The organism is Pseudobacillus wudalianchiensis, assembly GCF_001685015.1.
GTDB classification, from domain to species: Bacteria; Bacillota; Bacilli; order Bacillales; family Domibacillaceae; genus Pseudobacillus; species Pseudobacillus wudalianchiensis.
On the sequence record NZ_MAYT01000004.1, the window covers coordinates 57,672 to 100,197 of the forward strand.

Genomic DNA, 42,526 nt, shown 5'->3' on the forward strand with positions numbered 1-42,526 from the left:
TAATAGATTTCTTTTAAAGTTCCGGAAACCGTGGACCAATTCTATGCTTTCTTCATTTAACTTTCTTACTAAGGTTACATTATTCGGTACTTGATGCGCTTTTTTTTCCTGTTGCTCAAAATAGTAATGAAATCTGTCTGTTTGTTGTATGAGCTGGGTATCTTTCCGATTAAACCCTTCACCTAAAAATAAAGCGTGCTCCTTCATAATCCTGAGCCAAAACCTATTCTCGGTCAGTGAACGCTCAACAAACATTTGTTCAGTAAGAGACTCGGGCTTTGCAGCGAACGATTCAGGTGAAACTAACATCTGATTAAATTGATCCATGCTGACATGGCCAGGCAGCTGTGGTTGATTTTGCATATTTCACCTCCGTTATAACAGTTTTATTACTCATCATATTTAGTCAGGAATCAAATTATGTTTTACCCCCAAAATTTTGTTGAAAGACTGGTCACGAGACAACTACTCATGCTCTAATGAATAATTTCGGGCAATATAAAAGGCCTTCTATTAGTTTAGTAAACTAATAGAAGGCCTTTTTACAGTATACGACACTTTAACTTAACGATTTCTGACAACGAGGATATCACATGCCGCATGACGAATAATGGCTTCGGATACACTTCCGATTAACGCTCTTTCGATTGCATTTAAACCAGTTGCCCCTACTACAATTAAGTCGGCTTCGTACTTCTTTGCAATGGCCCCTGGTATTTCTGATCGTGGGGAACCAAATTCAAGAGCGGTACCAACCTTTTCTACGCCAAATTGTTTGGCTTCTTCTTTATAGCCTTCAAGCAGCTCCTGGCCGTGTGTTTTCGCTTGTGTGATAATAGAGCCATCATCATACAATTGAAATCTAGCAAAATAGCGCATGTCTATAACGTGAGTAATAATTAACTGGGCCTTGTCCTCAGCCGCAATCTTTGCTGCTTTAATTAAAGCTGTTTTTGCTTCCTCTGATCCATCAACAGCTACGAGAATGTTTTGGTACTGTGTCATACATATCCCCTCCAGGAAAAAATGGTTATCTTTGATTTCTATAATATAGAACAGAACGTACTTCGAGTATCAGGATATTCCCTGATTTTACAATTTCTCTTATTTCTTTATCTATCTTTATGATCGTTCGCTTCTTATAACTAAAACATCACATGGCGCATGGCGAATAATGGCTTCTGACACGCTGCCGAGAAAGAATCGTTCAATTGCGTTTAAACCAGTCGCCCCCACCACAATAAGATCTGCCTCATATTCCGCTGCTATTTTCCCTGGAATTTCTGCCTTCGGAGAACCCGTTTTCAGAACGGTACTTACGTTTTCTACACCAAATTGTTTGGCTTCTTTTTCATAACGTTCGAGCAGCTCTCGGCCGTATTTTTCTGTCCCTGCCGTAATGGCATCCCTGTATTGCTCGACTGGTAGATACAGAGCCGCATCTACTACATGAGCAATAATTAAATGAGCACCGTTGCCAACTGCCATATCTGCTGCTTTTACTAATGCCCGCTGAGCTTCCTTTGAACCGTCAACCGCCACGAGAATGTTTTGATACTTTGTCATGATATCCCCTCCGTAAAATCTTGTTTTTCTTAATTTCTATCATATAAAATAAACCATTCTTCTGATATCAGGATATTCCCTTATTTTTGGTACTATTTACCCTTATTCCCCCTTTTTCAACACAGACTGGTGGAAGGGCCTGTTATTTTTTTGTAAAATAACTGAAAAGCACTGCTAGTTAAAGGAGAAGGCAATGAATTATAAACAGAAGAATGGATGGGCTGAATGGGAACAAGTTGCCCAATTAGTCATTGACAATGTGTTGGATGGAATTATTACCATTAATCGACAAGGCATCATAGAATCGTTCAATCCTGCGGCGGAAAAAATATTCGGATATTCTTCTGAAGAAGTCATTGGAGAAAAAGTGAATACATTAATGCCCGAACCCTATAGGAGCGAACACGATTCGTATGTTAACAGTTACGTAGAAACCGGCGAAGCGAAAATCATTGGGATCGGACGTGAAGTAACCGGGAAACGTAAAGACGGCTCTACTTTCCCTATGGATCTAGCGGTTACAAAGTTTTTCATCGGGGAAGAAATACACTTTGTAGGAATTGTTAAAGACATTACAGAACGAAAAGAAACTGAAGCAGCTTTAGAAAAAGCACTCCGAGACAATTTTGAACACACCGTTAAGAACCTTCAAAACCTTATATTTAAATTAAGAAAAGATAAAAATGGAAAAATTGTTTATCAGTTTATTGAAGGGCAAAATGCGCAAGAAATTGGCTTAACGACTGCCAATACTTTCAACAAAACGCCAGCCGAAATTTTTCCTAACTATATAGCTATGGAGTTAGAAGACTATCACAAACAGGCTTTCGAAGGGGAGAACGTCAACTACGAATGGTCGTTTGCCGGAAAAGTATTCTACATCTCTCTTTCCCCCATTTTTGCAGAAGGTCTTGTTTATGAGGTAGTCGGGTCCGGCATTGATATTACAGACCGAAAAAAAATGGAAGAGGCATTGGCCTTAGCCCGTGACCAAGCCCTTGAGGCTTCGGAGCTAAAATCGCAATTTCTCGCAAACATGAGCCATGAAATTCGGACACCGATGAACGGGATCATTGGAATGGTCGACGTATTAGTGGATACCCCGCTTAATAATGAACAACGGGAATATATCAGCATCATCCGGGAGGCGTCTCACGCTCTCTTAACGATTATTAATGACATTCTCGATTACTCTAAAATGGAAGCAGGAAAAATGACCATCGAGCAAGTACCATTTTCCCCCACTCCATTAGTAGAAGGCATCGCCGAAATTCTATTGCCAAAGGCTCGCCATAAAGAGATCTCCCTTCTAACCTATATCGATCCTTCGATTCCAAGCTTGCTTATAGGGGATCCAGGAAGACTGCGTCAAGTTCTTCTTAATCTATCTGACAATGCCGTTAAATTTACCGAAAAAGGAAGTGTCCTGATCAGAGCCATTTTAAGGGAAATAGATGACGATGGGAAAGCTGTCATTCACTTTGCCATTATTGACACAGGAATCGGTCTTTCAGACGGTGAACAAACCCGTTTATTTGAACCTTTTATCCAATCAGACGGCTCCACCACCCGCAAATTCGGCGGTACAGGCCTTGGATTGGCGATATCCAAACGACTTGTAGAATTAATGGCTGGAGAAATCAGTGTGGAAAGCGAAAAAGGAAACGGCTCAACCTTTTGGTTTAACATTCCGTTTCCCATTCCGGAATCGTCTAAGGTAATTGAGAAACGAACGATCGATACGACACTTGAAAACCTGCGTGTGTTAATTGTAGACGACGATCCAGGAGCACGCGAAATTTTACAAAAGTACATTAGTTCATGGGGAATGACCAACAAAAGTGCGGAAAATGGAATTGATGCATTGGCAGAATTGCAAAAAGAGGCTGTTAACAATACACCCTATGATCTTGCGATTGTTCACCTTGACAATCCTGGCATGAACCATGATACATTTGCTCAAATCGTGAAGCAGACTCCTTATTTATCACGGCTCCATCTCATTTTAATAACGGATTTTAATGACAATAAGAGTGATTTAAGCACTTCTAAGTATGATGCTTATCTTTCCAAGCCAGTAAAACAATCGCAGCTATTTGATTGTATAGCGAACTTAGTCCGCCCTATACCGGAAGAGGCAATGGAAACAAATAGAAGCGGTTCTGACAGCAAAGCAATGCCATCCGAAGTACTAAATCAGGACCATCCGATTCTTCTCGTGGAAGACAATCCAATGAATCGCAAGGTCGCTTTCTTCCAGCTGGAAAAATTGGGGTATAAAGCAGATATTGTCACAAATGGCCGGGAGGCGGTTGAGAAAGTAGCTGAAGGAGACTATGCTTTAATTTTAATGGATATTCAAATGCCGGAGATGGACGGAATCGAAGCTACAAAAACGATCCGAAAGAACACACTTCCGAACAAGCGAATACCTATTATCGCCATGACTGCAAATGCGATGAAGAGCGATCGAGAAAAGTATTTAAAAGCGGATATGGATGATTATATCAGCAAACCGGTTAATATCGAAAAGCTCCGGGAAGTTCTGCAGCGATGGATGCCCACAGGTGAGACGGCCAGTCAGAAAACGGAACCCGTTCAGGAGAGCCCCCCTCTCTCTATCAGCCGCCTTCTGGAAAGCTATGGAGAGGAAAGTATGGTGAAAGAGCTTCTAGATATGTTTGTCACTACGACTCCTGACTTTATAGAAAATCTGCAACAGGCGATGGAGGAAAGACTGGGAAAGGAAACCGCAGAAATAGCGCATAGCCTTAAAGGGTCTGCCGCTGTTATTTATGCGGAGAAGCTCACCGAATTAAGCAAGGCTGTAGAACAAGCTGCCAAAATAGAAGATTGGGATGCCGTCTTATCTAATTTCGAGCAGCTTATCCAGCATTTCAATGATATTCGCAGCTTTGTACAACAATTAAAACTTTGATGAGAAGAGTTTCTGCTACTCTTCTCATTTTTTATTTAAAATCAGCACGGGACATCTTGCTTTTTGGGCAATAGACTTTAAAGTCTCTTTACTTTCTGCTTTAGCTGTAATCAATAAGTCATAACGATCGGACTGAGTAATTAAGGCTATTTCTTGAGAAGGGTTTCCAATGCGAACCAGCTTCTGGTGTTTGATCTCTAATTTGTCTAAATAACGGCAGGCTTCTTCAACAAAAGAGGAATTAGCATAAAGCTTTTCTTCAAGCTTTATCCCCTCCTGGATAATTTCTTCCAACTGATGAGAAACAGGAAATATATAAAGAAAAGTGATCATTTCTATTGAAGGACAGGGTGTCTCATTTGTCACGCTTTTCACTGCATTCAGTGCATCTTCGGCATTATCTGCATATATTAATATATTTTTGTACATAAATAGCCCTCCCTAATTATTAATTTTTATTATAAGGATAGGCTAAATAAAAAAATATCAGGAATTCCCCTGATATTTCCTTTTTATTAACATGATATATGACTAGATTATTCTAAACTGAGCAGCCCTTTTTTTATGGCATAAGCAACGAGCTCATGCTTTTTTTGGAGGTCTAACTTATCCATTATTTTACTTTTATGAGTCTCTACCGTCTTAACGCTAATATGCAAAATCTCGGCAATTTCTTTATTGCTGTAGCCTTTTGCAATGAAGACGAGAACCTCCTCTTCCCGATTGCTTAATAGTTTATATTTAGAAAGATCTTCTCCACGCTTTACACCTTCTAGAAAGTCTTCTACTAACGACTTTGCTGCAGAAGGATATAAGTACACCTGGCCCCTCAATACAGCATCAACAGCTGAAAATAATTCTGAATCAATCGCATTTTTTAAAATATAACCTGAAGCTCCTGCCTGAACGACGCGAAATAAGTCATTCTCATCATCATGCATCGTAAGAATTAACACATGCGTTTCGGGAAGGGATTTCTTTAACTCCCTTGTGGCTTCCAATCCGTTTTTTCCAGGAGGCATGCTAAGATCCATAATGATGAGATCTGGTTGAAGGGACAAAGCCTTCTCAATCGCCTCCTGTCCATCAGCCGCTTCACCAACCACTTCAATGTGTTCCTTTTTTCCAAGAAGCATTTTTACACCAGTTCTAACGATCGCGTGATCATCTACAATCAGAGTGCGAATAACCTGCATTCCCTTACCTCCCGGCCTCTAAACCTCTATGTTTTGTATTTTAGCATTTAAAGGCAAAGGTGACGAGTCTCATCTGCTTCATCTAAAAAGGAAATGGCCTCTCACCTCCCTGCAACGCTGCCTATGCACTTTTTTCATTTTTGCATACCTCTATAAAGACGTAATAAACGCTCTCATAGTCGATTGAAGCTTATTGACTCTAGATCCGTTGAAAAAGTGCACGTTAAAAATAGATAAATACAAAGGTGGGATAAAGAAAGGTGACGCCAATATTTGATTCTGACCGAGCGTTTTTTAATAAGTGGGAAATGCATCAAATGATGAATGAGAAGACGGTTCCTTATTTCACTATACCGCGTACCGATATGTTTTCCTTGCCATCTCTAGAGAATTATATAAACCTTTACCAATCGGTCTTTATTAAGCCAGTTGCTTCATGGGGAGGACAAAACATTAGTAAAGTTACGAAACAGAAGCAGCAACTCGTTTGGACACTCCAAGGACAGCCATCGAAAAGCTTTATTGCTCTAGACCACTTGTTTACTGAATTATTGTCATCCTATGGTGATGAGCTCTGTATTATCCAGCAGGAGGCTCCTTTAATTACCTGCGACAACCGTCCCTTCGATATCCGAACACATATGCAGCACGATTTAGAAGACGGATGGATCTACTCAGGAGACTTGGTTCGGATGGGAGGATCAGGTTCTGTTGTCTCTAATGTTGCTATAAGCAACGGATCTGTGAAGCCTACCGTTGATGTTTTGTCCTTATTATTTGAAGGCCTTGCCCCCAAAATTACACAAGATTTAGCCGCAGCTTCTATGCATATTTGCGATCAATTAGATCAACATTATTTTTTTCTAGAAGCTGGAATAGATTTCGGAGTCGATCGCAGCGGAGGATTGTGGCTCATTGAGGTTAACACGAACGACCTATTAGGAGGGCCAGATCAAACATTATTCGAGGAGCTTCCTGATAAAACATACTTTAATGATATGGTCAAAAGAAAGGAAAGAATCAACGGACAAACGATCCAAAAACTGTTAGAACTTTACGAGGAAAGCTTGAAAGATAACAACAGCGACCCCAAATAGAGTCAAATGCCGTACAACTCACTAAGCGGTTCTTTCAAACATATACTGTAAAAAAATGAATGAGGAGATTTCCTATGATTCCTTTCAACACACTTTGTCAACAGTACGCTCAACTATTCAATACAAAGCCAACGATTGAACATGGTGTTTGCTCTGTAGAACTTCATCGTGACCTCCATGTTACCATCCAAGGCCGCCCAAGCCGCGGTGAGCTCCATACAGAAATCATGTTTGAATCGTTAGATCGTGACGGCAACGCGCTTAACCTTGGGGAATGTGTCCTTTTGGAAGAAGAGGTCCCTCTCTTTACAAGCATTCTCATCAAAAATGGATTCATCATCAGTGCTTTACACAATCATTGGCTTTATGCGAAACCAAACATTTTGTATATTCACTTCCAATCTGTCGAACCTCCACTATCTTTCGCCCGGAAAGCAGCCGAAGCCTTCCATGCTCTAAAGATTATCTAAAATATTGGCTTAGCCCTCTCTTCTTGGCAATATGATTTCTGATTGTATCATTCCTAAGCTACGATTTTTGTCCCCCCTTTAATAGACATAGATGAATGAAAACAAAGAAATCCGAAATAATAAGATAAGAAGTTACACGTTCTATGTGAGGGGGTTAACGATTGTCTGTTGCAGTACTAATACTTAGATTAGCTATTTCTTTTGTTACTTTATTAAGTTTAACGAGGATCATGGGGAGAAAAGAAATCTCACAAATGACCTTTTTTAATTTTGTGTCAGCTATTTCAATCGGCACAATCGGCGCCTCTCTTGCCATTGACCCCACACTAAGTATCCGGAATGGGGTAATCGCCTTGATTGGTTGGAGTGCTTTCACCCTTTTCCTTGGTTTTTTAGATATAAAATCCGAAAAGGCCCGCCTTCTTATTGTTGGACAACCCATTATTGTGATTAGAAAAGGCCAAATCATGGAGGACGCACTCCGTAAAGCCCGTCTTGATATAGATTCTCTGATTGGTTTATTGAGAAAGAAAAATATCTTTTCCATTGCTGAAGTAGATTATGCCATTTTCGAAACGGATGGCAGTCTTTCGGCTATGAAAAAGGAAGAAAACCAATCATTAACTAAGAGTGATATGAATGTTCAACCAGCTCATATTCATGCTTTCCCTATTGCAATGTCTGTTATTTCTGACGGAAAAATAAATGGGGACAATTTAAGAAAATTAAACTTGGACACGGACTGGTTAGAGCAGCAGTTGCAAGCCGCTGGCATCCACTCTATTTCTGACGTCTTTTACGCAGAAGTTCAACAAGATGGCACTTTGTATATTGATCGTAATCAGGACGTGCTTCATTAGATTTGAGGCTTAGTTATACTCAGCAAATGCTTTTCAACTATTGAGAGCATAACACTCACTGGAGGAATCAAAAAAGAGCAATCTTAATGATAGGTTGCTCTTTCTCATTCTTATTAGACACGGCCTGTTAAATCATATTTTGTGGATTCTTCGATAGTTTTTTTACTCTTATTACTAAGAAAGTTGATATTAGCAATAATATGATGGTAAAGCTGACGACTCCATGCCAGCCCGAGTGCGTCCAAAATACACCGCCCGTTGCTCCACCGATGCTAGACCCTAAATAATAGGCAAATAAATAAAGCGATGAGGCCTGAGCAATGTCGTGTGTGGCATGCCGGCTTACTAACCCGCTAGCGACAGAATGGGCACCGAAAAACCCAAATGTAAAGATCACGATCCCAACGAGCTTATAAAATATCGGGATCGGGAGGGTCAATAAAACGCCTAACAGCATGAGTACGGCCCCTATCATTAACAATAAAGGCCGTCCATACTTATCAGCCAATATCCCAAACCAAGTGGAGCTAAAGGTGCCTACTAAATACACGAGAAAAATCCAGCCGATAATCGTCATACTTAAATTATAAGGCGGTTCAGTTAACTTAAAACCAAGATAATTGAATATCGTTACGAAACTGCCCATTAAGAAAAAAGCAATCAAAAATAATGACACTAACACGGAATCTTTTAGATGAGACACGAGCGACTTGAAAAGAGGCTTCAAGGCTAGCGGCTGTGATTCAAAATGCTTTGATGGCGGAAGAGCCCATATAAAATAAAGACAAGCAATTAAACTAATACCACCTAAAAATATCATCCCGGCTTTCCAAGAAACGAGATCCGTCATCGTTCCCATCAATACTCTTCCCGCTAATCCGCCAATAGAATTCCCGCTAATATAAAGCCCCATAGCGACACCTAAACTTCTTCCCTCTATTTCTTCTCCTAAATAAGCCATCGCAATAGACGGAATTCCAGCAAAAGCAAAGCCTTGTACTATTCGCAGCAGGAGAAGAAGTTGAAAAGACGGTGAGAATGCGACTATTATCGTTAAGATAGACGCGATCACAATACAGCTGGACATGATGTTTTTTCTTCCCCACGCCTCAGAAAGAGAACCAAAAATAAGCAGTCCAAACGCCAGTGAAAGCGTAGTAAGCGATAAAGACAGGCTGGCCATCGTTGGCGTGACGTTAAATTCTTTCGTAAAGATCGGCAAAAGCGGCTGCGTAAGATAGAGATTAGCAAAGGTGATAAACCCGGCCGCAAACAACGCAAAGTTAGCTTTTTTAAAGGCTGGCGTGCCTTGTTGAATATAATCTTTATGGATATTATCATTCATCATTGTGATCATCAGCTTCCCTATTTCTTTTCCATTCAAGGGAATCTAGAAACATACGGATATCTTCGTAAATTTGTTTGCGTTCATTCCCTAACGTAATAATGTGACCCGACTCTTCATACCAGCGGATTTGCTTAGGCTCTGAACGAATAGTACGGAAGATCCTCTCTGCGCTTTCTTTATAAAGCGTATGGTCGAGTCTTCCTTGCAAAACAAAGGCTGGGGCGGCAATCGCCTCGAGGTTATTCCCAGTATCGCTAATCAGCTGCTGTAAATCTTTCAAAGACTCCATTGGTTTTTTAGTGAATTCTTTTATTTCAGCTTGTATTTGTTCATCACTTTTTCCTTCAAGCCTTTTGTATCTTGTAGCGTAATCAACTACACGGCTGTATAAGTCTGTGATGTCTCGTTCTAGAACAGGGGCACACATGGACACAACCGCTTTTACTTTTAAAAGAGAAGCTAATTTCAAAGCAAAGGTTCCTCCTAGAGAAACGCCTGCGACAGCAATCTCCTCATAACCCTCTGAAGCAAGATGAGCATAACCAGCAACTGCGTCTCTCCACCAATCTTCAGGTCCCATTTGGATGAACTCATCGGGATTTGCTCCATGCCCTCTATATAAAGGGGCAGAGCACGTATAACCGTTTTTTTGCAGATGCCTTCCCAGCAGTTTGACGTCCATCGTGCTGCCAGTAAAACCATGAAGTAAAAGGACTGCTCTATTTTTTGCTTGATACATAAGAGGTTTTGGTGCGACAATTTTCATTTTGATAACTCCCTGCTGTTCACTTGTCGTTAAGTGCGTCATTTTATTCTTCTATATAAAGAATACAAGAGGAAAATTAATAAATATAATATATAATTTATATGATTTCATAAATAAATTTTATTAGTAGGTGTTTAAGGATGAATATACACGCACTTCGCCTCTTTACAAAGGTAGCTGAATTAAAAAGTGTGTCTAAAGCGGCAGAGGTCCTAAGAATTAGCCAGCCAGCCGTTACGATTCAAATCCGGAATTTAGAAAAAGAGGTTGGGCTTACTTTGACTGAATCAAAAGGAAGAGGGATTACCCTTACATCTAATGGTGATTTTCTATATAAACAAGCGCAGAGGTTATTTGATTTGGAGCGTGACATCGAAAATAAGGTTGCACAGTTGAAAAACTCAGGCGCAGATGATTTAAATATTGCTGCCTCCTATGTGCCAGCTAATTTTTTACTGCCAAAATGGTTGTGTCACTATAAAGAAACCTATCCATCGGTCACCGTTAATGTCAAAACAGAGAACACACAACAAGTGATCGAACAGCTTCTTCATTATAAAGCCGATCTCGCCTTTGTAATCGAAGAAAATCGGCACCATCCTGATCTCCACTATCAATTTCTTATGAATTTGGAATATTGTTTTATCGTTCCCTCCCATCATCAGCTTGCCGGACAAACGATCTCATTTGAGAAGCTCATGAACGAACCCTTTATTTTACGAGAAAAAGGAAGCTCCACGAAAGATTTACTGCTGGCATTATGCAACCTCCATAAAACGCCCCCACCAAAGATTGGCATGCAATTATATGGACTTAATGAATCGATCCGAACCGTTGCTGCGGGCTTTGGAGCTATGCTGGCGCCGGTCGTAGCGATAGAAGACTATCTATACCGGAAACAGGTAGCGCAGGTCTATGTGGAGGATATTGAGATCAAACGCCCTACCTATGTCTGTACGAGAAAAAATGAAATAGACGTGCTGCCTCATGTTTCTCATTTTATTGAGGTTGTAAAGGATCAGTAAATGACCAACGACTGTTTTATCATAAATGGCTCCCTCTCAAAAAAGGGCCAACCAATCAGTACAAGCATCCATGCATCTGCCCCCCGCTGCACATATCTTAACAGTAGATAAACGATTAAGGAGGGGTTTAAGTGGCAGGGAACTTCAAGAAACAACAGGATTCACTCGCAAGAACTAGTATGGACCTTTTAATCAATGAATTGTTTAAGAAGCATGGGGTAAAAATGAGCAAACCAAAACTAAGTGCGCGTGAAAAGAGAGAATTACAAAATCTCGTAAAAGATTTAAAGAAGAATGTAGAAAATCTAACGAAAAATATTGAGAAATAAGTCATGAGGAAAAATAAAAAATTATAAGGAGAAATAAAGAATGAAAGAAAGTAGGGTATGGGCCGGCGAAGCTCCTGAAGTACAGGGTATGGATCTAACTGAAAGAAGATGTAATAGAAGTTGGAATGCGCTAGATGCATCATCGAGCCATCCGTTAAGTAACGAGGCTCAAGATTTAACTGGGACAATTGAAACGATCCAACAATCTTTTGAGCAAATTATCGTAATTGATTCAGCAGATGTAGAGATCGTAACAACTGACACACAAGCTGCACTTTCTGTTCAAGTAGCACTCCAAGCTGCCATCGCGTTAGTTATTAGTATATCCATTGCAGATAGTGACAGAGCTGAAAGAATAACACAAGATTTACTAGGAAGACTAAGATCGAGCCAAGTAAACCGACAACAAACATATGTAGAAAATTCAAGAGGCGTCAGAATCACCACAACTGATACTGATCTAGTTGTAAACATTCAATTATTATTACAAGTCTTAGTTGCACTTCTCGTAAGAATCGGCATTTTGTAAAGTTTTAATTCAGTCCCCTTCTGGAAGGCAGCCATTCTTTATTTATATAGCTCTAATATGATGCAAAGCAAAGAAAGGCTGAATTCCGAACGATTCACTGATCCTTGAACAGGATTATTTGATGATATAAATGACAGAAAAATCAGCATGTTAGCGGGGACTTCCGTCTGGTTGCCGGGCAAAATCATTTTGCAGGCCAGACCGGGATATAAAGTACTTCCTAGGATAAATGCTTAATAGCAACCTGTGACATGCATGCAATAGTCACAAATATTGCCCCTTTTGGTTTATGCCCTCCCCATCTGCTTCTACTCAGCAGCTCCATCACACAACTTATTAATACATCCAACACTGTGACACGCATAATCTCTGTTGTTCTCCTATAACAAGACCAGATAGATGTTAAGTAATAAAATACTTTCTCCCCTTATCCCTTAACAAGAATACTTTGAAGGCCAGGCAATGCTCCTGGCCTTTTTTACTTTTTCCCTATGGAAAAATAAAGTCAAAAAATGCACTCTCATGCTGTCAAGAAAGACACAGGGCTTAATGATAAAAATCATAGAAGACAACAACTTCAAAAGAAAGGGCCTTTATTTGTTTCAAATATTTAAACTAACATGAACAATTTATGCCTATTTAACAGGGAATATAAAAGAAAGGGGCTATTCCATTAGTCAATAAAATTGACTTTTGGAACAGCCCCTCTATTTTATTCATCGTCATTATCACGCTGTTCAGCGCGTGCTTCCCCGCCTTTTTCTCCGATTTCCTGATAAAACTCCTTGCCATGTTTGCGGGCTGCACTCTCTCCGCCTTTGCGGCCAGCCTCTTCTACCGTCATCTTGCTTTTGTCATTATTGTTATGGTTAGTCATGAAGAATGCCTCCTTGCAAATGTATATTTTCTTTCGTCTTAGGCTTTTACCCTTTCTTTCATCCCTTGAACTATGTCAATCAGGCCGCCACATTCTACACTTTTATATTTAGATCTCCCTTTGTAACGGGTTCAAATGTCGCTTTCTTTTTGACCGTCACACTTCCGTCCTTCTCTAAATACGCATGCTCAACCTCATCTATTGAAAAGATGCTTTGCTTTCTCAAGGCTTCCTTTAGATCTCTTAGATCGAGACAATGCTTTTTAAGCATCTTATGATCAGGCTTGCCGTCGCGGATAATTAAAACTTCCTCTCCAGATATAAGAATTTCCACTTTATCTGTATGAAACATAATTTTATCAAACAATAATTTGATAGCGCACCAGACTAGAAGCATGATCAATACAACGTACCATTTTACTTGCGGATCATAAAGTCCGTTTCCAAAAATTTCTGAAAGCATGATGCTCCAGATAAAATCAATAGGTGTCAAATTAGAAATCCCTTTTGTACCTGTCCATTTCATACAAATCACAAGGGCTACAAAACCACTGGCTAATTTAATTAACACCATTCCAAGTCCCATATTTTATCCCCTTTTCTCTTTTATAAAGATGGCTACAGCTAAAAAAATGAACATGGCCAAGCTAATAAATAGGCTGTACCATTCATTAGCTCTGAGAAGCTTGTCCCGATAGTCGAGTCAATTCAATTGGTGAAAGTTGTCCGATTAGAGCCCTTTCGCCCCCTTTCTGTTGTTCTTATTTCTCCATTTCATTCACCATTTGTTGAACGACATGTTCTTTCCGCATTCTGCAGCCTCCTCACGCGGTATTTGCTAACCCTTTAGACCGCCTGCTAGAGAAGTAAACATCAAAAATAAGGAAACTGACAAAAGGTTATTTTTAGTTTGATAAATTAAAAGGAGAAGGGACCGATAGGAAATCAGGGCCGAAGCGATCGCCTCCTAATAAAGGGAACAAAAAAGCCAAGGGACGCAGCCTATGCTCCCTTAGCTTTATCATTACTTTTTATTTACTTGGCAGTACTCGTCTCGCCGAAAAATTTCACAAGCTCGGTCAAAGTCTGGCTGAATGTCTCCAGGTGCTCTTCCACCCTTCCAGGAAACTCTCTTTCAATGAAATCAATCGTATCATTTTGGGTATGCCATACACCGCCATGCTTAACCGTTTGCGTGTAGCCGTCCATGTCCCCGATCTCCCAGTTTGTTGCTTCAAAATAAGCATAGGGAATTCCAAGCTTGCTGAACGGTGCATGGTCACTCCATTCCCCCGTCGTTCCTGCTGGATAATCCGGGTTGATGCCAGGATTCGTACCAATGTTTAACTTCTTCTTTTCAGCGATTTTAAGAGCCTGATCATGAATAAACCCTTTATCTCCTAGGCTGCCATACACATACATATTATCGCCAACAGCTAAGCTGTCCAGATTGATCATTCCGACCGTATTCTGAATCTCCTGTTTGGTCATTTGGCCAGCGTAATGCTTTGAGCCTCGCAATCCCGCTTCTTCTGCACCAAAGGCAATAAATTTCACAGAATAAGGAGTCTTAATGTTTTTTAACACTTCTGCGGTTTCCAGCATGACTCCGACACCTGAGGCATTGTCATCGGAACCTTTCCCCACTGCCACTGAGTCATAATGGGCCCCTACAACGAGTTCTTTGCTGGACTTCCCTTTCTTATAAGCGACAATGTTGGATGAATGGTACTCAACGCCTCTATTCGTATAAGAAAACGGCTGGACCTTCGTCGTATACCCCATTCTTTTCAATTGGCTTTCAACGTAATCACGCGCCTCCGCTTCTTTTGCTGTTCCAGCTACACGGCTGCCAATTTCGTAGGTTAAATATTTCGTATGCTCATAAGCCATCTTCCCTGGCTTATGAACAAGCGATGGATCATACGTAACAGTAGCTGCCGAAGCAATTCCGCCACCGCCGAAAAGCAGTAGAACTACCATGACGATAGATAGATAAAAACGATTTTTCATGTTCACCTCTCCTATTCTCCCATTCATAGTCTACTTATAGTATTTCAATGATCCTCCAGACATGCAATCTTTTCACTGTATTATTCAAGAAAGAAAGCAAATTTAAGGATAAATTCCTATATAGCTTCCTTTATGCCACAGGCTAGTGATTCAATTTTACTAATCTTGCAGCCTCGTTATAGATGGCATCGTAAGTAGTCTGCAAGGAAATCGCTATCTCGGTGAACAATGTTTTTTGAACGGAGTGTAGAAGCTGGCGTTCAAATTCACCTAGTTTCTTTTCGTCACGTTCAGCTTCATCCTTTTTCCGCATTAACGTATTCACTATTTTAGCAATATCATTTCGGTTTCCCGTCTTTACAACAGCAGAGTATATTCTGGCACGGTCGTGCCCTTTTTCAATCCACTCGATACCAGGCGATGCAAAAGAATGCAAAATTTCTTCTGCTCTGTCGCGATCTATGATTCTAAGTATCGTCTCCTCCTCATGATCTACTGGCACACTAATGGTTAATTTATTATTTTCAAGAGGATGTAACGTGTAATACTCTCTAGGAGCACCAAAATAAGCCTTCTCCCCTATTTCATCTATTTGACAGACACCATGTGCTGAATAGATCACTAACTCTCCAATATGAAACATTTCTTTTGCTCCTCTCCAAAACTATTAACTTAATTGACCCTGTTAGCTTGAAACTGCCTAGTCAAAAGCTCCCTGACCACGCTAATTTTAATAGAAACAAACTATTTATCTTGAACAAAGGCTACTACAATCCAGTTCCATTTACCTTTTCGCTGCTAGCTGGCTTTTACACGTTTGTGGCTAACCGAATGATCCGGCTTTTTGATGAACAAAGACAGCACAACATTGATTACGGCTAATAATAAACTAATTTTAAAGACGAGTGATGATCCTGTTGCGGCTGCCTGTGCCGGTTCATTTGCCACATCCGCTAAATAACTCGCTTGTTTTGCGGATAAGATCGATACCATCACTGCAATCCCAATTGCACCAGATACTTGTTGGAGCGTCTGTGTTAACGCAATTCCGTCTGGATAATACTGTTTAGGCAGGGAATTAAGCGTATTGGTTTGTACAGAAGCAAGTACCGCTCCAATTCCTAACATCATCACAATATGCGTTAACACAATCATCCATAAAGCAGTATCTGTGCCAAATTGTGAATAGACGGCATAACTAATGGCGACTAAAATGGTACCTGGTGTAATCACTGCTCTTGGACCATAGTTGTCAAACAAACGGCCAATCATTGGAGCTAACACACAGTTAAGCAAGCTGCCTGGAAGCAGAATCAGACCTGTTGTAAACGCCGCAATCAGTAGAGCCATTTGCATGTACATCGGTAAAATGACAAGCATGGATAACATATTAAAAAACGTGATAAAACTCATAAAGATCCCTAGAACGAAGAGCGGATACGTAAATGCCTTTAAATTTAGCATAGGCGTCTCCATTTTCGTTTGACGAACCGCAAAAATAATAAGGGCCATTCCCCCAACGATAATCGCTCCAAGAACCGTGGAACTTGTCCACCCAGCGTCACCCGATACACTGAATCCGTACACGATACCGCCAAATCCAATAGTTGAAAGAATGACGGATACAGCATCAATCGAAACCTTGCGTACCTCATTTACATTCGGCAAGTAAATGAATCCGAAAATAAGAGAAAACAGCAAGAACGGGATCGTTACCCAAAAAATCCAATGCCACGATAACGTATCCAGAATAAGTCCTGCCAATGTTGGACCTAGTGCAGGGCCGGCTAACATGACCAAGCCCATCACCCCCATGGCGCCGCCTCGTTTATTCGGAGGAAAGATTGTAAAAATAACATTTTGTGTTAAAGGTAAATTAATCGCTAATCCTGCTGCTTGAATAATACGCCCTGCTAATAAAACGCCGAATGCAGGCGCTGCCGCCGCTAAAACGGTGCCACCGATAAATAACAAGATCGATGTCATAAACATTTGACGCGTTGTAAATTTTTGCATCAATATGCCCGTGACAGGCACTAAAATACCTAATGTTAAAAAGTAGCCTGTTGCCAGCCATTGGACCGTTGTTGCATTGACATTGAAAATGTGGCTTAGCTCTCCTAAAGCAATATTTAAGGCCGTTTCACTGAAAAGCCCTACAAATCCGGCTACTAAAAGAGCGGCCATGATTGGACCTGTTTTGATTGGTTCATTGACGATTGAAACTATTTTGGCTTGTTGATTCATTCATTAATGCTCCTTCAATAGATTGGATAATACTCCTGAAATCACTTTTAATGGATCACTCGCCTTTTGTGTTAAACAAAGCATAATGCCACCCTCGATTGAAGCCGTCATCATCAGAGCTATGGAATCAGCCTTTTCTTTTGAAAAACCATCTGCTGCTAACTTATCCGCATAAATTCCTTGAATCTTTATATATAGGAAAGAACAAGCTTGTCGAACGGGTTCACTAAGTGACGCCATTTCGCTCACCATGCTGCTAAACGTATAACCCGTCACCGTTCCCTCTCGTTCAAAGTCCGCTATTAATTTTTCAATCATGGCCTCTGTAGCTTCCTCAGCCGTTGAATGCCGTTCAAAAATATCCTCAATGTCCGTAGTAATAGCTTCGTTTAGCAACTGAAGGCAAGCGATTAGTAATTCTTCCTTTCCATTAGGAAAATGATGATAAAGCGAACCTTTCGTAATCCCACACGCTTTTAAAATTTCGCTTAGCCCTACACCCTTGTATCCTTTTTGCTGGAAAAGAGCCGTCGCAGTGCTGATTATTTGCGATTTTGTATCCATTTCCGTAGTACACCTCCATCATACCGACCGGTTTGTTTAAAATGATATCAAAAAAATTTTCTATAAAGCAAGAGTTTTTTGTACCTTGTTAGTAATAGTTTTAATATTTTAGACACATTTATCGATGCGCTTTACGCTACACCAAAAATAAAAAAGGCTGCTAAAAGGGTCAGTGAGCTTATGGGGAAACCTCCATTAAAAACTCCCTCTGTCAGGTTTTCACTCTAAACCCTTATACCCTAAGGTTTTAGAGGGCAGATTACATTATGATGCCCAGTCACTTTCAAATGTATACAAATCTATTACTTAAAAGGCTAAGTTAATATTAAATTTGTAAATATTTATTAAAAGTGCCTTTACATACATTCATCATTTTTATCTGATAGATCTTACTCTACCTATATAATTTAGCACCAAATTCCCTTTATTTTTTTAAAACCACAAAATATAGCTGGTCTTTCTCTAATAAAACCAAACTTTTTTCTCATTTTTGAATGATTCTGTAATCTTCACATTTTCAGCATGTTCACTTTACATTCCTTTCCTATAATTTAATAGAAATTTCAAAAGAACGATAAAAATTGGAGGCATAAAAATGAAAAAAGCAAAATATATTGCTCCATTATTAAGCCTGGCGGTTTTATTCCCAACGGCTTCCAATGTATTAGCTGATCCTAACAAAAACATACCAGTAGAGAAAGTGGAATTTATCGGGATGGCTGCGCCTGACACAGACGAAGAACGTTCTAAAATGTATAGTGAAGCATCTGTTAAAGTTACATACAAAAACGGCACTCAACAAACCTTGCCACTAGAGTATAAATCCTTGTTTACACCTGGCAAAGAAATTAACGGAAAAATTGCCGGTGCAACTTATGACGCAAATGGAAAGATGATGACAAAGCCAGATGGAACTCCTTATCTTTCTTCTTCTCCAGATAGTAACACTCTCTTAAAAGTGAACGGAAAATTGTACATGGTGAATCATTATGAAAGTATTCCATCTAATGAGATAGGAAATATGCCAGAAGCGATGATGCTAAATACTGTTGAACAAAATAAAGAAACTGGAGAATTAACGGTAACAGATATAACTCCGATTGATTTTTCAGCTTACGGCGGAATTTGGACTCCATGTGCGGGTTCTTTATCTCCATGGAATACGCATTTAGGAAGTGAAGAATACGAGCCAGATGCAAGAGCTCATGAAGCAAATCCTGAAAACTCTTCAGTTACTCAGTTTGCCCGTAATTACTATCAAGATAATACAGTGATTGGTAATCCTTATCTTTATGGCTATGTTCCAGAGGTATCTATTGACGAAAAAGGACAGGCTACTGCAGTGAAACACTATAGCATGGGACGTCTTTCCATTGAAAATGTAAAAGTAGCACCAGATAATCGCACTGTTTATTTTGGTGATGACGGCAGCTATACAATGGCATTTATGTATATCGCCGATAAAGTTAAGGATTTATCAGCAGGAACGCTATATGCAGCAAAATGGAATCAAACGGGCGAAGAAAATGGTGGTTCTGCTAATTTAGAATGGATTAAATTAGGCCACGCAACAGATGAAGAAATTAAAGAATTAGCTCAAAATACTACATTCAGCGATATTTTTGAAACGGCTACAGACGCAGAATACGCAAAAGCAAATGGATTCACAAGAACAAAAGCAGGCGGAAGAGATGAATGGCTAAAAGTAAAGCCAGGCATGGAAAAAGCCGCTGCCTTCTTAGAATCCCGCCGTTATGGTGCGCTTAAAGGAGCAACTGCTGAATTTAATAAGATGGAAACACTTGAAATGAATAAAGCTGATAATAAGATGTATATGACCATGTCCACAATCAGTGGCGGCATGACAGCTAATCCTGCTGATCCTACAGATGATATACATGTTCCTAAAATCAATGCGGGTGGAATCTATGAGATGAACTTAGCCGAAAATCAAACAGATAGTGATGGAAACAAAATTAAGAGTAAATATGTAGCCAATGAAATTAGCGGTCTACTAACGGGAGAAGACCTTCCTAAGAAAGATTCAGAGGGGAACAAAGCGAATGTAGATAAAATTGCAAACCCAGATAACATTACCTACTCTGAAAAAATGAGAACTTTATTTATTGCAGAAGATAGCGGTAATCACGTCAACAACTTTGGCTGGGCCTACAATATTGATACAAAGAAGCTTTCTCGAATTCTATCAGCTGCTGATGGCGGCGAAGTTACAGGAATTCAAGCCATTGATAACCTAAACGGCTTTACGTATTTAATGGCTGGTTCTCAAAGCCCAGGGAATGCCGGTTATCTATCCGGTCTCCCTTCCCTCGGAAACAACGGCAAAGACATTAAAGAAAAGAAATAACTTATTGCGGCTATATTAAAGAAGACCCTTATCTAAGTATATTAGGTAAGGGTCTTTGAGAGTGTAGATAAGGTTTAGTTTCAATGTTTCAGGCTGATTGAAAACATTTGTCCTTCGAGGCGCAAAGCTTGGCGAGGAGCGAGATGATCAGAACACCACAGCTAGAGAAACTTATTATCAATTTGGCCAACGATCACAAGGAGCAGTCGGTTTTTGACCAATGAATCCTTCTGCCTTTGCTGCAAGCCATGAACTTGTCCTACACAGGTACGAGCAAATTGCACAAAAAAGAGGCTGAGACAAGATGTCTCAGCCTCTTTTTACATTTTAGATTATTCTTCATCCATAAATGGATAAGCAACATCTGTAGTTGGTGCAAAGTTTTCTTTGATAACGCGAGGGCTCGTCCAACGAATCATGTTGAATACAGAACCTGCTTTATCGTTCGTACCAGATCCGCGAGAACCACCAAATGGTTGTTGGTTAATCATTGCACCAGTTGGTTTGTCATTGATATAGAAGTTACCAGCTGCGCCAGATAAGCGGTTTTCTAAGTACTGAATTGCTTGGCGATCTTGTGCAAAGATTGAACCTGTCAAAGCGTACATAGAAGCTGTATCAACAGCATGTAATGTTTCTTCTAATTGCTCATTTTCGTATACATAGATCGTTAAGACTGGTCCAAAAATTTCTTCCTTCATTGTTTTGAAGTTTGGATTTGTTGTCACAATGATTGTCGGTTGAACGAAATAACCAACAGAATCATCATACGTACCACCAGCAATAATTTCTGCCTCATCTGAACCTTTTGCATATTCGATGTAGCTTGTGATGGAATCAAATGCTGGTTTATCAATCACTGCACCCATGAAGTTACGGAAGTCACGAACATCCCCAACTTTAAGTTTTGAAACTTCTTCTACTAAACCTGTTTTTACTTCTTCCCACATGCTAGCTGGAATGTAAGCGCGAGAAGCTGCAGAACATTTTTGACCTTGGTATTCAAATGCTCCACGAGCAAGGCCAGCTACCACTTTGTCTGCTTGTGCACTTTCGTGAGCGAAAACAAAGTCTTTACCGCCTGTTTCCCCAATTAGACGAGGATAAGATTGATAGTTTGCAATGTTTTCTCCAACTGTTTTCCAAATTGTCTGGAACGTGCTTGTTGATCCAGTGAAGTGGAATCCAGCCATGCGAGAGTCTGTTAATACGACTTCTGATACTTGTGAACCACGAGAAGGCACGAAGTTGATTACGCCTTTTGGTAATCCTGCTTCTTCTAGAATACGCATAAAGTAGTAGTTTGCTAATAAAGAAGTTGTTGCTGGTTTCCAAACAACTACGTTCCCCATCATTGCAGGAGCTGCTGGTAAGTTCCCGCCGATTGCTGAGAAGTTAAATGGAGAAATGGCTAGCACGAAACCATCTAATGGACGGTAGTCTGTACGGTTCCAAACATTTTTCATGCTTGCCGGTTGAATTTGATAGATTTGGTTAGCATAATCAACGCCAAAACGCAAGAAATCGATTAACTCTTGAGCAGAATCAATTTCAGCTTGAATAGCTGTTTTGGATTGTCCTAGCATCGTAGCAGCATTCATTAGGTCACGGTATGGACCAGAGATTAAGTCAGCAGCTTTTAAGAAAATAGCTGCACGGTGCTCCCATGGCATATTTGCCCATGCTTCTTTTGCAGCCATTGCCGCTTCTACAGCATCACGTAATTCTTTTTCTCCAGCTTGTGAGTAGTTTGCTAGAACATGTTGATGATCATGCGGCATAACTACTTGCTTCACTGTATCTGTCTTTATATCTTCGCCATTAATAATTACAGGGATATCCACAACGATATCAGATTGGCGTTTTAATTCTGCCTTTAATGTTTCCCTTTCCTTTGTACCTGGAGCATATGTATTGCCAGGCTCATTTGTAGGTGTTGGGATTTTGAAAATTCCGTTACTCATTCTTTCACATTCCTTCCTGTTAAGAAACTTTGTTGCTTTAGTAGTGAAATATCATCTTTCATCGACAAATTATATCACACTTTTTTGCTTTTATGCTTCTTTTCTTACTTAGAAATATATAATATATTGCATTTTTCTACAAGCAATAACTCTTCTAGACTATTGATAGGTACTCTGAGCCTGAACAGCCAGATCTGCCTCCTCTTTATCCGCGCATATAGACACTACAATCTCCCTTCGCCTACATAGAAGAAAAGGCCTCTTACCAGCTTAGTGAACTGACAAAAGGCCTTCTCTGATAAGATAGCTTTAGCGAGCATCCAATTCTTATTTCACTTAAAAATTTCTTTGATCTTCTACTAATTATAATTGCTCATACCATTGCTTAGCAGCTTGCACTTCACTCATCGTTAATTGATGGCCGTGATGTTCCCAATGAACAGTGACCGCTGCCTGAGCACCTTCTAACAATTGTTGAAGCTCTAAGGACTCTTGCTGAGGACAAATCGGATCATTTATTCCAGCTGCTATAAAGACTTTCTTTCCTGATAAATCGGGAAGATCGATGCCTCGTCTTGGCACCATCGGATGATGCAATATGGCTGCTTTTAATGAATGGGCATAGTGGAATAACAAACTCGCTGCGATATTCGCACCGTTTGAATAGCCAATGGCCACGATATTTTCACGATCAAATTGATATTTACTAGCTGCTTCATCTAAGAAATGATTCAGTTCATTTGTGCGGAAAATTAAATCCTCTTCATCGAATACACCTTCAGCCAACCGTTTAAAGAAACGCGGCATCCCATGCTCTAATACATTTCCTCGCACACTTAATATAGAAGCTTCCGGATCAACAATTTCCGCCAATGGCAATAATCCACGTTCGTCTCCACCTGTACCGTGCAATAACAGCAATACCGGTTTACCGGATTTTTTTCCTGATTGAAAAATGTGTTTCATTTTATTTCCTCATTTCTAGTGTTGTCCATTTTATTGGGGCCGTTCCATTTAATACCTGTATTCACTAGTCCAATGGACGTACATTAATAGGAATTAACGATTTTTCTAAACGGTCACGGAACTGTTCATATTGTGGTGGTAACATAAGATGAGTACCCATTGTCTCATGCGTTTCATCGTGTGCGAAGCCTGGGGGATCTGTTGCAATCTCGAACAATATTTCCCCTGATTCGCGGAAGTAAATCGCATTAAAATAGTTACGATCTTTAATTTCTGTTACATGTTGGCCTTTATCCATTGCATAGGCTTGCCATTCCAAATGATCATGATCATCATTTGCCCGCCACGCGATATGATGTACAGTACCAACTCCCATCGTTCCTCGGACACCAGTTGTCATTTTCAAGTCAATGATATTACCAATGTCTGCCGTAGATTTAAAACGTATATAGTCATCTTCTGTTCCAACTACTTCCAGTCCCATTACATCAACTAAGGTGGCTTGAGTTTCTTGAGGGCGACTTGAGTAGAGAATCGCACCTCCAAAACCCTTAATCGCAACGTCTTTTGTAATGCTGCCGAACATCCAGACGTTTTCTTCCCCACCTTCACGTTCTACGATTTCAAGTTGTAAACCATGTGGATCTTCAAATTGTACATACCTTTCACCAAATCGTTCTGCTATTGTATAGTCTATATTGAATTTAGCGAATCGGTCTTTCCAGAAATCCAATGAACCTATAGGAACGACATAAGTTGTGACACCAACTTGTCCATCTCCTATCCGGCCTTTGTATGCCTCTGCCCAAGGGAAAAACGTAATAATGGTTCCTGGCTTGCCACCTTCATTTCCAAAATACAAGTGATAGGTTTCTGGATCATCGAAGTTAACCGTTTGCTTTACAAGCCGCAAGCCAAGTATGCCTGCATAAAAGTCAATATTTTCTTGTGGATGACCCACAATGGCAGTAATGTGGTGAATCCCCGCAGTCTGTTTTTTCATCTTTTTCTCTCCAATTTATTAGTTGGTCTGCCCTTGTTTTTACTCATACATCAAGCTTATTCAATGGGTCCTAATTTCGCCTCGATTTCAGTACGTCTTGATTCTAAAAATGGCGGCAAGTCGAGTTTTTGACCTAGCTCTTTAACGGAAGAATCAGCCGTGAAGCCCGGTCCATCAGTCGCTAACTCGAACAAAATTCCATTTTCCTCTCTAAAATAGACACTTTCGAAGTAATATCTGTCCGTTGCCTTCACAATCTTTAAACCTGAGTCTTTAATGCGCTGTTCCCATAGCCGTAGCTCTTTACTATTTTTCACTCGAATCGCTAAATGATGAATGCTTCCTCTGCCCGGTTTTTCATCGGGTCCCTCTTGTTCGACAATCACAATTTCTCCAAAAGATTGACCTTGTATTGACTGATAAATAGCTTGTTTGTCAGTGCGTGATATTAGTGTGTAACGAAAAATATTTTCCAACGTGCTGGACAAACGACCTAAAGAACGAACGGTTATTTCAACCGGGCCCATTCCAAGAATGCGGTGCTGCTGTTCCACACTAGCATCATCCCACTCTCTCCAATGGTCCGGAACAGGTTCCCCGTTATGATGTAACAACACCATGCGGAGTCCTTCTTTATCCTCAAAATGAAGAGCATCTCTTCCTGCATAGGTGGTCACTTCTCCATGTTCTACCCCAAATAAAGCGAACCGCTCTTTCCAATACATAAGACTTTCAATGGATGGCACCAGCAATCCAATTCTAGTAATAGCATTAGTCCCTCGATGAGTATGCCCAACAAATGGCATTTCAAAAAACGTTAATCCTGTTCCTGGGCTCCCTGTTAAATCTCCGTAAAACAAATGGTACATCGATGGATCATCTTGATTGACAGATACTTTTACCCTGCGTAAACCAAGTACATGTTGATAGAAATTATTATTTTCTTTTGCATTTTTTGTAATCATGGAAATATGATGATGCCCTGCGATTTTTTCCATTTGTCCTCACCCATTCCTTTATAAAATGGAGTACAACGACTGAGCATATCCTTCAATAAACTTGATATCGATTTGCACAGTCTTCATACTAGATAACACTATGTGCATGGTACCATGCACATAGTGTCAGGCTGTTGACAAACGTTTCAATCAACGTGATGTCCTATATTAACGAATCGTTTTTAAAGCAGTAGCCCACGGAATCACTTGATCTAACATTTGGTTTACTGAGCTTTCTTGTACCTCTTTTGGTTTAAAATCTGTTCCATTTTCAAAATCAGTGAATAAGGACAATGCTGGATGAACACGCACATCCGCTACGGATAACTCGCCCAAGATCCCGCGTAAATGTTCTGCTGCACGAGCCCCGCCTACTGAACCGTAAGAAACGATACCAGCAGCTTTGTTATTCCATTCTTCACGTAAGTAGTCTAATGCATTTTTAAGCGCGCCTGTTATCGAGTGGTTATATTCTTGTACAATAAACACGAAGCCGTCCTGTTTTGCAATAATTTCTGACCATGCAGCTGCTCCTGAAGCGTCAGCACCTGGTTCACCTAGTAACGGTAATTTGTAATCTGCGATATCAATGATTGTATAGTTTGCGTCACCGCGTTTGTCTGCTATTTCCTTTACCCAAGCACCTACTTGCGGACTTACACGTCCTTCACGAGTTGATCCTAAAATAATACCGATATTAATATTAGTCATTGATGGTTCCTCCTTTGGTTGTGAGCCGAATAATTTAGTTAAAAATCCCATATTGCTAATGTCACTTCCTTACAAGTATTCTTTATCGAAGTGCTTTGTGCTGCGAACGGTATCGATCGGCCGCACGAGTGACTCGATTTTTTCACGTTTTTCTTCAAAGAATGGCGGCAAAGATAGCTTTTCCCCAAGTGTTTCATAAGGTTCATCCCCCATAAAACCGGGACCATCTGTTGCAAGTTCAAAAAGAATAGATGGAGCCACATTTGTATATAGCGAACCAAAATAATAGCGTTCGACATACCCGGAATTCGGAAGATTAAATCCAGCCAACCGTTGCTGCCATGATTCTAAGTCTGCCCGCTCATCCACCCGAAAGGCTGCATGGTGAACTGTGCCAAATCCTTGGCGTGCTTGAGGCAAAACGGTATTGTACTCAACAATAACTTGCGCACCGTTGCCGCCTTCCCCCATTTCAAATAAGTGGAAAGACTCTTCTTGTGCAACTTCCTTCATATGAAATACTTTTTCCAACACTTCCTTGAAATAATCAAAATAAGCTGTCCGCACAAAGAAAGGTCCTAATCCTGTAATAGCATACTCAAGAGGAATTGGTCCTTTTTGCCATGGCGTACCAGAAGCAACGCCCTCATTTTGTTCATCTGAGATCAGTTGATAATGCTGATCATCAAAGTCCACAAAAGATAATACCTTTTTACCAAACTGCTCTTGAATTCCTTCATGTTTCACATCGTATTTATCAAATCGTTTCACCCAATAAGTTAACGCTTCATCAGTTGGTACCCGGAAGGAGGTTTTGGATATCTCATTGTTTCCATGGACTCCTTTTGGAATGCCGTGGAAATCGAAAAACGTCATATCTGTGCCCGGGCTCCCTGCATCATCCGCGAAAAATAAATGATACGTTTGAATATCATCTTGGTTGACTGTTTTTTTGACTAACCGTAAACCAAGCGTATACGTAAAGAAATCATAAATTTTTTCTGCGCTGCTTGTAATCGCTGTAACGTGATGTACGCCTTTTAGTGCGTTCATTACATGATTTCCTCCTATCAATATCTCGAATTCGAGATATATAGTTAAAAATAAAGCTTGTTATGCCTTAGTATAGGGAATTCTATTGAATCTATACATCAAAGCTGGCATAGATTCAATAGAATCATTCCCATGTGTATGAACTTAAGCTTGTGGATTTACTTCTAATTCCACTGTAATTTTGATATCTTTTCCTACTAATACGCCGCCTGTCTCAAGCGCTGCATTCCAAGTGAGTCCAAATTCTTCACGGTTAATTTTTGTGGATGCTTCAAAACCGTAAACTTCCACTCCCCACGGGTTTGTACCTTTACCGCCGAATTCAACGTCGAATGTTACAGGTTTTGTCACGTCTTTAATCGTTAGATCGCCCGTTACTTTGTAGTCATCGCCATCTTTTGAAATGTTTGTTGATTTAAATGTGATAGATGGGTATTTCTCTGCATCAAAGAAGTCGCCTGACTTCAAGTGATTGTCACGATCTTCAGAGCGAGTATTAATGCTTGCTACATCAAAAGTAAAAGCAATATTAGCTGTTGTTAAGTCTGTTAGATCTGCCGCTTCTACTTCTGCCGTGTAAGAATCAAAATTCCCTTTCACTTTCGAAACCATCATATGTTTTACTTCAAATCCAATGCTAGAGTGTGATTGATCCACCGTAAATTTTGCCATTATACATTTCCCCCTTGAGTATATGTTTTTTAAATTTAAGATAGTCTTCAGAAATAAAGCTGGAAAAAATAATCATTAGCCTACCAAAGCCTTAACAATTATCTCCAAATAAGCTATCTTGAAATAATTTATCTCGAATTAAATTATCTTTAATTAGAGATAAATTTAACACATAAAGGAGATGTGTGTCAACATGTTTGGAAAGATTATTTTTTAATTTTTGTTTGGGATTTTTAGTTTAGGATCATCAGAATGGAAAAGTCATGTCCTCAGGTCAAGCCATTCATCGTTGACTGTAACGAATGAGCTATATTGTACCCTTACAAAAAAGCCTCTCATCAATTTGATGAATTGATGAGAGGCTTTTTGATTTAGAGTGTTTAGTAACGCTTGCCGCTAGCAAAATGATCACGATTTGATAAAGATCGCTCTATCCCTTAATATATCAATGTTTATAGATGAATTTTTCAACAAAGGTATAGGCAAACCTCAAACCACCTTGTATTTTGCTTTAGGTTCTCCTTCATCAATGTCACTTTGCCAAAACGTCTTTTTAGAAAACATGCTTAATAAAATCGGAACAACTAATAATACGATGGTTACATAAATAATATGGTAGACCGATAAATGATCTAAAATAGTGCCACCGAGTGCACTTCCAAACACAATTCCAAAATTAAAGGTACTGGACTGGAGAGAAGTTGCAATGTCTTTTCCCGTTCCTACTTGTCTTGTCACTGCAGCCTGGAATATTGTAACAAGCGCGCCAAACGACACACCCCATAAAAGGAAAGCAAGGTGTGAGACATATAGCATTCCCTTAAAGGCTACAAACAAAAACATTGTTCCAAAAGCCAAAGTTAACATAAAGACCGTCAGAGATCCAAGGTGATCATCCACTACTTTACCTGCCAGTACAACCGATATAATCGTTCCCGCACCAAACAAGATGGAGACCAACTTTATACCACCGGCTACACCAAAACCCTCTACAAGCGGTGAAATATAAGTATATAAACCGTAATGCGCCATAATAGTAAAGAGGGTCACGACTAAACAGATGACAACAGATTTATTGCGTATAATGTAAAATGGTGAATTAGCAGCTGTTCGTTTTTCCCCTCCAACTGAAGGTAAAATAATTTGCCCCAAAATGGCAATGACAAAAATAATCGCAGAAAGAACGCCAAACTCTATTCTCCATCCAAAACCTGTACCAACGGTTGTCATAATCGGCAAACCGACTCCCAGTCCAAGGGTACTTCCAGACATTGTAACCGCAATGGCTCTTCCATGTAATTTTGAGGGTACTAGCCGCATAGCATAAGCAGAGACCATTGGCCACAATACACCCGCACTGATCCCTCCAACAAGTCTAGCAGCCGCCGTTAGAAAATAAGATGAGGAGAAAGCAATGATTAAATTTGAAACCCCAAATACATACATTAATATCGTCAAAAGTTTTTTTCTATTCATTGACATCGTTAAGGTAATTAATGGAATCGTTCCCACAGCAGATGCAATGGCATAAACGCTTATTAATAACCCTATAGATGAATACGATACATGCAAACCTTCACTCATTTCAGTCAGGATTCCCGATGGTACTAATTCTGATAAGATCCCCATAAAGCTAACGCTTGAAAGGAGCACTAAATACAACCACGGAAATCTTTCTTTCTTCTGTCCCATATTTCCTCCATTCTCCTTACCATTCTTGCAATTGCACTACATTATGAAAAAATATCTTTCATTCGGACTTATTTAATTGTATACACTGGGTCATTCAAAAACAATGTATACACTTCATATCAATTTTCCTTTTTATGGAATTCATTATCCAAAACTACCTTCCTCCCTTTTCGTTATTCCTCCGCATGACCTTGAGTCTGCGAAATGATCACGTTATATGTATTTCGTTATTTATTCACTTAAAAAGGAAACGCTATTTGGGATTTATATCCAATTATTGATTAGGAGACTTAAACAATGAAAAAGCTTTATAAGAACATACAATAGAAAGGGAAAAGTGAAGCCGCAGATTTTTAGGCGCAATAAGGTGTTTTTAAATTTATAAGATGCTAGGAACCACCCAAAATTTATGCATAAAAAAACTTCCCATAAGTTTATTCAACTTATGGGAAGCCTTCTTTTCATTCCTGTATACTAGCAAAGTGTGATATACCAAGATTTCCGGGAATTTGAGGTGTGACACCTTTAACATGAATTTACCGTTTTCCATGAGATTGTGTTAGCAAAATGCTAACATTTTGCTAACGTATATTTTTCAATTTCAAATGAAATCAGCTTTTTATCGCATCTATTATAATAAAATCTTTGTGATGGGGTTGCCTCTATTCATTATCAGCGAACTCACATTAAAAAGGAACACCTTCCTCTAACTCCTCTATCGGTTTGCCGCCCTAATATTTGGATAGAGGCAGGTCTTTATTGTTTCTTTTGTCATCTGCGATAATAACACATTCTTAAAAGTGGCAATATGCGTTAATAAATTTTGATAAAGTAAATATTCTCAACATATAAAAAGAGCATTTACATTACTATTGCTTTTTCAGAATTAATTTTTCATTTACAAAAAGAATCCTTTATAACCAACAAAAAATTCTCCACCATAATTATCAAGTGTAGATTGAATGAATGAAATCAGTTCAGTTTTATCATTTGTATTCATATATATTTTTGTATATTTAACTAGTTTATTACACATGTCTTTATCATATGATTTAAGGCTTCTAGCAGCCCACTTTCCTTCACCAACCCAATAGCCATCTGCCCTTAAAATGAGTTCAGTTAACCTATTTATTAACATATTTAAAATAAATAAACTTTCTTCAAAGTCTTCTGAACATCTAAAGTCTGACAAAAAATCTGTAATTTGATACCTTACTTCATTTATTTTGTCCTCATCCCAACGTTGTGGACCCTGTTCATAAAGTATTTTCGCCTCTGTTTGGATTTTCTTCCCTTCACCTTGTTTATCTTCTACAAGTAGACCTTCGGCACACATTTTAATGATGGTGGGCATCCCTGTATTTCTTGCTATTTGAAATTCAAACTCTAGAGATAAAGCCGTATGAATAAATGCTTCTATTTTCCATCCAAGAAAGTGATAACATTCAAGTCTTGGTGTTTCTGTTTCATCGATTATAATTAAGTCAATATCAGATTCTGTTGTTAAATTTCCATAAACAGCACTTCCACCTACCCAGGCTATATCTGCCTCAGGATAGTGTGAAACGATAAACTGTTGGGCTATTCGCTTGATTGAGTCTCTCATATGAAACACCTCCCATACTAGGGTATTCACCTAAATGATTAGTGTTCTAGAACGCAGGAGCTATTCCTGAACATTTTTTGCGCTCACTTCTATTTGCTTTGTAAGCGACGATATCCACCTTCTAACCCCTATATATCCAAGAAACTTCCAAACATTGACACACGAAATAAAGAGGGAATTGAATACATCAAAACAAACTCCCCATCTATTTATAGGTTTGATTTTGATAAAAATATTATCTATATCACAAAAACGTACTATAATTCGAAAAACATTACTAAAGAATATCGATTACTTCTGCCTAATAAAAATAATTCCAGATGAAAAATTGTGGTGGATGAATCGAACATCGAACTTTTTAGAAGACATAAACAAGATCAAGAACAATTATTAATCGTTTGGGCATTCCTTACAATGATGAGGGCTATGCCTTTGTCAATTTTAATCGCCATTCCGTAAAGTAGATGGCTAGATTACTAGAAAAGGGAAAATTTAATCCATGGCTTCCCCTTCACTCTATATGCTGTTGTTCCTAATCATGGTTTGTCATTTGTGCAATGGGGGGGAAAAACAGGATTACACGTTAATCCCACTTTTCTGCTTTTCAATCGCTTCTCGTTATTTAATATATCTTTATCTAATGGGCCATCAGGTCATACGCATCTTGTGGAGGGTTCTTTTCCGCATTCAGAAACACCGAATCAAACTTGATATATTCACCCGGTTAACTAAATACTTATATGTCAAAAATAGTTGGAGAAATCCCGATAGTAACTAGATGAAGAAAGATGCATTGAAAAAAGTAACATATTTATATCATGATGCCTAATCGATTATCAAAATAAATTAAGCACCCCATAAATTTTTATGGAGTGCTTTTTTAATTAAAATCAATGTGATTTTCTAGATATAATAACACCTTTGGGGATGCTGTAACCACTGATAAATCAACATTTATCAGTTAAAGATTACATCATGCCGCCCATTCCGCCCATGTCAGGCATACCCATGCCGCCAGCGTTTTCTTCTGGCTTGTCAGCAACAACTGCTTCTGTAGTTAAGAACATAGAAGCAACAGATGCTGCGTTTTGAAGCGCGTAACGAGTTACTTTTGTTGGGTCAACGATACCCGTTTCGATCATGTTTACCCACTCGCCAGTTGCTGCGTTGAAGCCGATGCCGATTTCTTCGCGTTTTAAGCGATCCACAACGACAGATCCTTCAAGGCCTGCGTTGAATGCGATTTGGCGGATTGGCTCTTCAAGCGCACGAAGAACGATTTTCACACCAGTTGCTACGTCGCCTTCTGCTTCTACTGCTGCTACTTTGTTGTATACGTTCACAAGGGCTGTACCACCACCAGAAACGATTCCTTCTTCAACCGCTGCACGAGTTGCGTTTAATGCATCTTCAATGCGAAGTTTGCGTTCTTTTAATTCTGTTTCTGTAGCCGCTCCAACTTTGATCACAGCTACACCGCCAGCTAATTTCGCTAAGCGCTCTTGTAATTTTTCACGGTCAAATTCAGAAGTAGTTTCTTCTAATTGAACGCGGATTTGGTTTACGCGAGCTTCGATTTGAGCAGAGTCTCCTGCCCCTTCAACGATTGTTGTGTTTTCTTTAGAAACGACAACTTTTGCTGCGCGTCCAAGTTGAGTGATGTTTGCAGATTTAAGGTCAAGACCTAAATCTTCTGTGATCACTTCACCGCCAGTTAATACAGCGATGTCTTCAAGCATTGCTTTACGGCGGTCACCGAATCCAGGGGCTTTTACCGCTACAGCATTGAATGTACCACGTAACTTGTTCACTACAAGTGTCGCTAAAGCTTCGCCTTCTACATCTTCAGCGATGAGTAAAAGCGGTCTGCTTTGTTGAACCACTTGCTCAAGTACAGGAAGTACTTCTTGAATGCTTGCAATCTTTTTATCAGTAATTAAGATATATGGATTGTCAAGAACGGCTTCCATTTTATCAGAATCCGTTACCATGTATGGAGAAGCGTAGCCGCGGTCGAATTGCATACCTTCTACTACGTCAAGCTCTGTAGTGAATCCTTTTGATTCTTCGATTGTGATAACGCCGTCGTTGCCAACGCGCTCCATTGCTTCAGCGATCAATTGGCCAACTTCTTCGTCAGCAGATGAAATCGCTGCAACTTGTGCGATCGACTCTTTGCCCTCGATTGGCTTAGAGATTTCTTTTAATGCTTCCACAGCTGTTTGAACAGCAAGGTCCATCCCTTTACGTACGCCAACAGGGTTTGCGCCTGCTGTTACGTTTTTCAAGCCTTCGCTGATCATCGCTTGTGCAAGAACAGTCGCTGTAGTTGTACCGTCACCAGCTACGTCGTTTGTTTTGCTTGCTACTTCAGCAACAAGCTTCGCACCCATGTTTTCAAATGCATCTTCCAGCTCGATTTCTTTCGCGATTGTTACACCATCGTTTGTGATAAGCGGTGAACCGAATTTTTTCTCAAGAACCACGTTGCGTCCTTTAGGTCCAAGAGTTACTTTTACGGCATCCGCAAGCTGATCTACCCCGCGAAGCATCGCGCGGCGTGCTTCTTCGCTAAATTTAATCTCTTTAGCCATATGAAAAACCTCCCTGGTTATTTGAATTATTTTTAATCGTTAAGTATTTGTTTATTATTCACCTGTTACAGCAAGGATGTCGCTTTCACGAAGGATTAATAATTCTTTGCCTTCGTATTTCACCTCTGTACCAGCATATTTTGAGAAGATGATACGATCACCGACAGCTACTTCAAGGGCTACTCTTTCTCCGCTTTCAAGTACACGGCCATTGCCGACTGCCACGATTTTGCCTTCTTGTGGTTTTTCTTTCGCTGAATCTGGCAGCACAATGCCGCTGGCTGTTTTTTCTTCTGATTCAACCAGCTCAATTATTACGCGATCACCTAGTGGTTTTAACAAGTGAAACAACCTCCTTGGAATATATGTAATATTTTTATTCATTAGCACTCTCCACTGAAGAGTGCTAACCCAATTAATATAATAAATAAAATGATTTTTTTTTGCAAGGGTGAAGTAAGTTTTTTTACAAATCATTTTTTAAATGGAATAAACTGCTGAAAATCTCTTCCGTTTGAATGATGCACTATTTATTAGTAAAATACTCTTTAGGCACTATGAGGCATAATAGCCAGTCTTTGTGACATCTATCAGAGGGGTCACTTGACTGCTTTGCTATACACTTAAAGAATGTGCGATTCCACTTTTATTGTTATCTAGTTCCACCGCCTAGCCGCTCGAGGTCATATGCCAGTCCGGCTGTGCGGCTGAACAACGCCGCTTCGCCAGCTCGGCATATGCTTGTCGCGGCTGAACAGGCGATTCCACTTTAACATAAAGGAGTTCTTTTCATTTGAAGAAGACATATGGCTATATTCTAATTGTTTACATTGTCATGCAACTGACGGGCTTGGTTGCTCCTCTGCTTATATTTAAAGCGGGACTTGCTTTTGGAGGTGATCCGCAGACGCTGCAAAAGCTTATTCCCGGCTACTGGCTCGTCTTCAGCTTCATGGCTGCCCTGATTATTGTATTGCTTCTTTTACGGAAAGATGCTAGAAACAGCCGGCTTGAACGAATGGCGCCGCTGCCAGTAGGACAATCTGCCTTTTGGGCCATTGCTGGTGTCTTTTTAGCTTTGTTCGGCCAGCGGATTGCGATTGCGATCGAAACCGCTTTAGGCATTGAAATGGGATCTGAAAATACGGAGACCATCATTCACATTATTGAGCTTGTACCGCTGATGATGGTTGCTACAGCTATTTTTGGACCGATCCTAGAGGAAATCGTATTTAGAAAGATTATTTTCGGCAGTTTGTATGAAAAGTTCCCGTTTTGGGTGTCGGCTTTAATCAGTTCTGTTATTTTCGCCCTTGCCCATGCCGAACTCGAACATATTATTCTTTATTCATCAATGGGATTTACCTTTGCTTTTCTATATGTAAAAACAAAAAGACTGCTTGTTCCTATATTCGCCCACGTTGCCATGAATTCCTTGGTCGTTGTTGTACAATATTTTTACGCGGATGAATTAGAGCGGATGATGAAAGAAGCAGAACAAATACAAAGCTTTGCTACTTGGCTTTTCTAAGCTCACAGCTTTAGATTTTGGAGGAATTAGATGAAACAATCACCGTTAACGACTGGGATCCTCTACTTGATCCTTGGTGCGTTCTTTACTTATTTAGCGATTCAAGATGTGAACACGGGCGGATTTGGTTTTTTCACGTACTTGCTCATTCTGCTGGCAACGATGGACATTGGGTCTGGCATTCGCTTAATCTTTATGCACTTTCGCTTGAAAAGCAGCGAAAAAAAATAAGGCTGTTCCTTCAAAAGCTGACTTCCGCTCCTTGCGGAAGTTCGGCTCTTTTGTTGGACAGCCTTATTTCATTCTGTGTTTCCTGCTTCTATTTCTGCCTGCAGTGTTTTTTTATAGCTGATTTTTGAAATCCAAATGCTAATTTCGTAGAGAATCACTAAAGGAATCATTACGATAATTTGCGATACTACATCCGGCGGTGTGATCACACCTGCTATCACAAGCAAGATGAAATACGCATAACGGCGGACTTGTGAAAGAAACATCGGTGTAATGATACCAAGCCTTGTTAAAAACATCGTGACCACTGGCAGTTGAAACAAAATGCCGAATGGAAGCGTAATTTGAAACAAAAACTGAAAATACTCGTTAATGCCAATAACCTGCTCAATGTGCAAGTTTCCGGATAGCTTCATCATGAAATGGATGATATATGGAAACAGCACGAAATAAGAGAAAGAAATCCCAGCGAGAAACAAGACAACCGATAACGGAATGTAGCTGAGTGTTACTTTTTTCTCTTTCTCCAGCAGCCCAGGACTAACGAAAGCCCATAATTGATAAAGAATCATTGGACTAGTCAATATAAAAGCGATCACAAATGCCATCTGAAAATAAATCTTCAAAGGGTCTGTCACGCGGAAAGCATTCATCGTTAATTCCTTTGCCTCGTCCGCATGCTGTAAATAACGGATAATCGGCTCAGCTAAGAACAAACCGGCAATCATAGCTAGGAACAAGAAAACGATTACTATAATGAGTCGTTTTCGCAATTCGCCGATGTGTTCATATATTGTCATGTCTTGTCGACTCATTGTCATTCATCCTAACCTTACTGAGGGTCTTTCTTATCCTCTGGTTTATCGTCATCTTCTGCAAGCCCTTTTGTCGCATTCTTAAACTCTTTTAGCGTATCGCCTGCTGCGCGTCCAAGCTCGGGAAGTTTTTTCGGTCCAAAAATTAATATGGCTGCTCCGGCAATTAAAATGATACTACCTACACTTAATCCCATTTATGCAGCACCTCCTTTTCTCCATCATAACCGATTTTTCGGCATAATTCTATTCTGACTTTTCTTCTGAAGCTTCCGGATAATTCTTTAAAAAATAGACTAAGGATTGCAATTCAACCGCTAGGTCAATATGATGTACCCGGAGCGTCGGCGGGACATTTAATCTTGCCGGTGTAAAGTTCAATATCCCTTTAATGTTACAGTCAACAAGACGATCTGTAATGCTCTGTGCTGCCGTTGCCGGAACCGTTAAAATGGCTACAGGCACTTCTTTTGAACCCAGCGTCTCTTCTAGATCATCCATATGGTAAATCGGGACGTCTCCAATCACTGAGCCTACTTTTCCCTCATCTACATCGAATGCGATTTGAATCTTCGTATTGTTATTCTTCATAAAGTTATAATTCAAGAAAGCGGTACCTAAATTCCCTACCCCAATAAGAGCTACGTTTGTTACCTCATCTTGATCAAGTGTTTTACGAAAAAACGACAGTAAATAACTGACATTATAGCCGTAGCCTTTTTTGCCAAGTGCGCCAAAGTAAGAAAAGTCACGACGAATCGTTGCTGAATCCACTTTAACCGCTTCACTTAATTCTGCAGATGAAACCCGCTGTTTACCAGAAGAATGCAGGTTTTGGATAAATCGATAATACAAAGGCAGACGCTTGGCCGTCGCCTGTGGAATCTTTAATGAATCATGGTTCATGTCTATACCCCCAGCGCTTGCTGCTCCATTCTTTAACCTTTTGATTCAATCACTTCTTCCATCATACAATATTTTGCACGGCTTGTCTTTGAACTTTATGATCCTTTCTATCATCCATAAGAGTGAAAGAGAATTGCCCATGCCTATAGAATCAGCTACACTAATAAGTAGAAAATTGAGGTGAGAAGAATGATTTTACTGCAGGTGCAACAGCTTACAAAATACTTTGGAGCAGAAATGGTCTTATCCAATATTAAACTTGAAGTCCAAACAAGAGATCGGATTGCCCTCGTTGGCAGAAACGGGGCAGGAAAATCCACTCTTTTAAAAATAATTGCCGGTATTCTTTCTTATGATTCCGGAAATATCTTAAAACCCAAAGACGTAACGATCGGTTACCTTGCCCAAAATACCGGGCTTGAATCGGACTTATCGATTATGGACGAAATGCTTTCGGTCTTTTCACATTTGCGCACTATGGAGAAACAGCTGCGCCGCTTAGAAGAACAGATGGCGGATCCTAATGTATATGAAGATACGACCCATTATGAACGGGTGACAAAAGAATACGATTTGCTGCAAAATGAATTTAAGGAATCTGGCGGCTATCAGTTTGAAGCAGATATCCGTTCTATTCTGCACGGCCTAAACTTTAGCGACTTCGATTATGAGACAAAAATTTCCACGTTAAGCGGCGGCCAAAAAACCCGGCTGGCCCTCGGAAAGCTTTTATTAACAAAACCAGATATTCTTATTCTGGACGAGCCGACGAACCATTTAGACATTGATACGCTTTCTTGGCTTGAACAATATTTACAAGGCTATAGCGGAGCGATTTTAATAGTGTCCCATGACCGTTATTTTCTCGATAAAGTCGTGAATCAGGTATATGAGATTTCCCGACAGCATATTAAAAAGTTCCATGGAAACTATAGTCAGTACTTGACACAAAAAGCAGAACAATATGAACGTGACATGAAATTGTTTGAAAAACAGCAAGAACAAGTAGCCAAGCTGGAAGACTTCATTCAACGCAATATTGCCCGGGCCTCCACAACAAAACGAGCTCAAAGCCGCCGCAAGCAGCTTGAGCGCATGGAACGGTTAGACCGGCCCGATGGTGACGAAAAATCTGCTAATATCATGTTTCAAATTGAAAAACAAAGTGGGAATGAAGTATTGAAAGTAAATAATTTAGCGATTGGCTATGACAAAGAAGTAATCGCCAAAAATCTTAATCTATACCTCCAGCGAGAAGAAAGCACGGCACTAGTCGGTCCAAACGGGGCAGGAAAATCGACGTTTCTTAAAACCATTGTCGATAAATTGCCGTTATTAGCCGGAAATTTTTCTCTTGGAGCAAATGTGTCTATTGGATATTATGACCAGGAACAAGCAAATTTAACGTCTAATAAAACGGTGTTAAATGAATTGTGGGATGATTACCCATCTAGTGATGAAAAAGAAATCCGGACGGTTCTTGGCAACTTCCTATTCTCAGGCGATGATGTCCTAAAGCCTGTCCATGCGTTAAGTGGCGGAGAAAAAGCACGATTGGCCCTTGCTAAGCTGATGATGCAGAAATCTAATTTCCTTGTTCTCGATGAGCCAACGAACCATTTGGATCTAGACAGCAAAGAGGTGCTGGAAAATGCGCTGATCGATTATCCCGGTACCCTTTTATTCGTTTCTCATGACCGCTACTTCATTAATCGCATTGCTTCAAAAGTAATTGAAATGTCCAGTGGCGGCATGACGGAATATCTCGGCGATTATGACTACTATGTCGCTAAAAAACAAGAACAAAAAGAGCTGGCCGAACTTGAAAAAACTGCTTTGCCAAAGGTAGAAGAAACAACACCAGCCGATTCGTCTAACTATTACAGCGACAAGGAACAAAAGAAAAAAGAACGGCAGAAGCGCCGGCGTATTGAGGAAATAGAAGAACGAATTGAAAGCCTGGAGTTGGAAGTAGAGGAAGCAGAAGACCTGCTTTGCCAGCCGGAAGTTTTTCAAGACCACGAAAAGTCTTTAGAGCTTCAACAAAAAGTGGAAGCTTGTCAATCAGAAATTGAGAAACTTATGCAGGAGTGGGAAACTCTTCATGAATAGAACATAAATAATAAGAATAAGTTATTTTTTTCACTTTTTATACACAGAGTTATACACAAACTAACATGCTTATTTTTAGGCTTCTAATTTACTTTTACACACTATCCACAAAATTAACTGGACTTGTCCACAAAACACACAGACTTTTATCAACATGAATAAAGTTTTTTCCACAAAATAATTAACTTATGCACAAACTATCCACAGTTTGTGAACAAAACGAAGGACTGGTCCCTTGTGAGGGACCAGTCCTTTTGAATTTTTGTTAGCGATTCACTTTTATGATTGTTCAATATCCAATCCTGGATAACCATTCATAGCCAAATCCTCAAATTTTCCCTGTTCGTATAAAATGGTACCCGTCGCTGCAATCATCGCTGCATTGTCTGTACACAGGCTTAACGGCGGAATGATCAATTCAATATCCTTTAATTCAGCAAACTGCTCCTCTAGAGCTTTTCTAAGCCCCCGGTTAGCCGCCACACCCCCAGCTAATAATACCTGTTTAACCTGATATTCCTTTGCTGCTTTGATTGTTTTTGCTGTAAGCACCTCAATCACGCTTTGCTGGAAACTAGCCGCTACATCTTCTGGCTTCAATTCTTGATTTCGTTGCTCGGCATTGTGAAGAGTGTTGATAACAGCTGACTTCAAGCCGCTAAAACTAAAATCATACGATCCCTCTTCAAGCCATGCACGAGGAAGATCAATCGTCGGCTCTCCTTCAGCTGCAAGCCGGTCAATGTGAGGACCGCCGGGATAAGGCAAATTCAATGTGCGTGCTACCTTATCATATGCTTCTCCTGCTGCGTCATCACGTGTTTCCCCAATGACTTCAAAGCTACCGTGTTCTTTCATCAGCACAAGCTCTGTATGGCCGCCAGAGACAACAAGCGCCAGCAATGGAAAAGTAAACTCTTTGATCAAGCGATTAGCATATATATGGCCAGCAATATGATGAACACCGATAAGTGGCAGCTGATGAGCAAAGGCTAACGCTTTTGCTGCATTGACTCCCACTAAAAGAGCTCCAACGAGGCCGGGGCCTTTCGTCACGGCAATAGCATCAAGATCATCAAAAGTCATATTCGCTTGTTGTAAAGTGTCTTCAAGCACTAACGTAATTTGTTCTACGTGATGGCGGGAGGCAATCTCAGGGACAACTCCACCGAATCGTTTATGGCTTTCAATTTGTGAAGAAACAACGTTAGCGACGATTTCCCGGCCATTCTTAATAATAGCGGCTGCCGTTTCATCACAGCTTGTTTCTAACCCTAATATATAGATATCTTTTTTCATCATAACCTCACCCACATTACTAATGCATCCTCTTGATTATCGGAATAATAATTTTTCCTGATTCCACCTGGTTGAAAGCCTAATTTTTTGTACAAACTTTGAGCAGGCTCGTTGCTCACCCGTACTTCTAATGACATAATGGAGGCTCCTCTCTTTCTAGCCGCATTCATGACGGCAACGAGTAACTCCTCACCTAATCCTCGGCCTCGATACTCCGGCAGAATGGCAATATTGGTGATCTGTGATTCATCCAGCACAAGCCACATGCCACAGTAACCTACTAACTTTCCTTCATATTCAGCTACATGGTAAATCGCAAAATAATTATTGTTCAGCTCATTAAAGAAAGATTGCTTTGTCCACGGTGTAGTAAAGCTGCTCTTTTCAATTTCATATACTTCATTTACATCATCAACCGTCATAAGACGGACAGTCATTCCACTCATTTACTCCTCCGCCTTCTGCTGTTCCAGCCATTTCGTTTCTGCCTCTGCCAAACGGATATAGTTAGGAACAAAAGAATGAAGGTCGGCAGCTGGCTCATGTAAGCCAAGACGGGCAAGATCGGACGGCCTTGGTGAAGCTGCAAGGCCTCCTTTTAACAGCGCTTGATCTGCCATTATCTCTTGTATAGACTCCGCATGCAGGTGAACATCCTCACCAAGAAAGAGAACTTCTCGATCTAATTTCTTCAATTGGCTGCACCAGTCTGTCAAAGCAATGTTCTGATCTTCCTCCACGGCGACTAGCTTTCCATCCTCAAAGCGGTATAGTCCGGTATATACTCTGCCGCGTCTAGCATCAAAAATAGGAGAAATATAAGACGGGTAAAAATAAGCAGAAGCCGCCAAAACAGCGAGACTTGATACTCCTGCTAAAGGAATCTTTAAGGACCAAGCTAACGTTTTGGCAATCGTTACGCCAATGCGCACACCTGTATAAGAACCTGGACCTTTCGCAACTACTATTTTGTCCAACTCTGCCGGCTTTACTTCGCATTCATTCATTAATGCCTGAATAGCCGGCATCACTCGTAAAGAATGATTTTTATTTAAATTAGTCATATGCTCACCAATGATTCGTTCCCCATCTAAAAGAGACACGCCCAGTGCATAAGTAGATGTATCAATCGCTAACACTTTCATTTCATTAACTCCTCACTCATCCTAACATATCGGTCGCCCTTTGGTTCGATGGAGATTTCACGTTCATCATTTCCTTTATGAGAAATAACAATTTTTAAATAGTGTTCAGGAAGCTGCTGCTCAATTAAATGAGCCCACTCTACTACACATACGCCCTCTCCATAAAAATACTCATCAAATCCCAAGTCTTCTTCTGCATCTGTCAGTCGATAAACATCCATATGATAAAGAGGAAGTCTCCCTTTATATTCTTTTATAATCGTAAAGGTTGGACTGTTTACATTTCGCCTGATTCCTAACCCTTTGGCGAGTCCTTGCGTAAAAGTAGTTTTTCCTGCTCCTAAATCGCCTTCTAGCAAAAGAACAGTACCGGGCTCCAAAAGATGGGCCAACCTCTCTGCAAAGGACTGAGTTTGTTCAGCACTCTTAGTGACAAATGTCAGTCTATCCATAAAAAGTCTCCCTTGTCGCATATAATATGTAATCGTAAAAAAACCTTAGGAATGATCAATCCTAAGGTAGTGTGTTGAATATAGTATATCTTAAATCGTTATATAAAAAAAGAAACGAAACAAAGTTTCGCTTAGTTGTAAAAGCTTATAGATAAAATGGCGGTCCGGACGGGACTCGAACCCGCGACCTCCTGCGTGACAGGCAGGCATTCTAACCAACTGAACTACCGGACCAAAATTGCGGGGACAGGATTTGAACCTGCGACCTTCGGGTTATGAGCCCGACGAGCTACCGGACTGCTCCACCCCGCGACGATAAAATATTTAATAACCAGCCTGGCAACGTCCTACTCTCACAAGGGGAAGCCCCTCACTACCATCGGCGCTGAAGAGCTTAACTTCCGTGTTCGGGATGGGAACGGGTGTGACCTCTTCGCTATCGCCACCAGACTGTATAAAGCTGAAAGAGTTTGTTCTTTCAAAACTGGATAATATGTTTCAGTAACCGGCAATACCATGCCATTGGTTTGTTGCTTTACACCATAAGGTGTTGTGGTTAAGTCCTCGATCGATTAGTATTCGT

At 40.1% G+C, this 42,526-nt stretch carries 43 protein-coding genes, 2 tRNA genes and 1 rRNA gene (1 of these 46 running past the window's edge); 11 read left to right on the top strand and 35 right to left on the bottom strand.

From position 1 onward, the window contains the following. From A8F95_RS05955 to A8F95_RS05965, 3 genes are all read right to left on the bottom strand, one after another. On the bottom strand, positions 1 to 363 hold the 5' end (the start) of the coding sequence (locus A8F95_RS05955) for a DUF2935 domain-containing protein (protein ID WP_049659906.1). Its footprint begins 537 nt before the window's first position; the window shows 363 of its 900 coding nt (coding positions 1-363); its start codon is at positions 361 to 363; its stop codon lies off the left edge, out of view. A 201-nt stretch (positions 364 to 564) separates the two neighbouring features. Beyond that, positions 565 to 1,005: a universal stress protein gene (locus tag A8F95_RS05960; RefSeq protein ID WP_065409710.1), complete on the bottom strand. Its 441-nt coding sequence runs from the start codon at positions 1,003 to 1,005 to the stop codon at positions 565 to 567. Positions 1,006 to 1,122: 117 nt separating this feature from the next. Next, complete coding sequence (locus tag A8F95_RS05965) at positions 1,123 to 1,566, bottom strand: universal stress protein (RefSeq protein WP_065409711.1); 444 nt, start codon at positions 1,564 to 1,566, stop codon at positions 1,123 to 1,125. Between the two features lie 193 nt (positions 1,567 to 1,759). Between A8F95_RS05965 and A8F95_RS05970 the strand changes: the two genes are divergently transcribed. Further along, on the top strand, positions 1,760 to 4,504 hold the full coding sequence (locus A8F95_RS05970) for a hybrid sensor histidine kinase/response regulator (RefSeq protein WP_065409712.1): 2,745 nt from the start codon (positions 1,760 to 1,762) through the stop codon (positions 4,502 to 4,504). A 24-nt stretch (positions 4,505 to 4,528) separates the two neighbouring features. Here the strand turns inward: A8F95_RS05970 and A8F95_RS05975 are convergent, their stop codons facing one another. Next, positions 4,529 to 4,933, bottom strand: coding sequence for a universal stress protein (locus A8F95_RS05975; RefSeq protein ID WP_065409713.1), 405 nt, complete (start codon positions 4,931 to 4,933; stop codon positions 4,529 to 4,531). Positions 4,934 to 5,040: 107 nt separating this feature from the next. Further along, on the bottom strand, positions 5,041 to 5,700 hold the full coding sequence (locus A8F95_RS05980; RefSeq protein WP_065409714.1) for a response regulator: 660 nt from the start codon (positions 5,698 to 5,700) through the stop codon (positions 5,041 to 5,043). 260 nt (positions 5,701 to 5,960) lie between these two features. Here A8F95_RS05980 and A8F95_RS05985 point away from each other — a divergent pair, with 260 nt between their 5' ends. The 3 genes from A8F95_RS05985 to A8F95_RS05995 all read left to right on the top strand — a co-directional run bounded on the left by A8F95_RS05985 (position 5,961) and on the right by A8F95_RS05995 (position 8,127). Further along, a complete protein-coding gene (locus A8F95_RS05985; protein ID WP_065409715.1) occupies positions 5,961 to 6,797 on the top strand; it encodes a YheC/YheD family protein in 837 nt (278 codons plus the stop codon). A 74-nt stretch (positions 6,798 to 6,871) separates the two neighbouring features. After that, positions 6,872 to 7,267, top strand: coding sequence for a DUF1259 domain-containing protein (locus A8F95_RS05990; protein ID WP_065409716.1), 396 nt, complete (start codon positions 6,872 to 6,874; stop codon positions 7,265 to 7,267). Between the two features lie 161 nt (positions 7,268 to 7,428). Beyond that, positions 7,429 to 8,127 carry a YetF domain-containing protein gene (locus A8F95_RS05995; RefSeq protein WP_065409717.1) on the top strand — a complete coding sequence of 233 codons (699 nt, stop codon included), beginning with the start codon at positions 7,429 to 7,431 and terminating at the stop codon, positions 8,125 to 8,127. Positions 8,128 to 8,254: 127 nt separating this feature from the next. Here A8F95_RS05995 and A8F95_RS06000 read toward each other — a convergent pair whose 3' ends face one another. Both A8F95_RS06000 and A8F95_RS06005 read right to left on the bottom strand, forming a co-directional pair. Next, positions 8,255 to 9,472: an MFS transporter gene (locus A8F95_RS06000; protein WP_065409753.1), complete on the bottom strand. Its 1,218-nt coding sequence runs from the start codon at positions 9,470 to 9,472 to the stop codon at positions 8,255 to 8,257. Next, a complete protein-coding gene (locus tag A8F95_RS06005) occupies positions 9,465 to 10,241 on the bottom strand; it encodes an alpha/beta hydrolase (protein WP_065409754.1) in 777 nt (258 codons plus the stop codon). The genes A8F95_RS06000 and A8F95_RS06005 overlap by 8 nt, the downstream gene beginning before the upstream one ends. 140 nt (positions 10,242 to 10,381) lie before the next feature. Between A8F95_RS06005 and A8F95_RS06010 the strand changes: the two genes are divergently transcribed. From A8F95_RS06010 to A8F95_RS06020, 3 genes are all read left to right on the top strand, one after another. Further along, a complete protein-coding gene (locus A8F95_RS06010; protein ID WP_065409718.1) occupies positions 10,382 to 11,266 on the top strand; it encodes a LysR family transcriptional regulator in 885 nt (294 codons plus the stop codon). 131 nt (positions 11,267 to 11,397) lie between these two features. Then, complete coding sequence (locus A8F95_RS06015; protein ID WP_065409719.1) at positions 11,398 to 11,595, top strand: hypothetical protein; 198 nt, start codon at positions 11,398 to 11,400, stop codon at positions 11,593 to 11,595. A gap of 88 nt (positions 11,596 to 11,683) precedes the next feature. After that, entirely contained in the window at positions 11,684 to 12,124 is a 441-nt protein-coding gene (locus tag A8F95_RS06020) for a spore coat protein (RefSeq protein WP_065409755.1), read from the top strand. Between the two features lie 712 nt (positions 12,125 to 12,836). Here the strand turns inward: A8F95_RS06020 and A8F95_RS21890 are convergent. From A8F95_RS21890 to A8F95_RS06045, 6 genes are all read right to left on the bottom strand, one after another. After that, the gene (locus A8F95_RS21890) at positions 12,837 to 13,001 is read right to left on the bottom strand and encodes a KGG domain-containing protein (protein ID WP_095407449.1); all 165 of its coding nucleotides are present in this window, start codon (positions 12,999 to 13,001) and stop codon (positions 12,837 to 12,839) included. A 94-nt stretch (positions 13,002 to 13,095) separates the two neighbouring features. Beyond that, on the bottom strand, positions 13,096 to 13,587 hold the full coding sequence (locus tag A8F95_RS06025; protein ID WP_065409720.1) for a DUF421 domain-containing protein: 492 nt from the start codon (positions 13,585 to 13,587) through the stop codon (positions 13,096 to 13,098). 449 nt (positions 13,588 to 14,036) lie between these two features. Beyond that, positions 14,037 to 15,014 carry a M20/M25/M40 family metallo-hydrolase gene (locus A8F95_RS06030; RefSeq protein ID WP_065409721.1) on the bottom strand — a complete coding sequence of 326 codons (978 nt, stop codon included), beginning with the start codon at positions 15,012 to 15,014 and terminating at the stop codon, positions 14,037 to 14,039. A gap of 142 nt (positions 15,015 to 15,156) precedes the next feature. Continuing rightward, positions 15,157 to 15,657 (bottom strand): CarD family transcriptional regulator, encoded by a 501-nt coding sequence (locus A8F95_RS06035; protein WP_065409722.1) that lies wholly within the window; start codon positions 15,655 to 15,657, stop codon positions 15,157 to 15,159. Between the two features lie 155 nt (positions 15,658 to 15,812). Next, a complete protein-coding gene (locus tag A8F95_RS06040; RefSeq protein ID WP_065409723.1) occupies positions 15,813 to 17,261 on the bottom strand; it encodes a DHA2 family efflux MFS transporter permease subunit in 1,449 nt (482 codons plus the stop codon). Between the two features lie 3 nt (positions 17,262 to 17,264). Then, the gene (locus tag A8F95_RS06045) at positions 17,265 to 17,825 is read right to left on the bottom strand and encodes a TetR/AcrR family transcriptional regulator (RefSeq protein ID WP_065409724.1); all 561 of its coding nucleotides are present in this window, start codon (positions 17,823 to 17,825) and stop codon (positions 17,265 to 17,267) included. Between the two features lie 595 nt (positions 17,826 to 18,420). Between A8F95_RS06045 and A8F95_RS06050 the strand changes: the two genes are divergently transcribed. Next, on the top strand, positions 18,421 to 20,193 hold the full coding sequence (locus A8F95_RS06050) for a PhoX family protein (RefSeq protein WP_065409725.1): 1,773 nt from the start codon (positions 18,421 to 18,423) through the stop codon (positions 20,191 to 20,193). A gap of 332 nt (positions 20,194 to 20,525) precedes the next feature. Here A8F95_RS06050 and pruA read toward each other — a convergent pair whose 3' ends face one another. The 12 genes from pruA to A8F95_RS23180 all read right to left on the bottom strand — a co-directional run bounded on the left by pruA (position 20,526) and on the right by A8F95_RS23180 (position 34,258). Further along, positions 20,526 to 22,157, bottom strand: a complete 1,632-nt coding sequence (pruA, locus tag A8F95_RS06055) for an L-glutamate gamma-semialdehyde dehydrogenase (RefSeq protein ID WP_065409726.1) — start codon at positions 22,155 to 22,157, stop codon at positions 20,526 to 20,528. Between the two features lie 363 nt (positions 22,158 to 22,520). Then, a complete protein-coding gene (locus A8F95_RS06060; protein WP_065409727.1) occupies positions 22,521 to 23,123 on the bottom strand; it encodes an alpha/beta hydrolase in 603 nt (200 codons plus the stop codon). 64 nt (positions 23,124 to 23,187) lie between these two features. Then, the gene (locus tag A8F95_RS06065; protein ID WP_065409728.1) at positions 23,188 to 24,126 is read right to left on the bottom strand and encodes a ring-cleaving dioxygenase; all 939 of its coding nucleotides are present in this window, start codon (positions 24,124 to 24,126) and stop codon (positions 23,188 to 23,190) included. 56 nt (positions 24,127 to 24,182) lie between these two features. After that, positions 24,183 to 25,124: a ring-cleaving dioxygenase gene (locus A8F95_RS06070; RefSeq protein WP_065409729.1), complete on the bottom strand. Its 942-nt coding sequence runs from the start codon at positions 25,122 to 25,124 to the stop codon at positions 24,183 to 24,185. A gap of 168 nt (positions 25,125 to 25,292) precedes the next feature. Next, complete coding sequence (locus A8F95_RS06075) at positions 25,293 to 25,886, bottom strand: NADPH-dependent FMN reductase (RefSeq protein ID WP_065409730.1); 594 nt, start codon at positions 25,884 to 25,886, stop codon at positions 25,293 to 25,295. Between the two features lie 18 nt (positions 25,887 to 25,904). After that, complete coding sequence (locus A8F95_RS06080; protein ID WP_065409731.1) at positions 25,905 to 26,888, bottom strand: ring-cleaving dioxygenase; 984 nt, start codon at positions 26,886 to 26,888, stop codon at positions 25,905 to 25,907. Positions 26,889 to 27,032: 144 nt separating this feature from the next. Further along, positions 27,033 to 27,560: a YceI family protein gene (locus A8F95_RS06085; protein ID WP_065409732.1), complete on the bottom strand. Its 528-nt coding sequence runs from the start codon at positions 27,558 to 27,560 to the stop codon at positions 27,033 to 27,035. Between the two features lie 489 nt (positions 27,561 to 28,049). Beyond that, positions 28,050 to 29,252, bottom strand: a complete 1,203-nt coding sequence (locus tag A8F95_RS06090) for an MFS transporter (RefSeq protein WP_065409733.1) — start codon at positions 29,250 to 29,252, stop codon at positions 28,050 to 28,052. Between the two features lie 898 nt (positions 29,253 to 30,150). Continuing rightward, the gene (locus A8F95_RS06095; protein WP_065409734.1) at positions 30,151 to 30,858 is read right to left on the bottom strand and encodes a nucleotidyltransferase domain-containing protein; all 708 of its coding nucleotides are present in this window, start codon (positions 30,856 to 30,858) and stop codon (positions 30,151 to 30,153) included. A gap of 968 nt (positions 30,859 to 31,826) precedes the next feature. Next, positions 31,827 to 33,452, bottom strand: a complete 1,626-nt coding sequence (gene groL, locus A8F95_RS06100; protein ID WP_065409735.1) for a chaperonin GroEL — start codon at positions 33,450 to 33,452, stop codon at positions 31,827 to 31,829. 54 nt (positions 33,453 to 33,506) lie between these two features. After that, positions 33,507 to 33,794 (bottom strand): co-chaperone GroES, encoded by a 288-nt coding sequence (groES, locus tag A8F95_RS06105; RefSeq protein WP_065409736.1) that lies wholly within the window; start codon positions 33,792 to 33,794, stop codon positions 33,507 to 33,509. A gap of 341 nt (positions 33,795 to 34,135) precedes the next feature. Next, entirely contained in the window at positions 34,136 to 34,258 is a 123-nt protein-coding gene (locus tag A8F95_RS23180) for a hypothetical protein (RefSeq protein ID WP_281181744.1), read from the bottom strand. Here A8F95_RS23180 and A8F95_RS06110 point away from each other — a divergent pair. Both A8F95_RS06110 and A8F95_RS06115 read left to right on the top strand, forming a co-directional pair. Continuing rightward, complete coding sequence (locus A8F95_RS06110) at positions 34,246 to 34,983, top strand: CPBP family intramembrane glutamic endopeptidase (RefSeq protein ID WP_065409737.1); 738 nt, start codon at positions 34,246 to 34,248, stop codon at positions 34,981 to 34,983. The genes A8F95_RS23180 and A8F95_RS06110 overlap by 13 nt on opposite strands. A 30-nt stretch (positions 34,984 to 35,013) precedes the next feature. Continuing rightward, the gene (locus tag A8F95_RS06115; RefSeq protein WP_049659829.1) at positions 35,014 to 35,214 is read left to right on the top strand and encodes a YdiK family protein; all 201 of its coding nucleotides are present in this window, start codon (positions 35,014 to 35,016) and stop codon (positions 35,212 to 35,214) included. A gap of 68 nt (positions 35,215 to 35,282) precedes the next feature. Here the strand turns inward: A8F95_RS06115 and tatC are convergent, their stop codons facing one another. Genes tatC through A8F95_RS06130 form a run of 3 tightly spaced genes read right to left on the bottom strand, consistent with a single transcriptional unit; the run spans position 35,283 to position 36,935 of the window. Then, a complete protein-coding gene (gene tatC, locus A8F95_RS06120) occupies positions 35,283 to 36,029 on the bottom strand; it encodes a twin-arginine translocase subunit TatC (protein ID WP_065409738.1) in 747 nt (248 codons plus the stop codon). Positions 36,030 to 36,046: 17 nt separating this feature from the next. Then, the gene (locus A8F95_RS06125) at positions 36,047 to 36,226 is read right to left on the bottom strand and encodes a twin-arginine translocase TatA/TatE family subunit (protein WP_049659822.1); all 180 of its coding nucleotides are present in this window, start codon (positions 36,224 to 36,226) and stop codon (positions 36,047 to 36,049) included. Positions 36,227 to 36,275: 49 nt separating this feature from the next. Continuing rightward, positions 36,276 to 36,935: a redox-sensing transcriptional repressor Rex gene (locus A8F95_RS06130; protein ID WP_065409739.1), complete on the bottom strand. Its 660-nt coding sequence runs from the start codon at positions 36,933 to 36,935 to the stop codon at positions 36,276 to 36,278. Between the two features lie 189 nt (positions 36,936 to 37,124). On the opposite strand from A8F95_RS06130, the gene A8F95_RS06135 reads away from it, so the two are divergent. Next, positions 37,125 to 39,047: an ABC-F family ATP-binding cassette domain-containing protein gene (locus tag A8F95_RS06135; RefSeq protein ID WP_065409740.1), complete on the top strand. Its 1,923-nt coding sequence runs from the start codon at positions 37,125 to 37,127 to the stop codon at positions 39,045 to 39,047. Between the two features lie 279 nt (positions 39,048 to 39,326). Here the strand turns inward: A8F95_RS06135 and tsaD are convergent, their stop codons facing one another. The 7 genes from tsaD to rrf form a co-directional block, all read right to left on the bottom strand. After that, a complete protein-coding gene (gene tsaD / locus A8F95_RS06140; RefSeq protein WP_065409741.1) occupies positions 39,327 to 40,346 on the bottom strand; it encodes a tRNA (adenosine(37)-N6)-threonylcarbamoyltransferase complex transferase subunit TsaD in 1,020 nt (339 codons plus the stop codon). Then, entirely contained in the window at positions 40,346 to 40,792 is a 447-nt protein-coding gene (gene rimI, locus A8F95_RS06145; protein ID WP_065409742.1) for a ribosomal protein S18-alanine N-acetyltransferase, read from the bottom strand. Before rimI ends, tsaD begins: the two co-directional genes overlap by 1 nt. Next, on the bottom strand, positions 40,793 to 41,491 hold the full coding sequence (gene tsaB, locus A8F95_RS06150) for a tRNA (adenosine(37)-N6)-threonylcarbamoyltransferase complex dimerization subunit type 1 TsaB (protein ID WP_065409743.1): 699 nt from the start codon (positions 41,489 to 41,491) through the stop codon (positions 40,793 to 40,795). It abuts the gene before it with no gap. Further along, positions 41,488 to 41,943 carry a tRNA (adenosine(37)-N6)-threonylcarbamoyltransferase complex ATPase subunit type 1 TsaE gene (tsaE, locus tag A8F95_RS06155; RefSeq protein WP_065409744.1) on the bottom strand — a complete coding sequence of 152 codons (456 nt, stop codon included), beginning with the start codon at positions 41,941 to 41,943 and terminating at the stop codon, positions 41,488 to 41,490. Before tsaE ends, tsaB begins: the two co-directional genes overlap by 4 nt. Positions 41,944 to 42,100: 157 nt before the next feature. Then, positions 42,101 to 42,177, bottom strand: a tRNA-Asp gene (locus A8F95_RS06160). Positions 42,178 to 42,181: 4 nt separating this feature from the next. Then, a tRNA-Met gene (locus tag A8F95_RS06165) sits at positions 42,182 to 42,255 on the bottom strand. Positions 42,256 to 42,277: 22 nt separating this feature from the next. Continuing rightward, positions 42,278 to 42,393 (bottom strand): 5S ribosomal RNA (gene rrf / locus A8F95_RS06170). Between the last annotated feature and the right edge of the window lie 133 nt (positions 42,394 to 42,526).

Coding starts and splice junctions, on each gene's coding strand:
- A8F95_RS05960 (WP_065409710.1), bottom strand. CDS start 1,005: ATGACACAGTACCAAAACATTCTCGTAGCTGTTGATGGATCAGAGGAA.
- A8F95_RS05965 (WP_065409711.1), bottom strand. CDS start 1,566: ATGACAAAGTATCAAAACATTCTCGTGGCGGTTGACGGTTCAAAGGAA.
- A8F95_RS05970 (WP_065409712.1), top strand. CDS start 1,760: ATGAATTATAAACAGAAGAATGGATGGGCTGAATGGGAACAAGTTGCC.
- A8F95_RS05975 (WP_065409713.1), bottom strand. CDS start 4,933: ATGTACAAAAATATATTAATATATGCAGATAATGCCGAAGATGCACTG.
- A8F95_RS05980 (WP_065409714.1), bottom strand. CDS start 5,700: ATGCAGGTTATTCGCACTCTGATTGTAGATGATCACGCGATCGTTAGA.
- A8F95_RS05990 (WP_065409716.1), top strand. CDS start 6,872: ATGATTCCTTTCAACACACTTTGTCAACAGTACGCTCAACTATTCAAT.
- A8F95_RS06000 (WP_065409753.1), bottom strand. CDS start 9,472: ATGAATGATAATATCCATAAAGATTATATTCAACAAGGCACGCCAGCC.
- A8F95_RS06005 (WP_065409754.1), bottom strand. CDS start 10,241: ATGAAAATTGTCGCACCAAAACCTCTTATGTATCAAGCAAAAAATAGA.
- A8F95_RS06010 (WP_065409718.1), top strand. CDS start 10,382: ATGAATATACACGCACTTCGCCTCTTTACAAAGGTAGCTGAATTAAAA.
- A8F95_RS06020 (WP_065409755.1), top strand. CDS start 11,684: ATGGATCTAACTGAAAGAAGATGTAATAGAAGTTGGAATGCGCTAGAT.
- A8F95_RS21890 (WP_095407449.1), bottom strand. CDS start 13,001: ATGACTAACCATAACAATAATGACAAAAGCAAGATGACGGTAGAAGAG.
- A8F95_RS06025 (WP_065409720.1), bottom strand. CDS start 13,587: ATGGGACTTGGAATGGTGTTAATTAAATTAGCCAGTGGTTTTGTAGCC.
- A8F95_RS06030 (WP_065409721.1), bottom strand. CDS start 15,014: ATGAAAAATCGTTTTTATCTATCTATCGTCATGGTAGTTCTACTGCTT.
- A8F95_RS06035 (WP_065409722.1), bottom strand. CDS start 15,657: ATGTTTCATATTGGAGAGTTAGTGATCTATTCAGCACATGGTGTCTGT.
- A8F95_RS06040 (WP_065409723.1), bottom strand. CDS start 17,261: ATGAATCAACAAGCCAAAATAGTTTCAATCGTCAATGAACCAATCAAA.
- A8F95_RS06045 (WP_065409724.1), bottom strand. CDS start 17,825: ATGGATACAAAATCGCAAATAATCAGCACTGCGACGGCTCTTTTCCAG.
- A8F95_RS06050 (WP_065409725.1), top strand. CDS start 18,421: ATGAAAAAAGCAAAATATATTGCTCCATTATTAAGCCTGGCGGTTTTA.
- pruA (WP_065409726.1), bottom strand. CDS start 22,157: ATGAGTAACGGAATTTTCAAAATCCCAACACCTACAAATGAGCCTGGC.
- A8F95_RS06060 (WP_065409727.1), bottom strand. CDS start 23,123: ATGAAACACATTTTTCAATCAGGAAAAAAATCCGGTAAACCGGTATTG.
- A8F95_RS06065 (WP_065409728.1), bottom strand. CDS start 24,126: ATGAAAAAACAGACTGCGGGGATTCACCACATTACTGCCATTGTGGGT.
- A8F95_RS06070 (WP_065409729.1), bottom strand. CDS start 25,124: ATGGAAAAAATCGCAGGGCATCATCATATTTCCATGATTACAAAAAAT.
- A8F95_RS06075 (WP_065409730.1), bottom strand. CDS start 25,886: ATGGGATTTTTAACTAAATTATTCGGCTCACAACCAAAGGAGGAACCA.
- A8F95_RS06080 (WP_065409731.1), bottom strand. CDS start 26,888: ATGAACGCACTAAAAGGCGTACATCACGTTACAGCGATTACAAGCAGC.
- A8F95_RS06085 (WP_065409732.1), bottom strand. CDS start 27,560: ATGGCAAAATTTACGGTGGATCAATCACACTCTAGCATTGGATTTGAA.
- A8F95_RS06090 (WP_065409733.1), bottom strand. CDS start 29,252: ATGGGACAGAAGAAAGAAAGATTTCCGTGGTTGTATTTAGTGCTCCTT.
- A8F95_RS06095 (WP_065409734.1), bottom strand. CDS start 30,858: ATGAGAGACTCAATCAAGCGAATAGCCCAACAGTTTATCGTTTCACAC.
- groL (WP_065409735.1), bottom strand. CDS start 33,452: ATGGCTAAAGAGATTAAATTTAGCGAAGAAGCACGCCGCGCGATGCTT.
- A8F95_RS23180 (WP_281181744.1), bottom strand. CDS start 34,258: ATGTCTTCTTCAAATGAAAAGAACTCCTTTATGTTAAAGTGGAATCGC.
- A8F95_RS06115 (WP_049659829.1), top strand. CDS start 35,014: ATGAAACAATCACCGTTAACGACTGGGATCCTCTACTTGATCCTTGGT.
- tatC (WP_065409738.1), bottom strand. CDS start 36,029: ATGAGTCGACAAGACATGACAATATATGAACACATCGGCGAATTGCGA.
- A8F95_RS06125 (WP_049659822.1), bottom strand. CDS start 36,226: ATGGGATTAAGTGTAGGTAGTATCATTTTAATTGCCGGAGCAGCCATA.
- A8F95_RS06130 (WP_065409739.1), bottom strand. CDS start 36,935: ATGAACCATGATTCATTAAAGATTCCACAGGCGACGGCCAAGCGTCTG.
- A8F95_RS06135 (WP_065409740.1), top strand. CDS start 37,125: ATGATTTTACTGCAGGTGCAACAGCTTACAAAATACTTTGGAGCAGAA.
- tsaD (WP_065409741.1), bottom strand. CDS start 40,346: ATGAAAAAAGATATCTATATATTAGGGTTAGAAACAAGCTGTGATGAA.
- rimI (WP_065409742.1), bottom strand. CDS start 40,792: ATGAGTGGAATGACTGTCCGTCTTATGACGGTTGATGATGTAAATGAA.
- tsaB (WP_065409743.1), bottom strand. CDS start 41,491: ATGAAAGTGTTAGCGATTGATACATCTACTTATGCACTGGGCGTGTCT.
- tsaE (WP_065409744.1), bottom strand. CDS start 41,943: ATGGATAGACTGACATTTGTCACTAAGAGTGCTGAACAAACTCAGTCC.